The organism is Pseudomonas fluorescens group sp. (assembly GCF_020093335.1).
GTDB classification, from domain to species: domain Bacteria; phylum Pseudomonadota; class Gammaproteobacteria; order Pseudomonadales; family Pseudomonadaceae; genus Aquipseudomonas; species Aquipseudomonas petroselini.
The window spans coordinates 115,343-173,013 of record NZ_JAIOKW010000003.1; the positions used below are offsets into that span (position 1 = coordinate 115,343).

The window sequence follows — 57,671 nt, forward strand, 5'->3', positions numbered from 1 at the left end:
GTCGGTGCCGAAGCCGAGCGCGGTGTAGCGTTTGACGTGCTCGACCGACTCGAAACCTTCGCGGGTCGCCAGTTCGATGGCGGCGGCGGTCACATCGTTTTGCAGGTCGACAAATTGCTTCGGTGCCCGTGCAGTCGGTTTGTCGTGCGGCACTTGGTACACCGCCAGCGTCGGCTCTTCCAGACGGCTCAAGGCTTTGGGCAGCGTGCCTTCCACCGGGGCGAAACCCGCTTCACTGGCCGCGCGCACGCCGCCTTCGAAACCATCGGCGAGCGAATCGCCGAGGCTATAGACGCCGTTGATGCCGCCGACGCACACGCGTTTCTGCGGGGCTTCACCCGGTACGAAACCGAGGATGTCTTCACGCCAGGTCGGCTTGCCGCCCAGGTGCGAGGCCAGGTGGACCACCGGGCTGTAGCCGCCGGAGCTGGCCACCAGGTCGCACTCCAGCCACTCGCCTGGGCTGGTGACTTTATGCGCTTTCACATCGATCGCGGCCACACGGGCAGCGGTGACGTGCTTGCTGCCACGGGCTTCGATCACGGCGCTGCCGGTGAGGATACGAATGCCTTTGGCGCGGGCTTCTTCAACCAGGGCGCCGCGTGGGTTGTGGCGCACATCAGCCACTGCCACCACTTGCAGGCCAGCGTCGAGCCAGTCCAGCGCAACGCGGTAGGCGTGGTCGTTGTTGGTCGACAACACCAGTTTCTTGCCCGGTGCTACACCGTAGCGGCGCACGTAAGTCGAGACTGCACCAGCGAGCATGTTGCCCGGCACATCGTTGTTGCCGTACACCAGCGGGCGCTCGCACGCGCCGGTCGCCAGCACCACACGCTTGGCGCGGACACGGTGGATACGCTGGCGCACCACGCCAATCGGCGCACGGTCACCGAGGTGGTCGGTAAGGCGTTCGTGAATGGTCAGGAAGTTGTGGTCGTGGTAGCCGTTGACGGTGGCGCGAGGCAACAGCACCACGTCCGGCAGCGCCTTGAGTTCCGCGATAACGCTGGCAACCCATTCCGCAGCCGGCTTGCCGTCGAGGCTTTCGCGCGAGTCCAGCAGCGAACCGCCGAACTCTTCCTGCTCATCGGCGAGGATCACGCGGGCACCGCTGCGCGCAGCCGCCAGGGCAGCGGCCAGGCCGGCGGGGCCTGCGCCCACCACCAGCACGTCGCAGTGACGGTTGAAGTTGTCGTAGGTGTCCGGATCGTTCTCGGTCGGCGAGCGGCCAAGGCCAGCCGCCTTGCGGATGTACTTCTCGTAGGTCATCCAGAACGATTGCGGGTACATGAAGGTCTTGTAGTAGAAACCCGGCGGCATCAGCTTGCCGCCGACCTTGCCGAGAATGCCCATCACGTCATTGTTGACGTTCGGCCAGCCATTGGTGCTGGTGGCGACCAGCCCCTGGTACAGCGCCTGTTGCGTGGCGCGCACGTTAGGGATTTGCGTGGCTTCGGTCGCACCGATCTGCAGCACGGCGTTCGGCTCTTCGGCACCGGCGGCAAAGATGCCACGAGGGCGCGAGTACTTGAAGCTGCGGCCGATGATGTCGACGCCGTTGGCCAGCAGGGCTGCGGCCAGGGTGTCACCTTCAAAGCCTTTGTAGCTCTGGCCGTTGAAGGTAAACGTCAGGACTTTATTGCGGTCGATGCGGCCACCGTTGGACAGGCGATTGGTCTGGCTCATACCTTCTCTCCAGCAGCCTTGGCGGTGAATTGCGGCTTGGTGCCGATCTTGTAGGTTTCAAGAATTTCGTAGGTCAGGGTGTCGCGGGTCGCGTTGAAGTACTGGCGGCAACCGGCGGCGTGAATCCACAGCTCGTGGTGCAGGCCACGGGGGTTGTCGCGGAAGAACATGTAGTCGCCCCACTCTTCATCGGTGCAGGCGTTCGGGTCCAGCGGGCGCGGGATGTGCGCTTGGCCGGACGCGTGGAATTCCTCTTCGGAGCGCAGTTCGCCACAGTGAGGACAGAAGATATGCAACATAGGGAATTTCTCCTGTTAGTGGGCGACGGCCGCAGCGCCGTGTTCGTCGATCAACGCACCGTTGTGGAAACGGTCGATGGAGAATGGCGCGGCCAACGGGTGCATTTCGCCCTTGGCGAGGCTGGCGGCAAACACGTTGCCTGAGCCCGGCGTGGCCTTGAAGCCACCGGTGCCCCAACCGCAGTTGAAGAACATGTTCGGCACCGGGGTCTTGGAGATGATCGGGCAGGCGTCCGGCGTGGTGTCGACGATGCCGCCCCACTGGCGGTTCATGCGCACGCGGGACAGCACCGGGAACATCTCGACGATGGCCTGGATGGTGTGTTCGATCACCGGGTACGAGCCACGCTGGCCGTAGCCGTTGTAGCCGTCGATACCGGCGCCGATCACCAGGTCGCCCTTGTCGGACTGGCTGATGTAACCGTGCACGGCGTTGGACATGATCACGCTGTCGATAATCGGCTTGATCGGCTCCGACACCAACGCTTGCAGCGGGTGGGATTCGATCGGCAGACGGAACCCGGCGAGCGAAGCCATGTGCCCGGAGTTACCGGCGGTCACCACACCGACGCGCTTGGCGCCGATAAAGCCCTTGTTGGTTTCCACGCCGATGCACACGCCGTTTTCCTTGCGGAAGCCGATCACTTCGGTCTGCTGGATCAAGTCCACGCCGAGGGCGTCGGCGGCACGCGCAAAGCCCCACGCCACGGCATCGTGACGGGCGACGCCGCCGCGACGTTGTACGGTGGCGCCGAGTACCGGGTAGCGGGTGTTTTTCGAGCAATCGAGGTACGGGATCTCGTCGGCCACTTGCTTGGCGTTGAGCAGTTCGCCGTCCACGCCGTTGAGGCGGTTGGCGCTCACGCGGCGCTCGGAATCACGGATGTCCTGGAGGGTGTGGCACAGGTTGTAGACGCCACGCTGGGAGAACATCACGTTGTAGTTCAGGTCCTGGGACAGGCCTTCCCACAGTTTCATCGCGTGCTCGTACAGGTGGGCCGACTCGTCCCACAGGTAATTGGAGCGCACGATGGTGGTGTTGCGCGCGGTGTTACCGCCGCCCAGCCAGCCTTTCTCGACCACCGCCACGTTGGTGATGCCGTGTTCTTTTGCCAGGTAGTAGGCAGTCGCCAGACCATGCCCGCCGCCGCCGACGATGACCACGTCGTAGACCTTTTTAGGGGTCGGCGTGCGCCACATCTTCTGCCAGTTTTCGTGGTGGCTGAGTGAGTGCTTGAAGAGGCCGAAGCCTGAGTAGCGTTGCATAGTCATTACTCCAAAACCGCGCTCAGCGATAAACCGGGAAATCAGCGCACAGGGCAGACACGTGCTTGGCCACGTTGGCCTCGACATCGGCATCACCGAGGTTGTCGAGGATGTCGCAGATCCAGCCGGCCAGTTCGATGCACTGCGGCACTTTGAAACCACGCGTGGTCACCGCCGGGGTGCCGATGCGCAGGCCCGAGGTCACGAACGGCGACTGCGGGTCATTCGGCACGGCGTTCTTGTTGACGGTGATGTGGGCGCGACCGAGGGCGGCGTCCGCCTCCTTGCCGGTGAGGCCCTGACGGATCAGGCTGACCAGGAACAGGTGGTTATCGGTGCCGCCGGACACTACATCGTAGCCGCGTTTGATAAATACGCTGGCCATGGCCTGGGCGTTGTCGATCACTTGTTGCTGGTAGACCTTGAAGCCAGGCTCCTGGGCTTCCTTGAAGCACACGGCCTTGCCGGCGATGACGTGCATCAGCGGGCCGCCCTGGGCGCCAGGGAATACGGCAGCGTTGAGTTTCTTCTCGATTTCTTCGTTGGACTTGGCCAGGATCAGGCCGCCACGGGGACCGCGCAGGGTCTTGTGGGTGGTGGTGGTGACCACATCGGCGTACGGCAGCGGGTTCGGGTACAGGCCGGCGGCAACCAGGCCGGCAACGTGGGCCATGTCGACGAACAGCAGCGCACCGACCTTGTCGGCGATGGCGCGAAAGCGTGGGAAATCCAGGGTCTTGGAATAGGCAGAGAACCCCGCCACGACCATTTTTGGCTTGTGTTCGACGGCCAGGCGTTCGACTTCGTCGTAGTCGATCAGGCCGGTGTCGGTGTTGATGCCGTACTGCACGGCGTTGTACAGCTTGCCCGAGGACGACACCTTGGCGCCGTGGGTCAGGTGACCGCCATGGGCCAGGCTCATACCGAGGATGGTGTCACCGGCGTTCAGCAGCGCCAGGTACACCGCGCTGTTGGCGGAGGAGCCGGAGTGCGGCTGCACGTTGGCGTAATCGGCACCGAACAGCTGTTTGGCGCGCTCAATGGCCAGGGCCTCTACTTTGTCCACGTGCTCACAGCCACCGTAGTAGCGCTTGCCCGGATAGCCTTCGGCGTATTTGTTGGTGAGGCCACTGCCTTGGGCTTCCATCACGCGTTTGCTGGTGTAGTTCTCTGACGCGATCAGCTCGATATGATCTTCCTGACGCTGCTCTTCGGCATTCATGGCCGCCAGCAGTGCGTCGTCATATCCCTGGATCTGGTCTTTTTTGCTGAACATCGCGTCTCTCCCAGCCTTTCGTATTGTTGAGGCCCATGCAGGGCCCTTTGATGCGATGGTAGGGCTGGTGCAGACAGGTCAAATGCCTACGGACGCCACGCAAAGGTGCGTTTACGACATGGCAGGAACAACGCGGAAAAAATGTGGGAGGGGGCTTGCCCCCGATAGCGGTGGATCAGCTTGCACATGCCGTGGCTGACACCACCCTATCGGGGGCAAGCCCCCTCCCACACCGGTTAGGCGATGATTTGACGGACGAGTAGCAGCAGCAGGAAATGCAGGGGATAGAGGGCATACGCCCAGCGACGCATGGCCGGTGGCGAGGTGTTTTGGGTGTGTCGCAACAAAACCAGGCCGAGCAGCGGCGCAAGCAGGCAGGCGCTCAGTCCCATCAGCGCCACCGGCGTGCCGCTATCGAGCAGAATCTGCCATTGATTGGCAGCCACACACAGCAGCCCCGGCAACACGCTGAAATACCATGGCCGACGAAACACCCATAACATCGCCCACGGCAGCAATACACCGAAAAACCCGAACATCAGGTGTGTGGAAAATACAGCGCCGATCATGACGGCAATCACCGCCAATCCCCGATCAAAAAGCGTCTTCTGCTGCCATCCTCTGGCAACCAGCAACCCCAGCGCCAAGGTCGGCAACACATTCAACGTATCAGCATCGTCGATAAACATCCGATAGGGCACTTCGCTGATCACACTGAACAGCAGCAGCCATCCCAGGTAACGCCATTGGCCCGTGACAGGTGCGTTTCTCGCCCGATGCAAATTCGCCGCAATCGCCAGGCAAAACCACGGAAACGCCAAGCGGCCCGGCACATACAGGCCATCCAGGCTCAAACCGACATACCGCAGGTGGTCCAGCACCATGCTCACCAGCGCCAGCCACTTGAGCAGATCCAGAGCGCCATCACGGACGCGTCCGACAGGCATCGTTTCAGTACCGTGCATAATTCCCCAGTGACTTTGCATTTACAGTGCGTGCGCACCCGCGACAATCTTGGTTACAGTGCGCACCAACATCGACCACAGGAATGGGCCATGACCGACAAGAGCCAGCAATTCGCCAGTGACAACTATTCCGGTATCTGCCCGGAAGCCTGGGCCGCCATGGAACAAGCCAACCAGGGTCATCAGCGCGCCTACGGCGATGATGAATGGACCCACCGCGCCGCCGACGGTTTCCGCAATCTGTTCGAAACCGACTGCGAAGTGTTCTTCGCCTTCAACGGCACCGCCGCCAACTCCCTGGCGCTGTCCTCTTTGTGCCAGAGCTACCATAGCGTGATTTGCTCGGAAACCGCCCACGTCGAAACCGACGAATGCGGCGCGCCGGAGTTTTTCTCCAACGGCTCCAAGCTGCTCACCGCCCGCACCGAAAACGGCAAGCTGACCCCGGAATCGATCCGCGAGATCGCCCTCAAGCGCCAGGACATCCACTACCCGAAACCGCGCGTAGTCACCCTGACCCAGGCCACCGAAGTCGGCAGCGTGTACACCCCGGAAGAAATCCGCGCCATCAGCGTGACCTGCAAGGAACTGGGGCTGAACCTGCACATGGACGGCGCACGCTTCTCCAACGCCTGCGCGTTCCTCGGCTGCTCACCGGCGGACCTGACCTGGAAGGCCGGCGTGGATGTGTTGTGTTTTGGCGGCACCAAGAATGGCATGGCCGTGGGTGAAGCCATCTTGTTCTTCAACCACAAGCTCGCCGAAGACTTCGATTACCGCTGCAAACAGGCCGGCCAGCTGGCGTCGAAAATGCGCTTCCTGTCCGCCCCGTGGGTAGGCCTGCTGGAAAACGACGCCTGGCTCAAGCATGCCCGCCACGCCAACCACTGCGCCCAGTTGCTGAGCAGCCTGGTGGCGGATATTCCCGGTGTGGAGCTGATGTTCCCGGTGCAGGCCAACGGCGTGTTCCTGCAACTCTCGGAACCGGCCATCGCCGCGCTGACCGCCAAGGGCTGGCGCTTCTACACCTTCATCGGTAAAGGCGGCGCACGCTTCATGTGTGCGTGGGATACCGAGGAAGAGCGTGTAAGAGAATTGGCGGCGGATATTCGGAAAGTGATGGAGGCCTGAAACGACGGGCCTTTCAGCCTCTTAGCAGAGACTGTTTGTACGTGTTTCTGACAGTATCTATCTACCCCCTGCCTTGGATAGGATCTCTGCACCCCGAACGAATGGACGCGTTCTTTCGGGGCTGACTGCCTGCCGAATAGTCGGCTGGAAATGGAAATCCGATAGAGGGCAATATCATGGAATATCAAAACAACGGCAACACCCTTCAGAGCGACGGCACCGTCAGCACTACCGTCATTGATTGGGATGAGTTCAGGAAATATGCGAAAGTCGGTGACACCATCAAAGAGCCCTCAAGGACGCTGAGGATCTACGATAAAGTCTACGAACTGACAGCATCCGGCCAACATTTCGTGGTTCATATCTACGCGCATTAACCGTTAACGCCTGAGATCCGCGCCGCAGGCTCATGACCTCCGACGCGGAACCGAAGTCTGCGACCTCATCAGATTAAAACCCGACCTTGGTACTGGCTCGCCAGGGTCGACTTACAGGGCCTTTGGCTTGAGCACTTGCCAGTCGTCGATGGGACCTCGGTTTTCAATAAAGGTACCCCCGCCGAACTTCACCGCCAGATTGTTTACGGCGTTCAAGGCGGTGGTCACGGCACCTTCCCCCCAGCCTCCCGTGAAGGACACATCATCGCCGGCCAGAATGAAGCCATCGGGACTTCCATCAAACACACCGTTCATAAACTGCGAAAACAGCAGGCGCTGGTATTCGTACTGCCCCGGCAGGTTCATTTTGAAGGCACTCAGGAAAAACGGTTGTTCTTCCCAATTGATTTCGACAAATGGATCGGTCATACCGAACTCCGCCGCAAGGTTCAACTGATGGTGGGCATACACCGAATCCAACAAGGTTGAACATACCGCCACATGGGACGGTAATGGCGCAGCGCGATCACCCAGGAACTTGATGCTGTCGTCGTTCCAGGTGTAAGACAAAAACATCCCGCTGCCTTTGTAGGGGCCTTGACTCGCAGCGTAGTCCAGCAGGTATGTGCCGCGGGTAATTCGGTCCGACAACGTCACACTCATCTTGTATTGACGATCTGCACCGACATCGGTCCAGAAAGGCCGCTGGGTCTGCGCAAATATTTTGGCCGACTGCATGTAATGGGTGTACGTAACTGCCTCCCACTCTTTTATGGACAAGAGGCTATTCATTTGGTCAAAGCGGGCGACGCCATCCATAAAACGGAATTTGTCGAGGACACGTTTGTGAGGCGTATAAACCACAGCAGCAAAGGTGTATTGACGCTCGCTTCCTCGATTATGATCAAACATCCACACATCAAATTCGCCATCCGGACGCCGTATGATCTGGCGCACTTCCTGGTTGAAAGGCTGAGCAATGACCTGGGCGGTCAGGCCCTGGACGGTAGTGCCCGCGGGCCAATAAGCCATGGGGTCGCCGAGGGCATCCGGAGCACGATTCCACAGTCGGGTAGGCAACTCGCTGGAACCGTCATACATTAGCTTGTGGTTGGTATCCAGCCCGGTATACAGCACCCGCAACACCTCCAGAAAGCAGTTCGGATAGTCGGTGTTCCATCCGCCGGTACCAAAGCCGATCTGGCCGAACAAGTCGATATCCTCACGACTCCAACCCGCCTCTTCCACCATGGCCGCGAAAAAGCTGAGATTGTCCCATCCTTTGTCCAGGATCGCGTTCCACAGGGTCTTGATCTTCGCCAGATCAGGATTGTCCCCGGACATCGCGGTTTCCATTTCAAGGAACTTGATCGGATCCTGCTCCAGGAAAACATCGAACAATTTGCTTTCGATATCTTCATATTCGGGAGGCAAGTTCTTGCCTTCGTAATAGACCTGTCGTTGTTGATAGTCGACCACTGTGCTGGGGGTTGCAGCCGACCCTGGGTTGGGAAAGTCCGCTGAATTGGCGGTCATACCCACTTTATCGAAATAGTGCATCAACGCCTTGCCGGAGACGGGAAAGCGCATAGCGCCCATTTCACAGATAACGCTGTTGGCGGAGTCTTGCGGATCGCCCGCCACATAGGAATAGAAACGCCCGCCAATACGGTCGCTGGCCTCCACCACCACCGGGTGCAAGCCCATGCGCATCGCTTCATAAGCAGCCACCAGTCCGGCCACTCCGGCACCAACAATCAGTACCTGGGTGCCCTGCTGACGTGTAGAAACACCCGCCAACGGTTTTCCATTGCTGACAGCCGAATTGAGGAACTTGGCGTAATGAAAAGGGAAGTCTGGAATAAGCGCAGTGACATCGTTGGTCAACAGGCGCGCCGCACCTTTAGAACGTGAAGGGATAGCAGACATATCAGTCATCCTTGGTGTGTCAAAGGACGTCCGCCTACGGCTTCACTGCGAAGGGCGACTACGACGAGTTCGATCCTAAGCGTAGACGCTTGTAGGAAATGTCTGCATCTAAATTGAAAATAGAAAGCGACTGCGTAAGGCAGGGCTTGCCCCATAAGGTTATGCGCCATCAGTTCAGAAATTCATGAAGTGATTATTTGCAAATGCCGATTCAATAGTTTTTTTAGTTACAAGACTCTGCGTAGTCTCACTCAATAAAAACAGACCGTGATGCCTATGAACACGCCCTCCGACCGATCGGCTGCTCCCACTTCCACCACGCTGAAAATCGAAACCCGCTCCATTGACTACGTGCCGCGCAATGAACGCCACGGTAAGGTCTGGCACCAGGCGCCGTTCTGGTTCACCGGTAACTTCGTTCTGACCACCATGGTCACCGGGTTTACCGGCGCAGCCTTGGGGCTGAGCCTGGTGTATGCCGTCCTGGCGATTGTCATCGGCGTGTGCCTGGGTACGTTCGCCATGGCGTTCCACGCCAACCAGGGCCCACGCATGGGCTTGCCGCAGATGATCCAGTCGCGGGCACAGTTCGGTTTACGCGGGGCAATCGTGCCCTTTATCGCGGTGGTCTTCGTGTACATCGGCTTCAACGTGTTCAATGTGATTCTGGCGACGGACGCCATCAATACCGTGCTGCCCGGCAGCCGTGCCCCCTGGTACGCGTTGATGATCATCCTGGCGGTGGTGATTGCCGTGATCGGCCACGACCTCCTGCACACCGTGCAGCGCTGGCTGACCTACGTGATGATCAGTGTCTTCGCCGTACTCACAGTCGCAGCCGTGACGCACCTGCAGGCCGACACGGCAGTGGCCGACGCGCACTTTTCCTGGTCGGCCTTCCTGATCCAACTTTCAGCCGCTGCGGGCTATCAGATCAGTTACGCCGTCTATGTCTCGGATTACTCGCGCTACCTGCCCCATAACACGCCGTCGCGCAGTGTCATCACCTGGACATACCTGGGGGCTGCCGGCTCGGCGCTGTGGCTGATGTCACTGGGGGCGTTTCTCGCCTCGGCGTTGCCCTCACCCGACGCCATCGGCAGCGTGCAGGCAGTAGGCAACCAACTGCTGCCGGGGTTTGGCACCTTTACCGTGCTGATTGCCGTCCCGGCGTTGGTCGGCATCATGGCCGTCAACTGCTATGGCGCGATGCTCACCGGAATCAGTGCCATTGACGGTTTTGTGCCGATCAAGCCCAGGATCAAAAGCAGAATCCTCGGGATCAGCCTGGTGGCCGCGATCATTTTTGTGATCGCCTTGTGCATCCCCGAAAGCTACCTCAGCAGCTTTAACACCTTCGTGCTGTTGATGCTGTATTTCCTGGTGCCCTGGACAGCAGTCAACCTTGCCGACTTCTACGCCGTACGAAAAGGGCGCTACGCCATCAGCGACATTTTCAACCCAGCGGGCATCTATGGCCGTTGGTCGAGCACCGGACTCGTCGCCTATTTCCTCGGCCTGGCGGCAATGGTTCCGTTTATGTCGCTGGGTTTTTATCAAGGGCCGATCAGCTTCATGTTGGGCGGCGCCGACATTGCGTTCGTCGTCGGCCTGCTGGTCTCGGCATTGGTTTACTGCGTGATGAGTCGCCAACTCGACCACGCCGCCGAGTCGCGGGCCATAAAAGCCAGTGAACAAGCGCTGGAAGGAAACGTGTCATGACTCCGTTACGCGTCGTTTGTCACCAACTGGCGCCGCGTATCGGCGATACCGATTACAATCGGGCGCTGACCGAACGTGCGATTCGTCGAGCGGCGAGTCTCAACGCCCAGTTGATCGTCCTGCCGGAGCTGATTCAGAGCGGTTACGTATTCGCCGACCGGGAGGAAGCCTACATCGCCTCCGAGACACGTGACGGTCCAACCCTGGTCCTGTGGAAAAGCCTGGCGCGGGAGCTGGGGATCATCATCGTCGCAGGGTTCTGTGAGCGTCTGAGCGCGGGACAGGTCGCCAACAGTGCCGCCCTGGTCGAACCCACGGGGCGGTTGACGGTGTATCGCAAGGCGCACTTGTGGGACCGTGAGAAACTGATCTTCACCGCTGGGGATGCGCCACCTCCGGTGATCGACACTGCCGTCGGGCGGATCGGCATGATGATCTGCTACGACTTGGAACTGCCCGAATGGGTGCGCCTGGCAGCGCTGGCGGACGCCGACCTGCTCTGCGTTCCGGTGAACTGGCCGGATGGCCCGCGCCCCGAGGGTGAACGGCCGGCAGAGATCGTGCGGGTACAGGCCAATGCGGCGGTCAACCGCATGTTCATCGCCGCGTGCGACCGCCATGGCGAGGAACGTGGCGTCAGGTGGGTGGGCGGCTCGGTCATCGTCGACGCCGATGGCTACCCGTTGGCCGGAGCAGCCTCCCACCCAGGGGAACAACCGTTGATGGCTGAACTGCCGTTGGCCGAGGCCAGGAACAAGTCAATCAGCGACCACAACCACGTTCACCAGGATCGTCGGCCCGGGCTGTACTGAGCGTCAGAACTCAATGCGCACATCACCCTTCGGCACACTGCAGCAGGATAGGATGTAGCCCTCGGCTTCGTCCTCCTCGGTGATCCCGCCGTTGTGGTCCATCTCGACCTCGCCCCCCAGCTTCATCACCTTGCATGTGCCGCAAATCCCCATGCCACAGGCTTTCGGGATCAACAGGCCGAGCTTGGCCGCCGCCGCATGCACGGTTTCGCCCGGTGCGACGCGAATGCTCTTGCCCGACGCAATGAATTCCACCTGGTGCAAATCCGCCAGATCGATTTCCGGTGCGTCGGCAGCTTGTTCGGCTTGCTCCACCGCATCGGCACGGGCTTCGGGTGGCGTGGCTCCGAAGGATTCTTCGTGGTAGCGCGCCATGTCGAAACCGGCGACTTCCAGCAGGCGCTTCACCGCGTTCATGTACGGCGTAGGCCCGCAGCAGAACACTTCGCGCTCCAGGAAGTCCGGCACCATCAGCTCGAGCATCTTGTGGTTCAGGTAACCGCGATAACCTGCCCACGGCTCACCCAACCCGTGTTTCTCGCAGATCAGGTGCAGGCTGAAGTTATCGATGCGCGACGCCATGTGCTCCAGCTCGCGGTGGTAGATGATGTCCTTGGGCGAGCGGGCGCTGTGGATAAACGTCATGTCGACATTCGCGTTGGTGTCGTAGAACCAGCGCGCCATGGACATGACCGGGGTGATCCCCACACCACCGCTGAGGTACAACACTTTCGGGCTCGGGTAATCGATGGCATTGAACAGGCCCACCGGCCCGTGCACCGCCAACTCCTGGCCTTCGTGCAGGGTGTCGTGCAGCCAGTTGGAGACCTTGCCGCCCGGCACGCGCTTGATCGTCACCGAGAAGCTGTACGGCACCGACGGCGAGCTGGAAATGGTGTACGAACGCATGATCGGCTGGCCTTCGATTTCCAGCTCCAGGGTGACGAACTGCCCCGGCTTGAAAAAGAACAGGATCGGCTGGTCGGCCATGAAGCAAAAGGTGCGCACGTCCCAGGTTTCCTGGATGACTTTGACGCAACGGACGATGTGCCGACCATTGGCCCAGGTCTGGGTCGTTACCGGATTCAGGAAATTGCTGGACATGTTCTTCTCCACCGCCGAGGTCGGCCTTATGGTGGCGATTCTGCGTAACGCGAGAACCACCCATTTACCTATCTGCGACATTCACATACTTATCGCGACCAGCCCCCATACCACGGGGGTTGCGCGTCGGGATCAGAGTGGGCCATGTCGCTCATGGATAAGGTTCGGCGCATCGGCGGCCCCACACTCGCTCCCAACACAGACGCTTTCTTTACGCCTTGCTGCAAACCTGATTAGCCACTTATCTCGGCCACACAGAATGGCCATGAGGACACACACGATGGACGTCACCGCAACTTTAAGCTTGGGCGATCCGCTGGAACCCGCACGCAAGGCCACCGCGCAGATGCTGCAAGAGCGCGAGCGCACCTTTTCGCTGCCACAGCCGTTCTACTCTGATGAGCGGTTGTTTGATATCGACATGCAGGAGATCTTCCAGAAAGAGTGGTTGATCGCCGGCATGACCTGCGAGATCCCCACCAAGGGCAACTACCTGACCCTGCAAGTGGGCAAAAACCCGATCATCGTGATCCGTGGCGCCGAAGGCGTGGTGCATGCCTTCCACAACGTGTGCCGCCACCGTGGCTCGCGCTTGTGCACCAGCGACAAGGGCAAGGTCGCCAAACTGGTGTGCCATTACCACCAGTGGACCTACGAACTGGACGGGCGCCTGCTGTTCGCCGGTACCGAGATGGGCGCCGACTTCGACATGAAGCAGTACGGCTTGAAGCCGGTGAACGTGAAGACCGCGGGTGGCTACATCTTCATCAGCCTGGCTGAGAACCCGCCGGCCATCGATGACTTCCTGTCGACACTGAACCACTACATGGAACCCTACGACATGGAGAACACCAAGGTGGCGATTCAGACCACCTTGTTCGAAAAGGCCAACTGGAAGCTGGTGCTGGAAAACAACCGCGAGTGCTACCACTGCAACGCTTCGCACCCGGAACTGCTCAAAACCCTGCTGGAATGGGATGACGTCACCGACCCGCGCGCCGACCAGGCGTTCAAGGACCACGTGGCCGCGTCTGCCGCTGCCTGGGATGCCGAGAAGATCCCTTACGCCCACGCGAGCTTCGGCTTGCGTAACCGCATCGTGCGCATGCCGCTGCTCAAGGGCACCGTGTCGATGACCCTGGACGGCAAGCAGGGCTGCGCCAAACTCATGGGTCGCATCAAGAACCCGGACCTGGGCTCGATGCGCATTCTGCACCTGCCGCACTCGTGGAACCACTGCATGGGTGACCACATCATCGTGTTCACCGTGTGGCCGATCAGCGCCCAGGAAACCATGGTCACCACCAAGTGGATCGTGCACAAGGATGCGGTCGAGGGCGTGGATTATGACGTGGAGCGCATGCGCCAGGTGTGGGACGCCACCAACGACCAGGATCGTCGCCTGGCCGAAGAGAACCAGCGCGGGATCAACTCCACCGCCTACCAGCCCGGCCCTTACTCCAAGACCTATGAGTTCGGCGTGGTGAACTTCGTGGATTGGTACAGCGAGCGCATGCTCAGCAACTTGGGTGCCGCCCCGGCGCCGTACCTCAAAGGTGTTGCCGTACACGAATAAAAAGGTGGGGCTTGCCTGCGATGGCGGTATGGGCTGATACAACGCCATCGCAGGCACCTCCCACATTAGCTTTCACCCATGATCAAAATTTGATCAACCCCCTTGCAGACCACTCGCATCCTGCCTTCCAGCCTTTCCCCAACAACTTATCCACAAAGCCACCCACAGCAATTGTGGGCAACTGCGCTATCCCCTAAAAATAAATGAAGAAAATCCGTGACTTATTCGTGCTGCCAGTTTTAACGCACAGCTGATCACTTTCTGACCAACACCGTGAAAGCCATGTAAACCGTGGCTTGTAGCGGTACGCAAACACCTTATCCACAGAAGCACCAACAGACTTTGGGGGCAACTTTGACGATGCTGTGGAAAACCGCTTCAAACCTTCATAAATCGCGGTTTACACGGGTTTTAGTCGAAAAAAATCGTGAATCGATCAGATTTTGACCAATCGAATGAAAGCCTTTATTTATAAGGGCTGCAGCCGAGAGCGAACACGTTATCCACAGAAGCGCCAACAGAGTATGGGGGCAAGTCGGCTGGGAAAAATGCACAGAGACAGGGAAAAACCCAAGTAAAAACCGTCAGTTAGCTTGGTTGTTTTTCGTACAGAGGGCTGCAGGGCTTGATTCACAGGGGCTGTGGACAACCGCGAACAGGTTATCCACAGACGGATCAACAGGGATTGTGGGTAAGCCCAAGGAACTTCAAGTATGGGGGAGCTGGCTTCCCTGCTATAGCCATTGGAATCTACACATCGTTGTAGTGAGCGGGCTTGCCCCGCGCTGGCGGCGAAGCCGCCCCAAACCAAACGACTTGGCTTTATCTGAAACTCAGCGGCGTATTTATTGGGGCGGCTTCGCCCCCCAGCGCGGGGTAAGCCCGCTCACTACAGGTACAGATACGCCAGCTCCCACAGGGGATCAGCGTACGACGCCTTCCTCAACCAGCAGCTTGAGAATGGCCTCGGCGCCCGCTTCCGGGCTGAGCCCCTTGAGCACTTGCCCACCGCCGCCGCTGGCCTTGGCCGTGGCGGCTTTCATACGATCGGCGCCGCTCTTGGCCTTGATCACCTTGAGCCGCTTGGGGCGAGGCTTGGCCGGTTGCAGCACGGCCCCTGTGTATAACGCGTCCTGCTCGACTTCAACTTCGTGAGCCGCCAGTTCACCGCGCTGCGCCGGGCCGTACGCACTTTGCCGAGGCTTGGGCGCGGCGTTATCCACGGTCGCCAGGAACGGCAAACGCACCTTCAACCGGCGCCGCTGGCCGCGTGGCAGGGCTTGCAGCACATGGGCCACGCCCGCTTCGATCGATTCAACCTGCGCCAGCCCGACAATCAGCGGCCAGCCCAACTGCTCGGCCAGCAAGAACGGCAACATGCCCGAGCCTTCACCGGTTTCGGCCTGGCTGCCAGTGAGCACCACCTGGGCACCGGCATCGCGCAAGTACTCACTGAGTACCGGCAACGCATCGCTGCCAGCCGGTTGCTCCAGTACATGTAACTCTGGCAAGCCCATGCCCAGGTAACTACGCAGTGTCGGTTCGGCGATGTTGCCGGCGTGCAGCACCTGCAACTTATCCCCAGCCATTTGCAGGCCCAGTTCGACAGCGCGCGCGTCCTGCTCGGCACGGCGCGGGCGCCCGGAGGTAGGGTGGGCACCGATGGACACCAGGCTGATTACATTCGTCGTCATGGTCATATCCTTAAGCAGCATCGCGCTTGGCGCCGTTGCGGTAGGTCTCGACCGCCGCGATCAAGGCTTGCAGTATCGCGGCGCTTTCGCCGATGACCGAGAGGTCGGCACGCTTGATCATGTCGCAGCCAGGATCCAGGTTGATCGCCACCACCTTGTCGCAGGCGCCGATGCCCTGCAGGTGCTGGATCGCCCCGGAAATGCCCACGGCCACATACACCCGCGCCGTGACCCAGGTGCCGCTGGCGCCCACCTGACGGTCACGCGCCATGAAGCCATCGTCCACCGCGACGCGGGAGGCGCCTTCGGTGGCACCCAACGCCGCAGCGGTCTGGTGGAACAGCGCCCAGTCCTTCACCCCATTGCCACCGGAGAAAATGAATTCGGCCTCGGCCATGGGAATAGCCCCCGGGTCCACCGCCACCGCGCCGAGGTCCTCGATACGCGGCAAGCTGCGCGCCAGGGCTGTGGATAACTCCACAGGCAACGCTTCGTGACGGGTTTCGCTGACGGGCTCCGCGCACTCTACGGCAGCCAGGATCAGGCGCGGCAGCGGCCGGGCCAAGTCTTCCTGGCCAGCACCGGCGCGGCCGATGCACTCGTCGCCCTTGATCTGCCACACCCGCGTGGCCGGGCGCTCCTTGAGGCTCGCGGCAAAACGTCGGCCCAGTTCGCCGCCACCGCTGCGGCTGTCCGGCAGCAACCAATGACGCGGGTTGAACTGGTTATCCACAGCGCGCAAACCTTGAACCCGTTGCTCCGGTGAATAACCGTCGAATTCGTGGCCCTCAAGCACCAGCAGACGGTCGACGCCAGCGGTGGCAAACGCACTTTCCTTGTGCTCGCCAAACACTACCGCCAGCACCGCGCCGTCGCTGCCGGCGAGTTGCCGCGCCAGGCCAAGCAGGTCGCGGTCGTGGCTGCTCAGGCGGCCGCCCACCATGTCCGGCACCACGTTGATGTAGAACGCAGGCGCAGGCACCTGATGCAGCGGCAACTGCACTTCCACCGCCGCCGTGCGCTTGGCCGCGCCGCCCTGCTGGGCACCGCTGCGGTCGATACGCTTGATGCCGTTGGGGCCGATAAAACCGACGCCGTGTACGTTCTTGCGAATGACACCGTTAGGTCCCATCCAACTGTGTTGTACCGGCTGCATGGCCGCGTGCAGCGGGTGCAAGCGATTGCGGGCGATCCATTCGGCCCGTGGGTCGCGGCGGATAATGTCGCTCATCAATGCACCTCCGCAGGTTCAAGTTTGGCCGGGGCCTTGGCCGGTGCGGCGTCTTCCAGCAACGCATCAGCCACCAACTCCGCGATGTCCTTGATCAATGGGCGCGGCTCGACCACACCTTCCAGCATCGCGGTACATTGCGGGCAGCCCACGGCCACCAGCTCGGCGCCGGTTTCGCGGATGTCGTCCATGCGCATGTCCGGGATACGCTGCTTGCCGGGAATGTCAGTAATCGGCGCCCCACCCCCACCGCCGCAGCAGCGAGAACGGAAGCCCGAGCGTTGCATCTCCTTGACCTCGATGCCCAGCGCCCGCAGCACTTGGCGCGGCGCCTCGTATTCGCCGTTGTAGCGGCCCAGGTAGCACGGGTCGTGATAGGTCACGCTGTTGCCCTTGTGCTGGCCCAGGTTCAGCGCGCCCTCGCCGATCAACTCGGCCATGAAGGTACTGTGGTGCTGCACGAGGTAGTTGCCGTTAAAGGCGCCGTACTCGTTCTTCAGCACGTGGAAACTGTGCGGGTCGCACGTGACGATGCGCTTGAAGCTGTACTTGGCCAACGTCTGGATATTGCGCGTGGCCAGCAACTGGAATGTCGCTTCATCGCCCAGACGGCGGGCTACATCACCGCTGTCGCGCTCTTCCAGGCCGAGCACGGCAAAGTCCACCTTGGCCGCTTTGAGCACTTTGACAAAGGCTCGCAGCGTGCGTTGGTTACGCATGTCGAAGGCGCCATCGCCGACCCAGAACAGCACCTCGGCACTGCCCTTGTCGCTGAGCAACGGCAGGTTCAGATCCGCCGCCCAGTTCAGGCGACCACCCGGTGCGAAACCGCCGGGGTTGTCGGTGGCGATCAAATTCTCGAGGACTTCGGCGCCCTTGTTCGGCGTGGCCCCTTTTTCCAGGGTGAGGTGGCGGCGCATGTCGACGATGGCGTCCACGTGCTCGATCATCATCGGGCACTCCTCCACACAGGCACGGCAGGTGGTGCATGACCACAGGGTCTCGGCGTCCACCAGGCCGTTGACGATCGGCTGATGCGGGTTGCCACCGTGTTCGCCCAACGGTTTGCCGCCGCCGTTAATTGATGGATAGGGGCTGCCGGCGAATTTGGCATCGGTGCCGCCGGCCAGGCCAACCACCATGTCCTGGATCAGCTTTTTCGGGTTCAGCGGCTGGCCGGCAGCGAACGCCGGGCACGCGGCTTCGCACTTGCCGCACTGCACGCAGGCGTCGAAACCGAGCAATTGGTTCCAAGTGAAATCCTTGGGTTTCTCCACGCCCAGCGGCGCGGACTTGTCGCTGAGGTCCAGCGGCTTCAAACCGGTGGAACGGCCACCGCCAAAGCGTTCGGCGCGGCGGTGCCAGGCCAGATGCAAGGCACCGGCGAAGGCGTGCTTCATCGGGCCGCCCCAGGTCATGCCGAAGAACATCTCGGACACGCCCCACAACACACCGACGCTGAGCAGCGCAGCGAGCAGCCAGCCGCCAAAATCAGCCGGCAGGATTCCAGCCACCGGCAGCGTCACCAGGAAGAAACTCACCGAGAACGCCATGAGGCTTTTCGGCAGGCGCATCCACGGGCCTTTCGACAGGCGCGACGGCGGATTGCGCCGCCGCAGGTAGACGAACGTGGCGCCGACAAACATCAGCACCGAGGCCAGCAGCAAGGCGTAGCCGAGGATGCGGTTATGCAGGCCGAAACCGTGTACGAGGATCGCCAGCAGCGCCGACAGCACAAACCCCAGCGCGGTCGCGACGTGGGTGTTGGCGATGTATTTGTCGCGGGCGACCACGTGGTGCAGGTCGACCATGTAGCGCTTGGGCATGGCCAGCAGGCCGCCCAGCAGGTCAACCTTGGAAGCGCGGCCACGGCGCCACATGTTCACCCGGCGCAGGGCGCCGAGGACGGCCAGGCCCAACGCGGCAAACAAGAGAATAGGCAGCAAGGTGTTCAACATGGTGAAGCTCCCACAGACCACACAGGTCTAATGTGAAACTGGCCTTAATGTGGGGAGGGGGCGTGCTCCCGATGGCGGCGAATCAGCCACACATGCATCAACTGACACACTGCCATCGGGAGCAAGCCCCCTCCCACATTTGGACCGAGTCCACATTATTTCGGTGTCGGGTCAGAAATCCTTGCACAAGCGCAGGGCGTCATAGATCGCAGCGTGGGTATTACGCTGCGCCACACAGTCGCCAATGCGGAACAGCAAGTACCCGTCACCCGCCTCGCTCAAGCACGGCTGCGGCTTGATCGCGAACAAGGCTTCGACGTCGATCTGGCCCTTGTTGCGCGAGCCTTCCTTGAGTGCGTAGTAGATGGCTTCATCCGGACGCACGCCGTTTTCAACCACCACCTGGTCGACCACCCGTTCCTCTTTGGCACCGGTGTATTCGTTCTCCAGCACCGCCACCAGCTTGTCGCCCTCGCGGTAGACCTTTTCCAGCATCATGTCGCCGGTCATGATCACTTCCTTGGGGTACATGCTGCGGTAGTAAGTCGGGAACGACGTACCGCCGATGGCCACGCCCGGTTTGATATCGTCGGTGACGATCTCGACCTGGCTGCCTTTGTCCGCGAGGAAATCCGCGACCGACATGCCGGTGAATTCACAGATGGTGTCGTACACCAACACGTTTTTACCCGGTGCGACCTTGCCGTCGAGCACGTCCCAACTGCTGACGACCAAGCCTTCGGCTGCGCCCCAGTGTTCGTTCTGCTCCACATTCGGGTGCCCGCCCACCGCCAGCACCACCACATCCGGGCGCAGGTCCAGGATGGTGTCGGCATCGGCCGCCACGCCCAGGCGCAGGTCGACTTTCAAACGTGCCAGCTCCAACTGGAACCAGCGGGTGATCCCGGCAATCTGATCGCGCTGTGGCGCTTTCGAGGCGGTGGTGATCTGCCCGCCGATAAACTCTTTCTTTTCGAGCAGGGTCACGTCGTGGCCACGTTCGGCAGCCACGCGTGCGGCTTCCATCCCGGCCGGGCCGGCACCGACCACCACGACTTTGCGTTTGGGTCCGGTGGACTTCTCGATGATGTGGGGCACGCCCATGTATTCACGGGAAGTCGCAGCGTTCTGGATGCACAGCACATCCAGGCCCTGGTACTGGCGGTCGATGCAATAGTTGGCGCCGACGCACTGCTTGATCTGGTCGATCTGGCCCATCTTGATCTTGGCGATCAGGTGCGGGTCGGCGATGTGTGCACGGGTCATGCCGACCATGTCCACATAGCCGCCTTCCAGAATGCGCGTGGCCTGGTTCGGGTCCTTGATGTTCTGCGCGTGCAGCACCGGGACCTTGACCACTTCCTTGATACCGGCGGCCAGGTGCAGGAACGGCTCCGGTGGATAACTCATGTTGGGGATAACGTTGGCCAGGGTGTTGTGGGTGTCGCAACCCGAGCCCACCACGCCGATGAAATCGAGCATGCCAGTGTCGTCGTAATACTTGGCGATTTGCTTCATGTCCTCGTGGGACAGGCCGTCCGGGTGGAACTCGTCGCCGCACAGGCGCATACCCACGCAGAAGTCGTCACCGACCTCGGCACGCACCGCTTTGAGGACTTCCAGGCCGAACTTCATGCGGCCTTCAAAGCTACCGCCCCACTCGTCGGTACGCTTGTTGACCCGTGGGCTCCAGAACTGGTCGATCATGTGCTGGTGCACGGCCGACAGCTCCACACCGTCCAGGCCACCGGCCTTGGCGCGCTTGGCGGCGCTGGCGTAGTTACCGATCACGCGCCAGATTTCCTCGGGCTCGATGGTCTTGCAGGTGGCACGGTGCACCGGCTCACGCACGCCGGACGGCGACATCAGGGTAGGCCAGTTGAAGCCGTCCCAACGCGAGCGACGGCCCATGTGGGTAATCTGGATCATGATCTTGGCGCCATGCTTGTGCATGGCGTCAGCCAGGTTCTGGAAGTGCGGGATGATACGGTCGGTGGACAGGTTGACCGAGCTCCACCACTCCTGCGGACTGTCGATGGCGACCACCGAGGAACCGCCGCAGATCGCCAGGCCGATGCCGCCCTTGGCTTTCTCTTCGTAATACTTCACATAGCGGTCGGTGGTCATGCCGCCGTCGGTGGCATACACCTCGGCGTGAGCGGTGCTGAGCACGCGGTTGCGGATGGTCAGTTTGCCGATCTGGATCGGCGCAAACATTGCTTCGAAAGCCATGGCACGGTCCTCGGCTTACAACGGCTTGACGGTGAACAGGCCGTCATCGTGGCCCTCTTCGGAGCCTCCGTAGACTTGTTCGGCGACGGTGCGGATCTTGCTTCCGCGCGCTTCGAGAATCTGGTCCATCGCGCCGGCAAACCAGCCAGTGAACATGTAGTCCACTTTGCGCCCGACCTTGCCGTACACGTAGACGAACGCCGAGTGTTCGAGCTTGACGCTGGCGGTGCCTTTGTCGAGGTCGATGTCTTGGATCTTGAACAGGCCCCAGCCGCGTTGCGACAGGCGCTTCATGTAATGCTCGAACACCGCGACGCCTTCCAGGCCGTGGCACTCGGCTTCTTTTTCACACCAGTGCCAGGCGGATTTGTAGCCGGCCTTGTAGAGGATCTCGGCATAGGCGTCGGCGCCCAGCACTTCTTCGATGCCGATGTGGTTATTCACGAAAAAATGACGTGGCACGTACAACATCGGCAGGGCGTCGGAAGTCCAGACACCGGTTTCGCTGTCAACTTCGATAGGCAATTGCGGGGCGATCTTGGCCATGGAAACTTAACTCCAGAAAATTCTTGGTAGTGCCCCCGACGCGAACGGCCGGGGGAGAAATGCGGTGGCTTATTCGCCCCAGACGTCCTTGAGCACGTTGACCCAGTTCTCGCCCATGATCTTGCGCACCACGCGCTCAGGATGGCCGCGCTTGAGCAGGGTCTCGGTGAGGTTGGGGAACTCGCCCACGGTGCGGATGCCCAGCGGGTTGATGATCTTGCCGAAGCTGGTCAGGCGGCGTGCGTAGCCCTTGTCATGGGTCAGCATTTCGAAGAAATCCTGGCCATGGCCCTGGGTGAAGTCGGTGCCGATGCCGATCGCGTCTTCACCGACGATGTTCATGGTGTATTCGATGGCTTCGGCGTAGTCGTCGATGGTCGAATCGATGCCCTTGGCCAGGAACGGCGCGAACATGGTCACGCCGACAAAGCCGCCGTGGTCAGCGATGAACTTCAGCTCTTCATCGGATTTATTGCGCGGGTGCTCTTTGAGCCCGGACGGCAGGCAGTGCGAATAGCACACCGGTTTCTTCGATTCGAGGATGACTTCTTCGGACGTCTTGGAGCCCACATGGGACAGGTCGCACATGATGCCGACGCGGTTCATCTCGCCGACCACCTCACGGCCAAAGCCCGACAGGCCGCCATCACGCTCGTAGCAACCGGTGCCGACCAGGTTCTGGGTGTTGTAGCACATCTGCACCACACCGACGCCGAGCTGCTTGAAGATCTCGACGTAGCCGAGCTGGTCTTCGAAGGCATGGGCGTTCTGGAAGCCGAAAATGATGCCGGTCTTGCCCTGTTCCTTGGCTTTGCGGATGTCCGCGGTGGTTTTCACCGGGATCACCAAGTCACTGTTCTCACGGATCAGGGTCTGGCTGGCCACGATATTGTTGATGGTGGCCTGGAACCCTTCCCACACCGACACCGTGCAGTTGGCAGCCGTGAGGCCACCTTTGCGCATGTCTTCGAACAGGTCGCGGTTCCACTTGGCAATAATCAGCCCGTCGATAACGATGCTGTCGGCGTGCAATTCGGCTGGGCTCATCAGGCGTCCCCTTATTGGCGATTCATGCGCCGAATCGTCTGCCGGCGCTTTGGGGCCAGCATATGCCCAGGGGCCGACGGAGCCGGGTGCAAAAACGACAGGGGAATTGCCGAAAGCGTCAATCCACGACAAAGGCTGTTAAGAGAGGTCTGACTGGCGACTGTTCATTGTCTTACGCTTGAGCCAGAATTCCCGCATCACCTGATATGAGACGGCGCAATGAAATCGATTTTCCTGGCTTTGGCACTCATCGCAACCGGCGTTCACGCGGCCGAAGACACCGATAGCACGCCGTGCGACGGCATCGAAAACGACAAGCAAACCCTGGAATGCGCCTCTTACAACAAAACCACCGCTGAGCAACTGCTCAAGGATAACTATCAGGGCCTGCTGGAACGCATGGGTTCGACCTATGGCAGCGACAAGACCAAACTGGCCGACATTACCGCTCGTCTGAAGGATGCGCAGCAGAAGTGGGAGAAATTGCGCGATGCCGATTGCGCCGTGGATACGTTCCCGGCCGTGAACGGCACCAAGGCCTATGCGATTGCGCAGAATGATTGTTTGGCGCGAATGAGTGATGAGCGGTCGGAGTTTTTGGAATCGATTGGGCAGGAGTGACGGCTAGAAGGCTTTCCATATTGAGTTGAAGGCCATTTGCAGATGATCACGCTGAATTTTGTCGATATGGAGGTCCGCGCAATGCTGGCTCCACTTCGACAAGGCCTCCATGGTCTGCTCGATGTAAAGCTCGGGTTCGAGAAAGCTGAAGGGTTCACAGACCTTCCTGATTGCCTGGCGTGATGGCTGGCCCGTACCTGCAAAGGCACAGGTATGTTCATTCCCGCGACCGCTGGTATTGGCAAACGTCAGGTCATAAGCTGGCGCCATCTGCCAGCCAGCCGAGGAGCCGAAGAACGAGAAGTTTTTCGCGTGATCGTCGCGATTGTGAGCCAACGCATTGAAGACCATCAGCCGAGCCATTTTCTGCACATCACCGGCGTTTTGGGTGATGGCGAAGGTCAGGCGCAACAGGTCGCCGTAGTCAAGGCTGGGCATGCGGAAATCGGCATACAGGATCGCCGCGCAGGTCAGCATATGGCGCTTGATGTGACCGGTTCGGTCAAAGCGTCGAGTGTTGAAAAAACGCTCTAGTCCGGTATCCGTCTGTACCTCGAGCAGGCTTGAATCCGAGACTTCGACCCCCGCGTTACGAGCGATCTCGGCGTAGGCTTGTTCGATAGCGCCACTGTCGCGATGCTCGCCCTGACTGCGGAATTTGATCAACCAGTGTTCATAGCCTTCAGGCATCTCACCAAATGAAGAAATGGCCTGCTGCTTGTCGGTCGAGAGCCCAATGACTGCCTTTGGCCGCGCACCACCGGGAGAGCCTCCCGCCAGGCGCAATGACTCGATCACCTCGTGCGTTTCGCCAGACAATACGTTTTGCGAAGCGTGGTAAAGGGACGCCAGATCCAGCTCGCCTTGCTCTGAATCTTTCTCGAGCATCGGCCTATACTCAAGCGCCCCCATGCCCCGATTGCCCATATAGGCCAGCCGGTCCAATGGGCGTATCGCACGCCGTTCAATTCCCAATTTCATGCGAAAGAAACGGTCCATCAGCAACAGCCCCCAGCCATCGGGCAACGAATCGCTGAACGCCCCCGGCAGGCCACCGAAAAGTAACTCGTCAGCTGCCAACTGAGGTGTGGAAGAAAAGTCCATGTACAACGGCGCCAGGTTGAAGCCGTTCGCCAACCAACTCGGATCATACGAAAAATAAATCCCCCTGCCGGGTGCATCCACCAGCTCACCGACGTGTGAGCCTTGCAACATAACGTGCAGTGCGGAGACTGTTTTCATCGACGCCCTCGAAGCCTGGTTTGACTTTTCAATTCCTGGAGACTGATCGGCGGCGGCGCACTGAACAGATTCGCCATTTGCGCCCCTACCCCCAGGCTCATCGCGATCAGCAGTAAGGCATCAAGGGAAACCTTTCCGGTCGTTTCAAAGCGCTTGAGCGTGGACTCGGCCACTCCCGACTGGGCTGCCAAGGCTCGGCGAGAAAGGTTCTTGCTCAGCCGCAGTGCCTTGGCATTTCCAGCGATCTGCAAAGCAATCTCGCCGGGGGCGTAGAGAATATGGGTAAGGGCCATGGTCCGACCTCAAATGAGTGTTAGCAAGTGTAGCACCCGCAGGAAGCCCACATAAAATAATGGACAACCTGCTATCCATGAATATGTTTTTCTTAGCATAAGAGACAACCTGGTATCTCTTATTAAAATATAAATCTGACCTGGATTGCCGCGCCTTTGACCCCCCTCGAAAGGTGCGCGACCATCTGCGCCATCTCACGTCCTTCAAGGCTAAACCATGAAAACCTGCGGCATCGAAATCAAAGGCAGCGAAGCCATCATCGCCGTCGCCTCCCTGGACAACCAGGCGCTGACCCATGTCGCCCTGGCGACCAAGAAAATCGCGCTGGACGACGACGATGAGGCCGCCAACGTCAAAGCCTTCGCCACCCAGGTGAAGGCGTTTGTGCAGGAAAATGCCATCGAGCGCATCGCCATCAAGAAGCGCAGCAAGAAAGGTGAGTTTGCCGGTGGGCCGACCACGTTCAAGATTGAAGGGGTATTTCAGTTGCTGGACGGTGTTGAGGTGACGCTGTTGTCGCCGCAGACCATCAATGCACAGAACAAGAAGCACACCTTTGACTTGCCGGTGACGCTGAACAAATATCAGCATGAGGCGTACAAGGCGGCGTGTTCGGCACTGGTCAAGAAATAAGCCACACCCTATATCAATGTGGGAGCTGGCTTGCCTGCGATGGCGGTGTATCAGCCAGCATCTACAGCGCTGCCCCACCGCTATCGCAGGCAAGCCAGCTCCCACATGTGCTCAGCGTTTGATTCAGTTAAGTGCTCGGCGCCGGTGCTGCAGCCAATCTCCGAAGGATTTGTCCTCCAGGGCATAGCCACCCCGGCTCGACTTCCATACCAGCTCTTTATCACGCAGGGCATCGATACAGGCCTGGATGGTCTGGGTGCCCGGCACTACGTCGCTGCCCATGTCTTCCAACGCCTTGCTGACGGCCGTGATGGTGCTGTCGGTAAACGGCGCGAACGGTTCGTTGTTCTGGGAGCGCTCCACCATCACTTCCAGCACCGCACGCTGGGGAATGGTGAGGGCGTTCCAGGCACTTTCGAATTCGGTCCAAACTCCGGCGCGCAGCAGTTCGGCGCGACTGTGCAGCAGTTGGCCGAGATTGCTCGCCTCCCCCAGTTCCAATGCCACTTCACCAATAATGGTGCGCAACATTTCCGGGCGACGGCCCACCAGCTCGAACGCTTCATCGATGTCGGCCGCATTGAACTGGTTGGTCTTGGCCAGAAGGCCGTTGAGGTACACGGTGTAGGCCTGTGTGAATGCTTTGCCCAACAGTGGAAATGGCGTGATGCTGGACCCGAAGAACGGCTGGCTTTTACCTAATACCAGATGGGCAAGCTTGTCGCGATTGGACCCCGTGAACACCAGGCGCAACCCGCTGCCCTCGCCTTCACGACCTTGGTTGAGCTGGTCCCGGGCGGCCTTGAGGGCAAACATCGCGTTAACACCCGCTTCGGTGGTGAGCGCGTGCTGGGCTTCGTCGATCACCAGCACGACGGTTTTCTCGGCAGCGCTGTGAAGCAGCTCCAGCGCTTGCGTCAGTGTCGCGCCTGCAGGCAATTGCGGCTTGGTGAAATCCCAGGACAAGGTGCGCAGGAAGCTGAGCTTTTCGATGCCGATATTTTTGGCCAGTTTGCGGATGCCCTTTTCAAAGGGCACCAGGGCACCGGCAATGGCACTGGAGATCAGGTCGGCGGGGTCTTTTTCCTTGTCGGCCCACAGGTCGACATACACCGCCAGCCAACCACGTGCCTGGCATTCAGGAACAAGGTCCTCACGCAAAAAAGTACTTTTGCCCGTGCGACGCGGCGCCGCGAGAAATAGGCCAGAGGTGAAATCCTGAATACCGGCCCCCACCAGGCCATCGGCAATGCTGCTTGCCAGGTCGGGACGGCGGAATACAAAGCCGCTGTTCTTGGACATGCTTTTATACTCAATTATGGAAAGGACTATAAATTATAGTAACGAGTATAATTGACTATAATCAGCCGTCAAACCACCTCCCGTCGCCGATCCTCCCTCGGACACTTGGCAAACCTCGCCCGATAACTCCTAGTGAAATACGACGGCGACTCAAACCCACAGGCAATGCTCACCTCCAGCACGCTCAAATCGCTCTGGCGCAGCAGCTGCCGGGCTTTCTCCAGGCGCAGGCCGAGGTAGAAGTTGCTCGGTGTGTCGTTCAGATGCAGGCGAAACAGGCGCTCCAATTGCCGCCGGGTGACTTTGATCGCCTCGGCCAAGGCCAATGTGCTCAGCGGCGGCTCGGTGTGTTGCTCCATCTCGCCGATCACTTGCACCAGTTTCTTGTTGTTGATGCCGTAGCGCGTGGCGATCTGCATGCGCTGGTGGTCTTTGCGCGGGCGGATACGGCTGAGCACGAATTGTTCGGAGACCTGGATCGCCAGGTCCGGGCCATGGGCCTGGGCGATCAGGTCGAGCATCAGGTCGATGGAGGCTGTACCGCCAGCGCAGGTGATGCGGCGGCGGTCGATTTCGAAGAGTTCCTGGGTCACTGTGAGCTGCGGATAGGATTCCTTGAACGCGTCGATAGCTTCCCAGTGCAGGGTCAGGCGATGGCCCTCGAGCAGGCCGGCTTCAGCGAGTACGCAGGCGCCGGTGTCGATGGCGCCGAGGGTCACGCCGTCGTGGTCGAGGCGGCGTAGCCAGTGCTCCAGGGCGGGTGTGGCGAACTGCAACGGTTCGAAGCCCGCCACCACCAATAACGTCGCACCCTTTTTCAGCGGTTCCAACGCGGCGTCGGCGTTGACCGACATGCCATTGCTCGCCAGCACCGCGCCGCCATCGGCGCTCAGCACGTGCCAGCGGTACAACTCGCCACGGAAGCGGTTGGCCACCCGCAGCGGTTCGACCGCGGAGATAAAGCCGATGGCCGAGAAGCCCGGCATCAGCAGAAAGTAGAAATCCTGGGACATGGTGGCGCTCTCGTCGGACGGGCAGCGTGGCACTGTGATACTCCCGTTATCGGGTGGATTCAAGGGGGCAGGTCGCTGCAGTGCAAGAGCGGGTCGCCGCCGTGCGTTTTGTCGCCCCTAAAGCTACGTAACGTGATCCCACGGCGCACAAAGACGCCGGACCCCACAATAACGACCTGCCGAGGGATCCACCATGAACCGACTGATTCGCCGCTGCGTGCTCGCACTCAGCGCCAGCGCCATCTTGAGCACCCACGTAATGGCCGCCGATGCGGCGTCCTGCCAGAACGTGCGCATGGGCGTGGTGAACTGGACCGACGTAATCGCCACCAGCGCCATGACCCAAGTGTTGCTCGACGGCCTCGGCTACAAGACCAAACAGACCAGCGCCTCCCAGCAAATCATCTTCGCCGGTATCCGCGACCAGCGCCTGGACCTGTTCCTGGGCTACTGGAACCCGCTGATGACCCAGACCATCACGCCGTTCGTCGACGCCAAGCAAGTCAAGGTGCTGGACAAGCCCAGCCTGGAAGATGCCCGCGCCACCCTCGCCGTGCCGACTTACCTGGCGGACAAAGGCCTGAAAACCTTCGCCGACATCGCCAAGTTCGAGAAAGAGCTGGGCGGCAAGATCTACGGCATCGAGCCAGGCTCGGGCGCCAACACCCAGATCAAGGCGATGATCGCCAAGAACCAGTTCGGCCTGGGCAAGTTCCAGTTGGTCGAATCCAGTGAAGCCGGCATGCTCGCCGCCGTCGACCGCGCGGTTCGCCGCAAGGAAGCCGTGGTGTTCTTCGGCTGGGCGCCGCACCCGATGAACGTCAACGTCGCCATGACGTACCTCACCGGCAGCGACGACGCCCTGGGCCCGAACGAAGGCATGGCGACCGTGTGGACCGTGACCGCGCCAACCTACGCCGAACAGTGCCCCAACGTGCACAAACTGCTGACCAACCTGACCTTCACCGCCGCCGACGAGAGCCGGATGATGCAGCCGTTGCTGGATCACAAGGACGCCCTCGAGTCCGCCAAACAGTGGCTCAAGGATCACCCGCAGGACCAGGCGCGCTGGCTGGAAGGGGTGACCACCTTCGACGGCAAACCGGCGGCAGCCAACCTGCAATTGACCAGCAAGTAACCCCCTTTCAATCACCGCTTCGCGGTCACTTTCGACCGCGAACGGCATCGCCACGCCCTTGAAATCACGCCTGTAAGGAACCGCCTCATGAACCACGACGTCATCATCACCTGCGCACTCACCGGTGCTGGCGACACGACCAGCAGAAGCCCGCACGTGCCGGTCACCCCGAAACAAATCGCCGCCGCCGCCGTGGAAGCCGCCAAGGCCGGTGCCACCGTGGTGCATTGCCACGTGCGCGACCCCGAAACCGGCAAGTTCAGCCGCGACGTCGCCCTGTACCGCGAAGTGATGGAGCGCATCCGTGAGGCCGACATCGACATCATCGTCAACCTCACCGCCGGCATGGGCGGCGACCTGGAGATCGGCGGCGGCGAGCACCCGATGGAATTCGGCCCCAACACCGACCTGGTCGGCCCGCTGACTCGCCTGGCCCACGTGGAAGAGCTGCTGCCGGAAATCTGCACCCTCGACTGCGGCACGCTGAACTTCGGCGATGGCGACACCATTTACGTGTCCACCCCGGCGCAGCTGCGGGCGGGTGCCAAACGCATCCAGGCATTGGGCGTGAAAGCCGAGCTGGAAATATTCGACACCGGCCACCTGTGGTTCGCCAAACAGATGATCAAGGAAGGCCTGCTGGACGACCCGCTGTTCCAATTGTGCCTGGGCATCCCGTGGGGCGCGCCGGCCGACACCACCACCATGAAAGCCATGGTCGACAACCTGCCCGCCGACGCTGTGTGGGCCGGCTTCGGCATCGGCCGCATGCAAATGCCAATGGCCGCACAAGCGGTGTTGCTGGGCGGCAACGTGCGGGTCGGCCTGGAAGACAACCTGTGGCTGGACAAAGGCGTGCTCGCCACCAACGGCCAACTGGTGGAACGCGCCAGTGAAATCCTCAGTCGCCTGGGTGCACGGGTCATGACCCCGGCCGAAGGCCGCATCAAGATGGGTTTGACCAAACGCAGCTAATCAAAACGGTGGGAGGGGGCAAGCCCCCTCCCACAAGGGATCACCGAACTCTTTAGGACGTCGCCATGAGCTTTATCACTGAAATCAAAACCTTCGCCGCCCTCGGCAGCGGCGTTATCGGCAGCGGCTGGGTGGCTCGCGCCCTGGCCCACGGCCTGGATGTGGTCGCCTGGGACCCCGCGCCCGGCGCCGAAGCGGCGCTGCGCAAGCGCGTCGCCAACGCTTGGGGCGCCCTGGAAAAACAAGGCCTGGCACCGGGCGCATCCCAGGACCGCCTGCGCTTTGTCGCGACCATCGAAGCGTGCGTGAAAGACGCCGACTTCATCCAGGAAAGCGCACCGGAGCGCCTGGAACTCAAACTGGATCTGCACAGCCAGATCAGCGCCGCAGCCAAGCCGAACGCGTTGATTGGTTCTAGCACTTCGGGCTTGTTGCCAAGCGAGTTCTACGAAGGTTCGACCCACCCCGAGCGCTGCGTGGTCGGGCACCCGTTCAACCCGGTCTACTTGCTGCCGCTGGTGGAAGTGGTGGGCGGCAAGCACACTGCGCCAGAGGCGATCCAGGCGGCGATCAAGGTGTATGAATCACTCGGCATGCGCCCGCTGCATGTGCGCAAGGAAGTGCCCGGCTTTATCGCTGACCGCCTGTTGGAAGCGCTATGGCGCGAGGCGCTGCACTTGGTCAACGATGGTGTGGCCACCACCGGCGAGATCGATGACGCGATCCGCTTCGGCGCGGGCCTGCGCTGGTCGTTCATGGGCACCTTCCTCACCTATACCCTGGCGGGTGGTGATGCCGGCATGCGGCATTTCATGGCGCAGTTCGGTCCGGCGCTGCAGTTGCCGTGGACCTACCTGCCGGCGCCGGAACTGACCGACAAGTTGATTGACGATGTGGTCGACGGCACCAGCGATCAACTGGGCAAGCACAGTATTTCTGCGCTGGAGCGCTATCGTGATGATTGCCTGCTGGCGGTGCTGGAGGCGGTGAAAACCACTAAGGCCAAACACGGCATGAACTTCGCCGAATAACGGAAACCCTGACATGCCCGCACTCACCACCTACACCACCCAGGTCCACCCCGATTGGGTGGACTACAACGGCCACTTGCGCGACGCGTTCTACCTGCTGATCTTCAGCTACGCCACCGATGCATTGATGGACACCCTGGGCCTGGACAGTGAAAACCGCGAAGCCAGCGGCCACTCGCTGTTCACCCTGGAGCTGCACCTGAACTACCTGCACGAAGTGAAACGGGGCGCCGACGTCGAAGTGCATACGCAACTGATCGCGCACGATGCCAAGCGCCTGCACCTCTATCACAGCCTGCATCTTGTGGGTGAAGAACGGGAGCTGGCGGGCAACGAACAGATGCTCTTGCACGTTGACCTCGCCGGCCCGCATTCGGCGCCGTTCACCGAGGCCACGCTGGAAAAACTCGCGGCCATCAGCGCTGAACAGGCTGACCTCGCGCGCCCCGCACTCCTTGGCCGAGTGATAGGGCTGCCACCGTCGCAGGCAAAAAAAGCCCCGATCAAGCCGTGACAGGATCGGGGCAGAGTGCTTTGTGTGGCGTGACATCCCGAGGGTGACCAAACCTTCAAGTTGCTTGCCTGGCGTTCAGTGTGCCTATTACTTCTACCGGTCAATGCCTCGAAAACGACCTGTTCATAGCCATCTGAGGCATTCGTGCAATCTGCCCTTGCCGACCGGTTGAGCGGCTACCAGAATCCCTGTCAGACCCCGCTCCCTTCACCAGGATAAACGTCATGATGCATGCGGATTTGATTGACCAGGATGACCTGCTGGGCCAACTGCGCTCGCTGGGTTTCGACGTGTCCAGCGGCGCCACCGCCGAACAGGCTTGCGAGTGCGCGGTGCGCGGTTTGAACGAAGCACGGGCCAGGGCGCTCAAGGGCATGGTTGAGCAGATGTACAGCGGCAGTGCGACGATTTTGCCGGCAGTGAGGCAGGCGATCGATAAGCAGTTGTTGCCGGCACTGGTGCAGTTCAGGCAGAACTCTGGCGCCTGATAGATTGCTATCGGGGGCGAGCCCCCTCCCACAGGTTGATGTGTGAACACAGTCAAAGGTGGGAGGGGGTTTGCTCCCGATGCAGACGACTCGGTCTACAGCCGTACGCTGGCAAACGTCGACTCATTACGCGCCTGGCTCAACGCCGACATCGGCCCCGACAACGGTGACAACACCAGCGCCTGCGGAATCGGCATCATCGCCACTTGCTGGGTGGTGTTGGAGCCTACACGCTCATCCCGTGGCGGAATGCCGAAGTATTCGCGGTAGCACTTGGAGAAGTGCGGTGTAGAGACAAACCCACACACCGATGCCACTTCGATGATCGACATCGGCGTTTGCTTGAGCAACTGCCGCGCACGGATCAGGCGCAATTTGAGGTAGTAGCGTGACGGCGAACAATGCAGGTATTTCTGGAACAAGCGCTCCAACTGGCGACGGGACACGGCGACGTACACGGCCAGTTCATCCAGGTCGATCGGCTCTTCCAGGTTGGCTTCCATCAGCGCCACGATTTCCTGCAGCTTGGGCTGGTTGGTGCCGAGCATGTGCTTGAGCGGCACCCGCTGGTGATCCTGTTCGTTGCGAATGCGTTCGTACACAAACATCTCGGAGATGGCGGCCGACAGTTCGCGACCGTGATCGCGGCTGATCAGGTGCAGCATCATGTCCAGCGGCGCAGTGCCGCCAGAGCTGGTGAAGCGGTTGCGGTCGAGGGTAAACAGGCGTGTGCTCATTGCCACGCGGGGGAAGGCTTCCTGCATCGACGCCAGGCATTCCCAGTGCACGCTGCAATCAAAACCGTCGAGCAAACCGGCGCAGGCCAGGGCCCAACTGCCCGTGCACACCGCACCCAGGCGACGGGACTGGCGCGCCTGGCTTTGCAGCCACGACACATGTTCACGGGTAACGGTGCGCTGGATACCCACGCCGCCGCACACGATCACCGTGTCCAGGGCCGGGGCTTTGTGCATGGAGGCATCGGGGGTGATTTGCAGACCGTCGCTGGCCCACACTTGGTTTCCATCGACGCTCAAGGTCGTCCAGCGGTACAGCTCACGGCCGGACAACTGGTTGGCCATGCGCAGCGGTTCGACTGCGGACGCCAGGGAAATCAGCGTGAAATTGTCCAGCAGCAAAAAGCCGATGGATTGAGGCGCACGGTTCTGGGGTTGAGCCCCTGAGTTGAACGACGTCATCGCGGTATCTCCTCACACAAAGCGGGTGGTGGCCTCAGGCGAGGCTCTTGTTATTGCGCTCAGCCTAAGGAAGGCGACGCTTTGGATTGATAGAGCAAATGCCATGCCTAAAATTGAATGGCCATTCAATAACTCCTGAAAACGACCTGATGACGCGTCTATATAAGCCCGCGCAGGAAGTGCGGGATATGACCTGAAAAGGACGTCAGAGCGAGCCTGCTCAAGCTGTGTGAGCAGTTCGGTAGCACTTGTGGGAAGGCGCTTTGAGGGCGTGGGAAACGTCTGTCACCACACGCACAGGTGACGGGTGGTCGAGAGTAAAATCGTTCGCAAGCTACTTATCTATTTGCGACGCGCCAAAAGGTGGCGCTTTTCGCTCCGGCGCTCACTACACAGTCTTCAACACTCTACTGCGCTGACCGCCAGCCCACCCCGCGATGTCTCTTTGTACTTGTCATGCATATCCGCCCCGGTATCCCGCATGGTGCGGATCACCCGATCCAGGGAAATAAAGTGCTGGCCGTCGCCACGCAAAGCCATTTGCGCCGCATTGATCGCCTTCACCGCTGCAATGGCATTGCGCTCGATGCACGGCACTTGCACCAGCCCACCCACGGGGTCGCAGGTCAGGCCCAGATTGTGCTCCAGGCCGATTTCGGCGGCGTTGCACAGTTGCTCCGGCGTGGCGCCAAGGATCTCCGCCAGCCCGGCGGCAGCCATGGCGCAGGCCGAGCCCACCTCCCCTTGGCAGCCGACTTCGGCGCCGGAAATCGAGGCGTTTTTCTTGCACAGGATGCCGACCGCCGCCGCGCCGAGCAGGTAGTCGACCACGTTGGCTTCCGTCACCTCCTCGCTGAATTTCATGAAGTAATGCAGCACCGCCGGAATAATCCCCGCCGCACCGTTGGTGGGTGCCGTGACCATGCGCCCACCGGCCGCGTTTTCCTCGTTCACCGCCAGGGCGAACAGATTGACCCATTCCATCGCGCTCAAGGTCGAGCCGATCACATTCGGCTTGCCCAATTCCTGCAAACTGCGGTGCAGCTTGGCGGCGCGGCGGCGCACGTTCAGGCCGCCGGGCAGGATGCCTTCGTGCTTGAGGCCCTGCTCCACGCAATCCTGCATGGCGCGCCAGAGCTTCATCAGGCCACTGCGGATTTCTTCTTCCGAGCGCCAGGTTTTTTCGTTGGCCAGCATCAATTCGGCCACGCGCAGGTTGTGGGTCTTACACAGCTGTAACAGCTCCACCGCGCTGGAAAAATCATAGGGCAACTCGGTGCGGTCCATATCGGCCACGCCGCTTTGCGCCTGGGCCTCATCCACCACAAAGCCGCCCCCCACCGAATAGTAGGTGTCGCGGTGCAACTCACCGTTATCGTCGTACACCACCAAGGTCATGGCGTTGGGGTGGAAGGGCAGGTTTTCGTCCAGCAGGCGCATGTCACGGGCCCACACGAACGGCACGGGCAAGCGTCCGTCCAGCAGCAGGGTGTCGGTCTCGCGCAGGGTGTGGATCCGCAGGCCGATTTGCGCCGGATCGATCGCGTCCGGCCACTCGCCCATCAGGCCCATGATGGTGGCCGTGTCGCTGCCGTGGCCGATGCCCGTGGCCGACAAGGAACCGTAGAGCTGAACTTCAACGCGCCGAACCTGTTCCAACAGTTCACGTTCACGCAGTGCTTGAACGAACAACGCCGCGGCGCGCATGGGGCCGACGGTGTGAGAACTCGAAGGCCCGATGCCGATCTTGAACAGGTCGAAAACGCTGATAGCCATTGCCGTGAAACTCCTCGGTGAGTACGGGCCAGGCACCAAGGAGCTGCTACGCTCAGATCGCCCAGATGGCGGCATCATCAAGCTTTTATCCGCCCTCACGGCGTCTCACACCGACGTAACCATGCTCACCAGCGCCGCCCGTGCGCAATCACCTGTTTTGGCCGTTTTTGGCGGTGCAGATGGGCAAAAACTGCAGTTTTGCCTTGGGAAAAACCTGTAAGCGACGTCACCGACACTGGATGCGACCCTGCCTGTACTGGATACGACGCCCCCTGTAGGCGTCAGATTTTCACTGGTACATGATCAGTCTCGACTCGTTTGCAAGGCACCGTGCCAGAGCTGTTGTCGCACGCACCAACCGCAACACTTATAAAGCGCGGCGAAGGCCGCCAGAAAAAACACAGGAGTCTAGCCCCATGAAAGCTTCACCCTCGTTGTTGTTGGCCGCCATGCTGAGTCTGCCAGTCCTGGCGCACGCTGCAGAACCGGCACAATGTCAGACCGTCAACTTCTCCGATGTCGGCTGGACCGACATCACCGTCACTACCGCGACCACCAGCGAAGTCCTCAAGGGCCTGGGCTACAAGCCGCGCACCACGATGATTTCGGTACCGGTGACCTACAAGTCCCTGGCCGACGGCAAGAACATGGACATTTTCCTCGGCAACTGGATGCCGACCATGGAAAACGACATAAAGCAGTACCGTGATGCCGGCACCGTGGAAACCGTGCGCGCCAACCTGGAGAACGCCAAGTACACCCTCGCGGTCCCGGAAGCGCTGTACAACAAAGGCCTGAAGGACTTCGCCGATATCGCCAAATTCAAGGATGAGCTGGGCGGCAAGATCTACGGCATCGAGCCGGGTAACGACGGCAACCGCACCATCCAGACCCTCATCGACAAAGACGCCTTCGGCCTGAAAACCGCCGGTTTCAAAGTCGTCGAGTCCAGCGAAGCCGGCATGCTCTCCCAGGTTGAACGTGCCACCAAGCGTGACCAGGCCATCGTGTTCCTCGGCTGGGAACCGCACCCGATGAACACCCGCTTCAAGATGAAGTACCTGACCGGGGGTGACGATTCGTTCGGCCCCAACTACGGCCAGGCCACCATCTACACCAACACCCGCAAGGGCTACACCCAGGAATGCAGCAACGTGGGTCAGTTGCTGAAAAACCTGTCGTTCACCCTGAACATGGAAAGCACCCTGATGGGTAACGTCCTGGACGACAAGATGAAGCCCGACGCCGCCGCCAAGGCTTGGCTGAAGAAGAACCCGCAAGTCCTCGACACTTGGCTCGCCGGTGTCACTACCGTTGACGGCAAACCCGGTCTGGAAGCCGTAAAAGCCTACCTCGACAAGTAACGCAGCTGACCCCGGGCCGGTGCGCTGGCCCGGGATGTTTTCCCCTTCGCATGTGGACATTCACTACCATGCTGACTGAACAGAAAATCCCACTAGGCCAGTACATCGCTGCCTTCGTCGAATGGTTGACCCAACACGGCGCCAACTACTTCGACGCAATCGCATCGACACTGGAAACGATGATCCACGGCGTGACGTTTGCGCTGACCTGGTTCAATCCGCTGGCATTGATCGGTCTGATTGCGCTGCTGGCTCACTTTATTCAACGTAAATGGGGACTGACTGTTTTTGTCATCGCCTCCTTCCTGCTGATCCTGAACCTGGGGTACTGGCAGGAAACCATGGAGACCCTGGCGCAAGTGCTGTTCGCCACCCTGGTCTGCGTGGTGATCGGTGTGCCGCTGGGCATTGTTGCCGCGCACAAGCCGATGTTCTACACCCTGATGCGGCCGGTGCTCGATCTGATGCAGACCGTACCGACCTTCGTCTACCTCATCCCTACCCTGACCCTCTTCGGGCTGGGTGTGGTGCCTGGGCTGATTTCCACGGTGGTGTTCGCGATTGCCGCGCCGATCCGCCTGACCTACCTGGGTATCCGCGATGTACCACAAGAGTTGATGGACGCCGGCAAGGCCTTTGGCTGCTCGCGCCGTCAGTTGCTCTCGCGCATTGAACTGCCCCACGCCATGCCGAGCATCGCCGCCGGCATTACCCAATGCATCATGCTGTCGCTGTCGATGGTGGTAATCGCGGCCCTGGTGGGCGCCGATGGCCTCGGCAAGCCGGTGGTCAACGCACTCAACACCGCCGACATTGCCCTGGGCTTCGAAGCCGGCCTGGCGATCGTGTTGCTGGCCATCATGCTCGACCGCATCTGCAAACAACCCGACGCTAAAGTAGGGGGTGATGCATGAGCATTATCCGATTCGACAATGTCGACGTGATCTTCTCCAAAGACCCACGCGAAGCGCTCAAGCTGCTGGACCAGGGCATGAGCCGTAACGAGATACTGAAAAAGACCGGGCAGATTGTCGGCGTTGAAAAGGCCAGCCTGGACGTTGAGAAAGGCGAAATCTGCGTGCTGATGGGCCTGTCCGGCTCCGGCAAGTCCAGCCTGCTGCGTTGCATCAACGGCCTCAACACCGTGAGCCGTGGCCAGCTGTTCGTGGAGCATGAAGGGCGCCAGATCGACATCGCGTCCTGCACCCCCGCCGAGCTGAAAATGATGCGCACCAAGCGCATCGCCATGGTGTTCCAGAAGTTCGCCCTGATGCCTTGGCTGACCGTACGCGAGAACATCAGCTTCGGCCTGGAAATGCAGGGTCGTCCGGAGAAAGACCGGCGCAAGCTGGTGGATGAAAAACTCGAGCTGGTGGGCCTGACCCAATGGCGCAACAAGAAGCCGGACGAGCTTTCCGGCGGCATGCAGCAACGCGTCGGCCTGGCCCGCGCCTTGGCGATGGACGCCGACATCCTGCTGATGGACGAACCGTTCTCCGCGCTCGACCCGCTGATCCGCCAGGGCCTGCAGGATGAGCTGCTGGAACTGCAGCGCAAGCTGAGCAAGACCATCGTGTTCGTGAGCCACGACCTCGATGAAGCGCTGAAACTCGGCAGCCGTATCGCGATCATGAAAGACGGCAAGATCATCCAGTACAGCGTGCCGGAAGAGATCGTGCTGAACCCGGCGGACGACTATGTGCGCACCTTCGTCGCCCATACCAACCCGCTGAACGTACTGTGCGGCCGCAGCCTGATGCGCACGCTGGACAACTGCAAACGCGTGAACGGTTCGGTGTGCCTCGACCCGGGCGGCGATTCGTGGTTGGACCTGGCCGAAGGCAATACCATCCAGGGCGCGCGGCAGAATGGCGTGGTGATGAATTTGCAGAACTGGGCGCCGGGGCAACCGGTGGAAGGACTGGGCCGGGTGCCGACGCTGGTGGACTCGAATATCGGCATGCGTGATGCGTTGCAGATTCGGTATCACACCGGGAACAAGTTGGTGTTGCATGACAACAACCAAGTGGTGGGAATTCTGGGGGACAGCGAGCTGTACCATGCCCTGCTAGGCAAAAACCTGGGCTGACAAACACTGCACATCTCAATGTAGAAACTGCGTCAATGTGGGAGGGGGCTTGCCCCCGATTGCGGTGTATCAGTAACAGAAGTACTGACTGACACATTGCTATCGGGAGCAAGCCCCCTCCCCCATTTAGTTCTGTTTAAACATGTGGACCCGGTGGTGTCAGTGAAGACACCACCCGTCATCACCTATCAGCTATAGACACGGCCAAGGAGCTGCCGATGGCTTTCAAACTGATCGAGCACATCCCGGGTGATCTGTTCCTGGGTGAAGCCCATCAGGTCGTATTCCTGAGGCCCGTTGTGCAAGTAGACCTCGGCGCGGTAATAACGCGTGCGTTCTTCCTCAGGCACATCGCTCGGCGCCGACGAATAAGCATCCAGGCTCACTTCATAAACGAAGGGGTTGCCCTCTTCCATCTCGATGCGCACACCGATGCAACGCTTGGACTTGCCCAACAGCGTCTGCACTTCCAACCCCTGATCACGCAGCGCGACCGCAGCCTCTTCCAGCGCCGGCGTGACGTGCTTGTCCATAAAGCGCTGCACGGTGCCTTGGCTCGGTTGCAGGTCCAGCGCGGTCAAACGCTCGCTGAAACCACGACGCCCGCGTTCGGCCAATTGCGCCTGCTCCTGTTCGATCGCCACATCCTGGCGCATGGCCTTGTGCAAACCGAACATGAAGAAGATCAGCACCACCGAGAACGGCAGCCCCGCCAGCACCACCATGGTTTGCATGGCCTCGAAGTTGCCAGCAAACAGCAAGCCGATGGTCACCAGGGTGATCACCGCCGACCAGAAGATCCGCAGCCAGTGCGGCGCATCTTCGTCCACATTGCCGCCTTTGCACGAAAGGTTGGCCATCATCACCGCACCGGAATCCGCCGGCGTCAGGAACAGCACAAAGCCCACGAAGATCGACACTCCGATGACGATTTTCGACGCCGGGTAATGCTCAAGCAGTTGGTAGATGGCCATGGACGGCTGTTCCAGCGCCGTCTTGCCCAGCTCTACCGCACCGTGGTTCAGCACCAGGTCCAGCGCCGAGTTACCGAAGATCGACAACCACGCCAGGGTGAAGCCCAGCGGGATCAGCAGCACGCCGGCCACCAGTTCACGCACGGTGCGGCCACGGGAAATACGCGCGATGAACATGCCCACGAATGGCGCCCAGGAAATCCACCAGGCCCAGTAGAACAGGGTCCACAGGCCCATCCAGCGCTCGGTCTTGTCGGCGTCGCCTTCGTACACGTAGAGGTCGAAGGTTTTCAGGATGATGCCGTTGAGGTAGTCACCGGTGTTCTGCACCAGGCCGTTGAGCAAGTGCAGGGTCGGCCCGAACAGCAGTACGAAGATCAGCAAGCCGCTGAACAGCACGATGTTGAGGTTGGACAGGCGGCGAATACCGTTCTCCACGCCCGACACGGCAGCGATGGTCGCCACGGTGCTCATCACGATGATCACGATCAGCAAGTTGGTGTTGCTGTGCTGCATGCCGAACAGGTTTTCCAACCCGGACGACACCTGCATCGAGCCGATCCCCAGGTTGGTCACCAGGCCGAGCAGGGTCACGAACATGCCGAAGCCATCCACCGCATGGCCGGCCGCGCCTTTCACCCAACGCTCGCCTACCAGCGGGTACAGCGCCGAACGCAGGGCCAGCGGCTGGTTATGGCGGTACGCGAAGTACGCCACGGCCAGGCCGACCAGCGCATAGATCGCCCAGCCGTGCAGGCCCCAGTGCAGGAAGGTCAGTTGCAACGCCTGGCGGGCGGCGCCATTGCTGGCGGCGGCGCCTTCGGGCGGGTTGAAGTAGTGGTCCAGCGGCTCGGAGGCACCGAAGTACAGCAGCGAAATGCCGATGCCCGACGAGAACAACATGCCGGCCCAGGCGCCGTAGCTGAAGTCCGGGGTGTCGTCCTTACTGCCCAGTTTCAACTTGCCGTAGGACGAAAACGCCAGGCCGACCACGAACACCAGGTAGGCGGCGATGACCACCATGTAGTACCAGCCGAAGCTTTTAGACAGCCAGGCCTGGGCGACGCCGAGCATGCGCCCGGCCTCCTGCGGGGCGATGATCAGGATGGCGGTCAACAACAGAATCAGCGCGGTGGAGGTGTAGAACACCCAACCGTTGACCCGCACCTTTTCCGGCGGGGTCTTTATAAGAGAGGCAGAACTCATGGCGCAGATGCTCCAGGCAGTGCGAGAGAGAAACACAAGGCAACGGTTATCCCGGGACATCGATTTTTCGGCAGTCGACGGACGGGTGTTATAAAGACACCCCGAAAATTCCTGAACCCGCCGAAACGGTGGCCAGGCCCTGATACGGCCTGTTTCAAGGGTTTTTGCAGGTGTCAGATGTCACGGCCCACACGTAGGAAATACCTGTAGGCAGCGACCATTTGTCGCAGAGCTTATTCTTTGTTGATTGAACGTTCAATCAAAACAAAATAGACTGGCCACCAAGTCGACGAACGTTCATCGCCCGTCGCAGGCCTAAGGAGAGGTGCTACATGCCCAAGGTCGGTATGCAACCCATACGCCGCCAGCAGTTGATCGAAGCCACCCTGACGGCCATCGATCAGGTCGGGATGGGCGATGCCAGCATTGCGCTGATCGCCCGTTTGGCCGGTGTCTCGAACGGCATCATCAGTCACTACTTCAAGGACAAGAACGGCCTTATTGCAGCGACGATGCGCTATTTGATGAACGCATTGATCGATAACGTCCACGAACGCCGGCTGGCGCTTACGGACGACAGCCCACGGGCACATCTTCAGGTGATCATCGAGGGCAACTTCGACGCCAGCCAGGTCAACGGACCGGCAATGAAAACCTGGCTGGCCTTCTGGGCCACCAGCATGCATCACCCGTCATTGCACAGGTTGCAGCGGATCAACGATCAACGTCTGTATTCCAACCTGTGCTGCCAGTTCCGCCGAGTGCTGCCGCTGCCGCACGCACGCAAAGCAGCCCGCGGCCTGGCGGCCCTGATCGACGGTTTATGGTTGCGCGGCGCCCTGTCGGGAGACGCTTTCGACACGGCGCAGGCGCAACGGATCGCTTACGAATACATGGATTTCCAATTGGCCAAGCAGGTGAGTTAGAGCACCTATAAACGCTCAACCCCTGAACGTCTGCCGCTCAGTGTTGCCACACCCTCATGGCCCACTTTTCGGCGGGTAACGCCAACCACTTATGCACTTGCGAGGACTTTATGGCCCGTTTCGACCTGCAAAAACTCTACATTGACGGCGGCTACAGCGACGCTGGCAGCGATGCCACCTTCGAAGCCATCAACCCGGCTAACGGTGAAGTTCTCGCCCAAGTGCAACGCGCAACGAAAGAAGACGTTGAACGTGCCGTGGTCAGCGCTGAAAAAGGCCAGAAAATCTGGGCCGCCATGACCGCCATGGAGCGTTCGCGCATCCTGCGCCGTGCCGTCGACATCTTGCGCGAGCGCAACGACGAACTGGCCGCCCTGGAAACCCTGGACACCGGTAAAGCCTTCTCCGAAACCCAATACGTCGACGTCGTCACCGGCGCCGATGTACTGGAATACTACGCAGGCCTGGTACCGGCCATCGAAGGCGAGCAGATCCCACTGCGCGACACCTCTTTCGTCTACACCCGCCGCGAGCCGTTGGGCGTGGTCGCCGGTATCGGCGCGTGGAACTACCCGATCCAGATCGCCCTGTGGAAATCCGCACCGGCCCTGGCCGCCGGTAACGCGATGATCTTCAAGCCCAGCGAAGTCACCTCGCTGACCACCCTGAAACTGGCCGAGATCTACACCGAAGCCGGCGTTCCGGCTGGCGTGTTCAACGTGCTGACCGGCAGCGGTCGTGAAGTCGGCACCTGGCTGACCGAGCACCCGCGCATCGAGAAAGTCTCGTTCACCGGCGGCACCGACACCGGCAAGAAAGTCATGGCCAGCGCTTCCAGCTCCTCGCTGAAAGAAGTGACCATGGAACTGGGTGGCAAGTCGCCGCTGATCGTGTTCGAAGACGCCGACCTGGATCGTGCTGCCGACATCGCGATGATGGCCAACTTCTACAGCTCCGGCCAAGTCTGCACCAACGGCACCCGTGTGTTCGTGCCTAAGCACTTGCAGGCGGCTTTCGAAGCCAAGATCGTTGAGCGTGTTGCCCGTATCCGCGTTGGCGACCCGCAAGACGAAAACACCAACTTCGGCCCGCTGGTCAGCTTCGCCCACATGGAAAGCGTGCTCGGCTACATCGCCAAAGGTAAAGAGCAAGGCGCACGCCTGCTGTGCGGCGGCGACCGCCTGACCGACGGCGACTTCGCCAAAGGCGCCTACGTGGCCCCAACGGTGTTCACCGACTGCACCGACGAGATGACCATCGTCCGTGAAGAAATCTTCGGCCCAGTGATGAGCATCCTCACTTACGAGACCGAAGAGGAAGTGATCCGCCGCGCCAACGACACCGACTTCGGCTTGGCTGCCGGCCTGGTAACCAAGGACCTGAACCGCGCCCACCGCGTGATTCATCAGTTGGAAGCGGGCATCTGCTGGATCAACGCCTGGGGCGAGTCCGACGCGAAGATGCCGGTCGGCGGCTACAAGCAATCAGGTGTTGGCCGTGAGAACGGCATCAGCTCGCTGAACAACTTCACCCGCATCAAATCGGTACAGGTTGAGCTGGGCGACTACGCCTCGGTGTTCTAAGACTCGAGATTTGTATCGCCTTTGAGGCCGCCATCGGGGGCAAGCCCCCTCCCACCTTTGACTGTGTAAACCCGATCAAATGTGGGAGAGGGCTTGCTCCCGATGAGGCCCGACCTGACCACACTTCAAAGAGGGTGCATTTATGTCCCAAGAATACGATTACATCATTGTGGGTGCCGGCTCCGCCGGTAACACCCTGGCGACCCGTCTGACCGAAGACGAAGGCGTCACCGTCCTGCTGCTGGAAGCCGGCGGCCCCGACTACCGTCTCGACTTCCGTACCCAGATGCCCGCTGCCCTGGCCTTCCCGCTGCAGGGCCGCCGCTACAACTGGGCCTACGAGACCGATCCAGAGCCCCACATGGACGGCCGCCGGATGGAATGCGGTCGCGGCAAGGGCCTGGGTGGCTCTTCCCTGATCAACGGCATGTGCTACATCCGTGGCAACGCCATGGACTACGACAACTGGGCAAAACTTCCAGGGCTTGAAAACTGGACATACCTGGACTGCCTGCCCTATTTCAGAAAAGCTGAAACCCGCGACATCGGCCCGAACGACTACCACGGTGGCGAAGGCCCGGTCAGCGTGACCACGCCAAAAGCCGGCAACAACCCGCTGTTCCACGCCATGGTCGAAGCCGGCGTGCAGGCCGGTTACCCGCGCACCGACGACCTGAACGGCTACCAGCAAGAAGGCTTCGGCCCGATGGACCGTACCGTGACCAAAAATGGCCGTCGCGCCAGCACTGCACGCGGTTACCTCGACACGGCGAAGAAGCGCTCGACCCTGACCATCGTCACCCACGCCCTCACGGACAAAGTGTTGTTCGAAGGCAAGCGTGCCGTTGGCGTGCGTTACCTGATCGGCGCCGCCGAAGAGCGCGTTGAAGCCCGCGCCCGCAAAGAAGTGCTGGTGTGCAGCGGCGCGATCGCCTCGCCGCAACTGCTGCAACGCTCCGGCGTCGGCCCGGCCAAATTGCTGGAAAGTCTCGACATCCCCGTGGTCCACGACCTGCCGGGCGTCGGCGAGAACCTGCAGGACCACCTTGAGCTGTACCTGCAATACGCCTGCACCCAACCGGTGTCGCTGTACCCATCGCTGCTCTGGTACAACCAGCCGGCGATCGGTGCCGAGTGGCTGTTCAACGGCACCGGCATCGGCGCCAGCAACCAGTTCGAAGCCGGGGGTTTCATCCGCTCGCGTCCGGAATTCGATTGGCCGAACATCCAGTACCACTTCCTGCCGGTGGCGATTAACTACAACGGCAGCAACGGTGTGAAAGAGCACGGTTTCCAGGCGCACATGGGCTCCATGCGTTCACCAAGCCGTGGCCGCGTGCAACTGAAGTCGAAGAACCCACGGGACTACCCGAGCATCCTCTTCAACTACATGGCCACTGAGCAAGACTGGCAGGAATTCCGCGATGGCATCCGCCTGACCCGTGAAATCATGCAGCAGCCGGCACTGGACCCGTACCGTGGTCGCGAAATCAGCCCTGGTATTGACGTGCAAACCGATGAGCAACTCGACAAGTTCATCCGCGAACACGCCGAAACCGCGTTCCACCCGTCCTGCTCGTGCAAGATGGGCACCGACGAGATGGCAGTTGTCGACGGTGAAGGCCGCGTGCATGGCATGCAGGGTCTGCGTGTGGTCGATGCGTCGATCATGCCGATCATTACCACCGGCAACCTGAACGCGCCGACGATCATGATCGCCGAGAAAATCGCCGACAAGATCCGCGGCCGCCAGCCTCTGCCGCGCAGCACCGCCGACTACTACGTGGCAGGCGATGCGCCAGTGCGTGGCAAGCCGCTGCGTGAAGTGGGCCCTACCGCACAGTAACTGAAACACCTTTGTAGTGAGCGGGCTTGCCCCGCGCTGGAGTGCGAAGCGCTCCCAAGATGTTGGGGCCGCTGCGCAGCCCAGCGCGGGGCAAGCCCGCTCACTACAATGATCCGCTTTCCTTGATCAGCTTCCAGCCCAGGCCTACTCTGTTTGCCTGCCCGCGCTGAGCCGCCCACAAGGAAGGCCCCATGTTCGACCACCACGCCACACTCAAAAAGCACTTCAGTGCCCTGCGCACCCGCGCCGAATTTTTCTCGCTGCGTTATGTCCGCGAATCCGGCCACTACCTGGCCGTACGCAAGAACGTCGCCGAACCGCCACACCTGAACCACGACGAGGGCGCCATGCTCACGGTGCGTGTCAACGGGGTGGAAGCCTACGCCGCGACCCACGACATTTCCCTTTCCGGCCTGCAAGCCGCCCTTGAGCGTGCCGAACAGCAAGCCCGGTTGATCAAGCCCCACGCCCTGCTCGACCTGCGCGACCACCACGTTTCCAGCGACGTCGCGGACTACCTGTCACCCGACCTCGACCAGCCCTTTGCGTCCCTGAGCGATTGCTACCAACTGCTGGGGAGCGAGTCGGCCGCCGTCCCCCAGGACGAACGCCTGGTGAACTGGGAAGTCAGCCTCGGCCTGACCCACGTCGAGCAGATCTACCTCAACAACGCAGGCGCCGAACTGCGCCAGGCCCAGCGCTTTGTATTCCCCGGCGTCAACGTCACGGCCTATGACGGCAACGACAGCCAGTCGCGCACGCTCGGCGGCAGCAACTTCGGCCAGCAAGGTGGCTTCGACGTGATCAGCCGCTTCGGCCTGATCGGCGCCGCGCCGCGTATTGCCGACGAAGCCCTGCAACTGCTGCTGGCACCCAACACGCCCCAGGGCCCGCGTGACCTGCTGCTGATGCCCGACCAGATGATCCTGCAGATCCACGAATCCATCGGCCATCCGCTGGAACTCGACCGCATCCTCGGCGATGAGCGCAATTACGCCGGCACCAGTTTCGTCAAGGCCAGCGACTTCGGCCACCTGCAATATGGCTCCACGCTGCTCAACGTGACCTTCGACCCGGACATCCCCGAACAACTCGCCAGCTACAGCCATGACGACGACGGCACCCGCGCCAGCAAACAGTTCCTGATCCGCGAAGGGCTGCTGCTCAAACCGCTGGGCGGGGCGTTGTCGCAGTTCCGCGCCGGCATGGGCGGCGTCGCCAACAGTCGCGCGTGCAGCTGGAACCGCCCGCCGATCGACCGCATGGCCAACCTGAACATCGAACCCGGCGACCAGAGCCTGGCGCAACTGATCGGCGGCATCGAGCACGGTATCTTGATGTCGACCAACCGCTCCTGGTCCATCGACGACGCGCGCAACAAATTCCAGTTCGGCTGCGAATGGGGCCAACTGATCGAAAACGGCGAACTCAAAGGCGTGGTGAAAAACCCCAACTACCGGGCCATTTCCGCGCAGTTCTGGCGCAAGCTCAGCGCCGTCGGCGACGCCAGCACGTTCAAGGTCCTGGGGACGCCGAACTGCGGCAAGGGCGAACCCAACCAGGTGATCCGCGTGGGCCATGCCTCGCCTGCCTGTGTATTCAGTGATGTCGATGTATTTGGGGGAGATGCCTGATGAACAACTTCAAGGCACTGGTGGATTGGCTCAAGCACGCCATCACCGACGGTGAACGCTTCCATCTGGGCTACGCGGATGAGTCGTCCGAGTTCGTGCGCTTCAATCACGCGCACGTGCGTCAGGCCGGGCAGGTGCAACAGGCCAGCCTCACGCTGAAACTGATCAACGACGGCCGTCACGCCGACCTGGGTATCACCCTGGGCGGCCAACCGGAAGTCGACCGCCAACGCCTCGCCGAGGGCCTGCAACAGTTGCGCGAAACCTTGCCGCTGCTGCCGCAGGACCCGTACCTGCTGCTGAACCATAACGCCTGGCAAAGCCACAACGAACAGGCCCGCCCCCTGCCCGACCTGGCCCTGGTGTTGGAAGACATCAGCCGCGCCGCGCAAGGCGTGGACTTGGTCGGTTTCTACGCCGCCGGGCCGATCAGCCGTGGTTTTGCCAGCTCCGACGGCGCCTTTGGCTGGCATCAGGCGAACAGCTTCAACTTCGACTTCAGCCTGTTCCATGCCAATGGCGAGGCCGTTAAAGCCAGCTACGCCGGTGACCAATGGGACAGTGCCGAATTCGCCCGTCGCTTCCAACTCGCCCGTGAACAGCTGGAATTCCTTGGCCGCCCGCTGCACAAACTGGCACCGGGGCAATACCGCGCCTACCTCGCGCCGGCGGCACTGGAAGAAATCATCAGCATCATCACCTGGGGTGGGTTTTCCGCCCAGGCCATCGCCAGCAAAGGCAGCTCGCTGCAAAAGCTGTATGCCGGTGAACAGTCCCTGAGCCCGTTGGTGACGGTGAAAGAGCAGATCAGCGGCTCATTGAGCCAGGCGTTTTCCACCGAAGGCTACCCACGGGGCGATGTCACGCTGATCAGCGCCGGCAAAGCCGACGGCCAATTGGTGAACTCACGCAGCGCCGCCGAATACGGCCTCAGCGCCAACGGCGCCAGCCGTGATGAATCGCCCAGCGCCCTGCAAATAGCGGCGGGCAACCTGGCCCAGGCCGACATCCTCAAACAGTTGGGCACCGGGCTGTACATCAGCAACCTGTGGTACCTGAATTACTCCGACCTCCCGGCGGCGCGCCTTACCGGCATGACACGCTTCGCCACCTTCTGGGTGGAAGACGGCGAGATCAAAGCGCCGGTCAGCACCATGCGCTTTGATGACAGCGTCTACCAACTGCTGGGGTCGCAGTTGGAAGCGCTGACAGCGGATCGGGAACTGCTGCTGTCGGCCAGTACTTACAGCCAGCGCAACACGGCCTCCAACCTGCTGCCGGGCGCCCTGGTCAAACGCCTGACCCTCACCCTTTAAACACAGCAGGTCCCTGTGGGAGGGGGCAAGCCCTCCCACATTGTTCCGTGCTGGGTTCATACACCTTCGCTTTACACTTTCCTACGGTCAATTCTCGGCTGCCCAGTCTGCACGGGCAGCCTGTTGTCGCCTGCAAAAAACCTCGTTATAACGGTTGGTGGCACCCCGCCACTCCCCCCACGAGAGCACGACCTTGCCCGGGAAGGGCAAGCTGGAGCGTTGACATGAACCATGGAAGTTTTGTCATTGAAAAGCTGTTCAAGCACTACAACGTTCATGTTGAGCAGCTGGGAAACAATCCGCAAAGAAAGACCGTGCTGATGGTCAATGGCGCGCTGTCCACCACACGCTCCTTTGCCCGCACCAGCAAATGCCTGGCCGAGCATTTCAATGTGTTGCTGTTCGACCTGCCGTTCTCCGGCTATTCCCGCGAACACAATACTGACCTGGACCTGGTCACGAAGGACGACGAAGTGCAAATCCTGCGCGCCCTGGTGGAGCGCTTCCAGGTCAACCATCTGGTGTCGGCGTCATGGGGCGGTATCTCGACCCTGCTCACCCTGGCGCATAACCCGCCCTCCATCGAAAGCTCGGTGGTGATGGCCCTGGCGCCCAACCTCAACCAGGCGATGCTCGACTATGTGGAGCGCGTACGCGTGCTGATCGAGGCGGATGACAAATCCGCCGTCGGCCACTTGCTCAACGAGACCGTGGGCAAATACCTGTCATCCCGGCTCAAGCGCAACAACCATCGGCACCTCTCGACCATGGCCACCACCGAATACCGCCAGGCGCGTTTTCATATCCATCAGGTGCTGGCCTTGGGCGATGGCAACTACCTGCCGGCACTCAAGCAGATTGAAACACCGGTGCACTTTCTCAACGGTGCACTGGACGAATACACCCCGGCCGCCGAGGCAAAGGTGTTCCAGCAATACGTGGGGCGCAGCAGCTTTGCCGTGGCCGAACATACCGGCCACTTGCTCGACTTGGAGTCCCGCGAGGCCGCGCTGGCGGTACACCGGGCGCTGTTGGATTTCCTGGTGGGTGAGCACGCCGCGTTGTCGGATTTAGACGAATCGCCAGTGGGAAAAGGAGCGACGGATGGCGCATAATCGCCAACACATAGCCTGCTAACAAAAAGGTTTTCCATGCCGAATCGCGTCCCGCTCGATGCCAAGACCGCCCGCTGGCTCCCCTGGGTGGTCGCGATTGCCTTCTTCATGCAGTCGCTGGACGGGACGATCCTCAACACGGCATTGCCGGCCATGGCCCGGGACCTCGCGGAAAACCCGCTGCGCATGCAAGGGGTGGTGATCGCGTACATGCTCACCGTCGCCTTGCTGATCCCGGCCTCGGGCTGGATCGCCGACCGCTTCGGCACCAAGAAAATCTTCTTTGGCGCAATCATGCTGTTCAGCATTGGATCGCTGCTGTGCGCCTTGTCCAGCAGCTTGACCATGCTGGTGGGCGCACGGGTGATCCAAGGGTTGGGCGGCGCGCTGATGCTGCCGGTGGGGCGACTGGTGGTGCTGCGTGCCTACCCCCGCTCCGAGCTGGTGCGCATCATGGGGTTCATTACCATCCCCGGCCTGCTCGGCCCGTTGCTGGGCCCGACGATGGGCGGCTGGATGGTGCAATACCTGACCTGGCACTGGATCTTCCTGATCAACCTGCCGGTGGGCATGGTCGGTTGTTATGCCGTGTGGAAACTGATCCCCGACCTACGGGGCAGTGAACGCACGCGCTTCGACGGTATCGGTTTTCTGTTGTTTGGCGCGGCGATGGTGCTGATCACCATCGCCATGGAAGGCCTGGGCGAACTGCACCTGCCGCACCTGCGGGTGATGTTGCTGCTGTTCGGTGGCCTGGCGTGCCTGGCGGCGTATTGGCTGCGCGCCGGGCATATCGACAACCCGTTGTTTTCGCCGGTGCTGTTCAAGACGCGCACCTTCGCCGTGGGCATTCTGGGTAACCTGTTCGCGCGCCTGGGCAGCGGCGCGCTGCCGTTCCTGGTGCCGCTGCTGTTGCAGGTCGCGCTGGGTTACTCGCCGTCCGAAGCGGGCATGAGCATGTTGCCCCTGGCAGCGGCGGCGATGTTTGCCAAATCCATCGCCCGCACGCTGATCGAACGCCTCGGCTACCGCATCGTGCTCACCGGCAACACCCTGGCGCTGGGCATCATGCTCGCCAGCATGGGCCTGGTCAGCGAGCACACGCCCTACCCGCTGCTGTTGTGCATGCTGGCGGTACTGGGGGCGATCAACTCCCTGCAATTTACCGCGATGAACACCGTCACCCTGATCGACCTCGATGATGCCCAGGCCAGCAGCGGCAACAGTTTGCTCTCGGTGGTGGCGCAATTGTCGCTGAGCCTCGGGGTGGCGTGCGCCGGTGCACTGCTGGGCGGATTTACCGCCGAAACGGGCAATGACGGGGTAGAAAGCGTGCTTGGCGCGTTCCAGTTGACCTTCCTCACAGTAGGCATCATGGCGATGCTGGCGGCGGCGATCTTCCTGCAACTGTCGCCAAAAGACGGCAAACGTGTGGTCAGCCGTGAGCACGACATTGAGCACTGACAGGCTTCTCGTCTAGAACTTGCAGGGAAATTCCCACGAGACTGGTACACTGCGCGACATTTTGTTTTGCAGAGCCAGTCCCGTGACTACCATCGCCACCGCTTTTAATACTTTGCCCCTGTCCGCCGCCATGCTGGCTAACCTCGACTCGCTGGGTTATGTCGAGATGACGCAGATCCAGGCGCAAAGCTTGCCGGTGATCCTCAAAGGGCTGGACCTGATTGCGCAGGCCAAGACCGGCAGCGGCAAGACCGCTGCGTTCGGCATCGGCCTGTTGAACCCGATCAACCCGCGCTACTTCGGCTGCCAGGCCCTGGTCATGTGCCCGACCCGTGAGCTGGCCGACCAGGTCGCCAAGGAAATCCGTCGCCTGGCCCGCGCCGAAGACAACATCAAGGTGCTGACCCTGTGCGGCGGCGTGTCCCTCGGCCCGCAGATCGCCTCCCTGGAACACGGTGCCCACGTCATCGTCGGCACGCCGGGCCGTATCCAGCAGCACCTGCGCAAAGGTTCGCTGGTGCTGGATGGCCTTAACACGCTGATTCTCGACGAAGCCGACCGCATGCTCGACATGGGCTTCTACGACGCCATCGAAGACATCATCAGCAAGACCCCGCCGCGCCGCCAGACCCTGCTGTTCTCGGCCACCTACCCGGTGAGCATCAAACAGCTGGCCTCGAAGTTCATGCGCGCGCCGCAGCAAGTGAAGGCCGAAGCGTTCCACTCCGATGACCAGATCGAGCAGCGTTTCTACGAGATCTCGCCGGAAGAGCGCATGGAAGCCGTGACCAAGGTCCTGGCGCACTTCCGCCCGGCCTCCTGCGTCGCCTTCTGCTTCACCAAGCAGCAAGTGCAGGAAACCGTGGATCACCTGACCGCCAAGGGTATTTCCGCCGTCGGCCTGCATGGTGACCTGGAACAGCGCGACCGTGACCAGGTACTGGCGATGTTCGCCAACCGCAGCACGTCCGTGCTGGTGGCCACCGACGTCGCCGCCCGTGGCTTGGACATCGACTCGCTGGACATGGTGATCAACGTCGAACTGGCCCGCGATTCGGAAATCCACATCCACCGCGTCGGCCGTACCGGTCGTGCCGGTGAGACCGGGATTGCCATCAGCCTGGTCGCCCCGTCTGAAGCACACCGCGCCCAGGCCATCGAGCAACTGCAGAAGTCGCCGCTGAACTGGGACCAACTGGACAACCTCAAGCCGCAAAGCGGTGGCCCGCTGCTGCCGCAGATGAGCACCTTGTGCATCGCTGCCGGGCGTAAAGACAAGGTTCGTCCGGGCGATATCCTCGGCGCCTTGACCGGTGAAGCCGGTATCCCCGGTGCCCAGGTCGGCAAGATCGCGATCTTTGACTTCCAGGCGTTCGTGGCCGTGGAACGCGGGATCGCCAAGCAGGCGTTGCAGCGTTTGAACGACGGCAAGATCAAAGGCCGGTCGTTGCGCGTGCGGATCCTGTAACACGATCTCCCATTCAATGGAGATCCAATGTGGGGGCTGGCTTGCTGTGGTGAGCGGGCTTGCCCCGCGCTGGGTTGCGAAGCAGCCCCAAAAGCTTGGGAGCGCTACGCACTCCAGCGCGGGGCAAGCCCGCTCACTACAACAGCCCTCTCCCACATTCAATTGCATTTCATACCAAGTTTTTATGAGGACATCGCTGTGCGCTCGACCGAAGTTGTGATCATTGGCGCCGGCGCCGCAGGCTTGATGTGTGCACTGACCGCCGCCGGGCGTGGGCGCAAGGTGATGTTGATCGACCATGCGAACAAGGCCGGCAAAAAGATCCTGATGTCCGGCGGTGGCCGCTGCAATTTCACCAATATGTACACCGAGCCGGCCAATTTCCTTTCGCACAACGAACACTTCTGTAAATCCGCCCTGGCCCGCTACACCCAGTGGGATTTCATCGGGCTGGTGGCCAAGCACGGCGTGCCGTACCACGAGAAGAAGCTCGGCCAGCTGTTCTGCGATAACAAATCCAGCGACATTCTCGGCATGCTGCTCGATGAATGCATTCAGGTCGGTGTGAGCATGCACCTGGACACGTCGGTCCAGGAGATTGCCAAGCTGGACGCCGGTTATCAGTTGCAAACCACCTTGGGTGAACTGCGCTGCGAATCCCTGGTGATCGCCACGGGCGGCCTGTCGATTCCGACCCTGGGCGCCACCGGCTTTGGTTACCAGGTGGCCAAGCAATTCGGCCATGAACTGCTACCGACCCGCGCCGGGCTGGTACCGTTCACCATCACTGACCAGCTCAAGGACCTGTGCGGCGAGCTGTCCGGTACGTCGGTGGATTGTCTGGTGAGCTGCAACGGCCAGAGCTTTCGCGAGAACATCCTGTTTACCCACCGTGGCCTGAGCGGGCCGGCGATCTTGCAGATCTCCTCGTACTGGGAACCCGGCGACACCGTGGAGATCAACCTGCTGCCCGACCATGACGCTCACACCTGGCTGCAACAGCAACAGGCCGAGCGTCCGAACAGCGAGCTGAAAACCCTGCTGGGTGAGATCTTCACCAAGAAAATGGCCAACCTGCTGGCGGACAGCTGGTTTGTGTCCAAGCCGATGAAGCAGTACACCCACGCTGAAATCGCCGACATCGCGCAGAAACTCGGCAACTGGCAACTGGTGCCGGCGGGCACCGAGGGCTATCGCACCGCCGAGGTGACCCTGGGTGGCGTGGACACGCGGGAAGTGTCGTCCAAGACCATGGAATCGCTGAAAAGCCCGGGGTTGTACTTTATCGGTGAAGTGCTGGATGTGACCGGCCACCTGGGCGGGTTCAACTTCCAGTGGGCGTGGGCGTCGGGCTACGCAGCCGCGCAATACGCCTGACTGAAAGATGCACTCGGTCGAAATGTGGGAGGGGGCTTGCCCCCGATTGCGGTGTATCAGTAACAGATGTACTGACTGACACACTGCTATCGGGGGCAAGCCCCCTCCCACATTTGGTTTAGGGTGTGTCTGGGAGATATTTTGCGAATTGATGTGATCGCCACGCTTGCCGTGGCGTCCTTGATAGCTCAATTTAACGGCATCGTCCCGGAAGACTCCAGCCTTCATGTCATCGACCTCGTTCAAGCAGTCCATGCGGCGCCTGTGGGCGCTGGATAAATTCAGCTACAGCATTCGGGTATTCATCGCCCTCACCGGCAGCATGGCGCTGTGCTGGTACCAAGATGAAATGACGCTGCTGATCCCACTGTTCCTGGGGATTATCGCCAGCGCCCTGGCCGAGACCGATGACAGCTGGCAAGGTCGCCTCAACGCCCTGGCAGTCACGCTGGTGTGTTTCAGCATCGCCGCACTGTCGGTGGAGCTGCTGTTCCCTTATCCCTGGATCTTCGCGATCTCCCTGGCCCTGGCCACCTTCTGCCTGACCATGCTCGGAGCCTTGGGCGAACGCTATGGCGCGATTGCCTCGGCGACGCTGATTCTGTCGGTGTACACCATGATCGGCGTGGACCAGCGCGGTGGCGCGGTCTCCGATTTCTGGCATGAACCGCTGCTGCTGGTGGCCGGTGCCGCCTGGTACGGCGTGCTGTCGGTGCTGTGGCAGGCGCTGTTTTCCAACCAGCCGGTGCAACAGAGCCTGGCGCGGTTGTTTCGCGAATTGGGGCGTTACCTCAAGCTCAAGTCGTCGTTGTTCGAACCGATCCGCCAACTGGATGTGGAAGCGCGGCGCCTGGAACTGGCGCAGCAGAACGGCCGGGTGGTGGCGGCGCTCAACGCGGCGAAGGAAATCATCCTGCACCGCGTAGGCAATGGTCGCCCCGGCTCGAAAGTCAGCCGCTACCTGAAGCTGTATTTCCTCGCCCAGGACATCCACGAACGCGCCAGCTCGTCCCACTACCCCTACAACGCGCTGGCCGAGGCCTTCTTCCACAGCGACGTGCTGTTCCGTTGCCAGCGCCTGTTGCGCCAGCAGGGCAAGGCCTGCCAGGCCCTGGCCGAATCGATTCAATTGCGCCAGCCGTTCATCTATGACGACAGCTTCGCCGAAGCCCTCGGCGACCTGAACGCGTCCCTGGAACACCTGCGCATCCAGAGCAACCCGGCCTGGCGCGGCCTGCTGCGCTCGTTGCGTGCCCTCGCGGCCAACCTGTCCACGCTGGATCGCCTGCTGGGCGACGCCAGCAACCCCGACAGCCTGGCGGACGCCACCGACAGCAACCTGCTGGACCGCGCCCCGCGCAACCTCAAGGAAATGTGGACGCGCCTGCGCACGCAGATGACGCCGACCTCGCTGCTGTTCCGCCATGCGCTGCGCCTGTCGCTGGCGCTGACCGTCGGCTACGGCATGCTGCATGCGATCCACGCCTCCCAAGGCTACTGGATCATCCTCACTACGCTGTTCGTGTGCCAACCGAACTACGGTGCTACCCGGCGCAAGCTCGGCCAGCGGATCATCGGCACCGCCATCGGCCTCACCGTGGCCTGGGCGCTGTTCGACCTGTTCCCGAGCCCCCTGGTGCAGTCGATGTTCGCCATCGCCGCCGGCCTGGTGTTCTTTATCAACCGCACCACCCGCTACACCCTGGCCACCGCCGCCATCACCTTGATGGTGCTGTTCTGCTTCAACCAGGTCGGCGATGGCTATGGGCTGTTCCTGCCACGCCTGTTCGATACCTTGCTCGGCAGCTTGATTGCGGGCCTGGCGGTGTTCCTGTTCCTGCCGGACTGGCAAGGCCGGCGCCTGAACAAAGTGCTGGCCAACACCCTGACCTGCAACAGCATCTACCTGCGCCAGATCATGCAGCAATACGCCGCCGGCAAGAGCGACGACCTGGCCTACCGCCTGGCCCGGCGCAACGCACACAACGCCGATGCGGCGCTGTCCACCACCTTGGCGAACATGTTGATGGAGCCAGGGCACTTCCGGAAGGAGGCGGACGTAGGCTTCCGTTTCCTGGTGCTGTCGCACACATTGCTCAGCTACTTGTCAGGGTTGGGTGCGCACCGGGAAACCCAACTGCCGGCCGAGGTGCGTGAGCACTTGATCGAAGGCGCCGGTAATACCTTGGCGGCGAGCATCGATGACATCGCCAGCGGGCTGGCCAACAAGCAGCCGATTGCGATTCAGAGCGATGCCGAGGAAGCACTGGCGGCGGACCTGGAGCAGATGCCGGATGAGATTGATGAAGGGCAACGGTTGGTGCAGACGCAACTGGCGTTGATTTGTCGCCAGTTGGGGCCGTTGCGCACGCTGGCAGCGCATTTGATCAAGGACACCCGCGCAGCTTAGAGCGCTATCGGGAGCAAGCCCCCTCCCACATTCGACTGCCTTCCCAATGGATGTACGCGGTTGAATGTGGGAGCGGGCTTGCTCGCGAAGAGGCCCTCAAGACCACTACATCCCGTGCTGCTTCATCAACCGCGCATAACTGCCATCAGCCTTCATCTTAATAATCTCTCGGTCAAAGGCAGCGACGATCTGCTCATGCTCCGGGTGTTTCAGGCTGACCAGGATATGCAGGCTGTTTTCGCTCAGCGGCTGGGGTAAAAACTCCACCGCATTGCGCACCCGCGCCGATTCACGGGACAGGTAATAGCGCGCCACATATTCATCCTCCAACGTCAGCCGCACCCGCTGCGCCGCGAGCATGCGCACCGCCATGGCGAAGTTATGCACAGGGACTTTCTGTAGCTGAGGGTCCCCGTCGAACGCCGCCGAATAGGCATACCCGCGCACCACGGCGATGGGGTAGTCGTGCAGTTGCGCGAGGTTCTGGAACTCGATGGGATCGTCGCGGCGCTTGATGAAGCGCACGCGGTTGAGCAGGTATTCGCCGGAGAACTGCCCCAGCTGTGTGCGGGCATCGTCATACCAGGCGTTAACCAGCACGTCATAGCGCCCATCGCCCACGCCCATCAGCGCACGGGCCCACGGCACCTGTTCAAAATCACTCGCATAGCCCGCACGGGCCAAGGCGGTGCTGACGATGTCCGTAGCCAGCCCGCCGTTGATCAGGGTGGAATCGGTAAACGGTGGCCAGGCATCCGCTACCAGGCGCAGGCGCTGTGCGAACGCAGGCGTCGCCAGCAACAACACTCCAATCAAAGCAACGGCACGAGAGAATCGCGGCATGCTCAAAATCCTTGACAGGCAGGCGGTGGCCTTAGCCCAGGCGGGGCCCGAGGTTCTAACAGTAGCTCAGATTACACAAAGAAGCCGGAGGCAAACGCACTCAATGATGGCAATTTGATTTCACCCACAAAAATAGCTCACTTAGACAGCATTGCCGGCTGCGCTTACTATCCGGAACAGACATTGATAAGAGAACACGTCATGACAGTTGAATGGGTCTGCAAACATCACGATGACCTGGGCAAGGAACAGCTTTACGCCATCCTGCGCCTGCGCAACGAGGTCTTTGTCGTGGAGCAAAAATGCCTTTACCAGGATCTTGACGGGCAGGACTTGTCGGGCGACACCCACCACCTGATGGCCTGGCAGGATGATCAACTCGTGGCGTACCTACGCCTGCTGGACCCGGAGTCCCAGGGCGGCGATGTGGTGATCGGCCGAGTGATTGTGGCGCCCGTGGCGCGCGGCACCGGGCTGGGGCATCGGATGATGGAAGAGACGCTAGAGCGGATTGCCGATATATGGCCGCAGACGCCGATATTCCTCTCAGCCCAGGCGCATTTGCAGGGGTACTACGGACGGTATGGGTTTGTGGTGGCGGGTGAGGAATACCTTGAGGATGATATTCCCCATATAGGGATGCGCCGCGCCTGAGGGCCTCTTCGCAGGCAAGCCAGCGCCCACATTCGAGAGTATTCACCGATCAAAGGTGGGAGTGGGCTTGCCCGCGATAGCGCCAGTTCACACACCGCCGAACTTCAGGGATACCCCAGCACCTGCTTCACCGAAGCCAGATTCGCCTCGATCCACCGCCGATCAATCGCTCCCCAGCTGCGAATCCGATAGTGCCCGGCGTGGTTGCGGGCGCCGTCTTCCTGTTCGAACTCACACACGATATCCAAGTCGGCCAATGCCGCAATCGTATCCTGGGCCGTACGCCGAGGCATGCCCGTGGCGTCGGTCAGCGCCGGGACGCTGC

General features: G+C 61.0%; 49 protein-coding genes (2 of these 49 running past the window's edge). 27 read left to right on the forward strand and 22 right to left on the reverse strand.

Annotated features, from left to right (window positions below):
* The 5 genes from K7431_RS05135 to K7431_RS05155 all read right to left on the reverse strand — a co-directional run.
* Nucleotides 1-1,686 carry the 5' portion of a sarcosine oxidase subunit alpha gene (locus K7431_RS05135; RefSeq protein ID WP_015886242.1) on the reverse strand. 1,332 nt of this gene lie to the left of the window's left edge, so 1,686 of the gene's 3,018 nt are visible here — the first part of the coding sequence; it begins with the start codon at nt 1,684-1,686; its stop codon lies beyond the left edge, outside the window.
* A complete protein-coding gene (locus K7431_RS05140; protein WP_015886243.1) occupies nt 1,683-1,985 on the reverse strand; it encodes a sarcosine oxidase subunit delta in 303 nt (100 codons plus the stop codon). Before K7431_RS05140 ends, K7431_RS05135 begins: the two co-directional genes overlap by 4 nt.
* A gap of 15 nt (nt 1,986-2,000) precedes the next feature.
* Nucleotides 2,001-3,251, reverse strand: coding sequence for a sarcosine oxidase subunit beta (locus tag K7431_RS05145; RefSeq protein WP_010207084.1), 1,251 nt, complete (start codon nt 3,249-3,251; stop codon nt 2,001-2,003).
* Nucleotides 3,252-3,273: 22 nt separating this feature from the next.
* The gene (gene glyA, locus K7431_RS05150) at nt 3,274-4,527 is read right to left on the reverse strand and encodes a serine hydroxymethyltransferase (protein WP_015886244.1); all 1,254 of its coding nucleotides are present in this window, start codon (nt 4,525-4,527) and stop codon (nt 3,274-3,276) included.
* Nucleotides 4,528-4,763: 236 nt separating this feature from the next.
* Nucleotides 4,764-5,492 (reverse strand): TraX family protein, encoded by a 729-nt coding sequence (locus tag K7431_RS05155; RefSeq protein ID WP_043206007.1) that lies wholly within the window; start codon nt 5,490-5,492, stop codon nt 4,764-4,766.
* A gap of 90 nt (nt 5,493-5,582) precedes the next feature.
* Between K7431_RS05155 and K7431_RS05160 the strand changes: the two genes are divergently transcribed.
* Nucleotides 5,583-6,623 carry a threonine aldolase family protein gene (locus K7431_RS05160; RefSeq protein WP_015886246.1) on the forward strand — a complete coding sequence of 347 codons (1,041 nt, stop codon included), beginning with the start codon at nt 5,583-5,585 and terminating at the stop codon, nt 6,621-6,623.
* Nucleotides 6,624-6,799: 176 nt separating this feature from the next.
* A complete protein-coding gene (locus K7431_RS05165; RefSeq protein ID WP_043206010.1) occupies nt 6,800-7,000 on the forward strand; it encodes a hypothetical protein in 201 nt (66 codons plus the stop codon).
* 111 nt (nt 7,001-7,111) lie between these two features.
* Here the strand turns inward: K7431_RS05165 and K7431_RS05170 are convergent, their stop codons facing one another.
* Nucleotides 7,112-8,929, reverse strand: a complete 1,818-nt coding sequence (locus K7431_RS05170; protein WP_015886247.1) for a flavin monoamine oxidase family protein — start codon at nt 8,927-8,929, stop codon at nt 7,112-7,114.
* A gap of 276 nt (nt 8,930-9,205) precedes the next feature.
* Here K7431_RS05170 and K7431_RS05175 point away from each other — a divergent pair, with 276 nt between their 5' ends.
* Nucleotides 9,206-10,651, forward strand: coding sequence for a purine-cytosine permease family protein (locus K7431_RS05175; RefSeq protein WP_043206012.1), 1,446 nt, complete (start codon nt 9,206-9,208; stop codon nt 10,649-10,651).
* Nucleotides 10,648-11,463 carry a nitrilase-related carbon-nitrogen hydrolase gene (locus K7431_RS05180; RefSeq protein WP_015886249.1) on the forward strand — a complete coding sequence of 272 codons (816 nt, stop codon included), beginning with the start codon at nt 10,648-10,650 and terminating at the stop codon, nt 11,461-11,463. Before K7431_RS05175 ends, K7431_RS05180 begins: the two co-directional genes overlap by 4 nt.
* 3 nt (nt 11,464-11,466) lie before the next feature.
* On the opposite strand, the gene gbcB is transcribed toward K7431_RS05180, so the two are convergent.
* Nucleotides 11,467-12,567 (reverse strand): glycine-betaine demethylase subunit GbcB, encoded by a 1,101-nt coding sequence (gene gbcB, locus K7431_RS05185; protein WP_015886250.1) that lies wholly within the window; start codon nt 12,565-12,567, stop codon nt 11,467-11,469.
* A gap of 280 nt (nt 12,568-12,847) precedes the next feature.
* On the opposite strand from gbcB, the gene gbcA reads away from it, so the two are divergent.
* Nucleotides 12,848-14,143 carry a glycine-betaine demethylase subunit GbcA gene (gene gbcA / locus K7431_RS05190; RefSeq protein WP_015886251.1) on the forward strand — a complete coding sequence of 432 codons (1,296 nt, stop codon included), beginning with the start codon at nt 12,848-12,850 and terminating at the stop codon, nt 14,141-14,143.
* Nucleotides 14,144-15,066: 923 nt separating this feature from the next.
* Here gbcA and etfB read toward each other — a convergent pair.
* The 6 genes from etfB to K7431_RS05220 all read right to left on the reverse strand — a co-directional run bounded on the left by etfB (nt 15,067) and on the right by K7431_RS05220 (nt 22,851).
* Nucleotides 15,067-15,837: an electron transfer flavoprotein subunit beta gene (gene etfB, locus K7431_RS05195; RefSeq protein WP_015886252.1), complete on the reverse strand. Its 771-nt coding sequence runs from the start codon at nt 15,835-15,837 to the stop codon at nt 15,067-15,069.
* 10 nt (nt 15,838-15,847) lie between these two features.
* The gene (gene etfA / locus K7431_RS05200; RefSeq protein WP_015886253.1) at nt 15,848-17,068 is read right to left on the reverse strand and encodes an electron transfer flavoprotein subunit alpha; all 1,221 of its coding nucleotides are present in this window, start codon (nt 17,066-17,068) and stop codon (nt 15,848-15,850) included.
* On the reverse strand, nt 17,068-19,026 hold the full coding sequence (dgcB, locus tag K7431_RS05205) for a dimethylglycine demethylation protein DgcB (protein WP_015886254.1): 1,959 nt from the start codon (nt 19,024-19,026) through the stop codon (nt 17,068-17,070). Before dgcB ends, etfA begins: the two co-directional genes overlap by 1 nt.
* Nucleotides 19,027-19,197: 171 nt before the next feature.
* A complete protein-coding gene (dgcA, locus tag K7431_RS05210) occupies nt 19,198-21,258 on the reverse strand; it encodes a dimethylglycine demethylation protein DgcA (protein WP_015886255.1) in 2,061 nt (686 codons plus the stop codon).
* Between the two features lie 15 nt (nt 21,259-21,273).
* The gene (locus K7431_RS05215; RefSeq protein ID WP_015886256.1) at nt 21,274-21,804 is read right to left on the reverse strand and encodes a DUF5943 domain-containing protein; all 531 of its coding nucleotides are present in this window, start codon (nt 21,802-21,804) and stop codon (nt 21,274-21,276) included.
* 69 nt (nt 21,805-21,873) lie between these two features.
* Nucleotides 21,874-22,851 carry a dipeptidase gene (locus K7431_RS05220; RefSeq protein ID WP_015886257.1) on the reverse strand — a complete coding sequence of 326 codons (978 nt, stop codon included), beginning with the start codon at nt 22,849-22,851 and terminating at the stop codon, nt 21,874-21,876.
* A gap of 219 nt (nt 22,852-23,070) precedes the next feature.
* Here K7431_RS05220 and K7431_RS05225 point away from each other — a divergent pair, with 219 nt between their 5' ends.
* Entirely contained in the window at nt 23,071-23,472 is a 402-nt protein-coding gene (locus tag K7431_RS05225) for a lysozyme inhibitor LprI family protein (RefSeq protein ID WP_015886258.1), read from the forward strand.
* 3 nt (nt 23,473-23,475) lie between these two features.
* On the opposite strand, the gene K7431_RS05230 is transcribed toward K7431_RS05225, so the two are convergent.
* Together K7431_RS05230 and K7431_RS05235 are read right to left on the reverse strand one after the other, a co-directional pair.
* Nucleotides 23,476-24,714 (reverse strand): type II toxin-antitoxin system HipA family toxin, encoded by a 1,239-nt coding sequence (locus tag K7431_RS05230; RefSeq protein WP_015886259.1) that lies wholly within the window; start codon nt 24,712-24,714, stop codon nt 23,476-23,478.
* Nucleotides 24,711-25,007: a helix-turn-helix domain-containing protein gene (locus K7431_RS05235; RefSeq protein ID WP_015886260.1), complete on the reverse strand. Its 297-nt coding sequence runs from the start codon at nt 25,005-25,007 to the stop codon at nt 24,711-24,713. Before K7431_RS05235 ends, K7431_RS05230 begins: the two co-directional genes overlap by 4 nt.
* Nucleotides 25,008-25,224: 217 nt before the next feature.
* On the opposite strand from K7431_RS05235, the gene K7431_RS05240 reads away from it, so the two are divergent.
* The gene (locus tag K7431_RS05240) at nt 25,225-25,641 is read left to right on the forward strand and encodes a DUF3010 family protein (RefSeq protein WP_015886261.1); all 417 of its coding nucleotides are present in this window, start codon (nt 25,225-25,227) and stop codon (nt 25,639-25,641) included.
* A 123-nt stretch (nt 25,642-25,764) separates the two neighbouring features.
* Here K7431_RS05240 and K7431_RS05245 read toward each other — a convergent pair whose 3' ends face one another.
* Both K7431_RS05245 and K7431_RS05250 read right to left on the reverse strand, forming a co-directional pair.
* Nucleotides 25,765-26,943, reverse strand: a complete 1,179-nt coding sequence (locus K7431_RS05245) for a hypothetical protein (RefSeq protein ID WP_015886262.1) — start codon at nt 26,941-26,943, stop codon at nt 25,765-25,767.
* A 68-nt stretch (nt 26,944-27,011) separates the two neighbouring features.
* Nucleotides 27,012-27,956: a GlxA family transcriptional regulator gene (locus tag K7431_RS05250; RefSeq protein WP_015886263.1), complete on the reverse strand. Its 945-nt coding sequence runs from the start codon at nt 27,954-27,956 to the stop codon at nt 27,012-27,014.
* A gap of 193 nt (nt 27,957-28,149) precedes the next feature.
* On the opposite strand from K7431_RS05250, the gene K7431_RS05255 reads away from it, so the two are divergent.
* From K7431_RS05255 to K7431_RS05275, 5 genes are all read left to right on the forward strand, one after another.
* On the forward strand, nt 28,150-29,094 hold the full coding sequence (locus K7431_RS05255) for a choline ABC transporter substrate-binding protein (protein WP_015886264.1): 945 nt from the start codon (nt 28,150-28,152) through the stop codon (nt 29,092-29,094).
* Nucleotides 29,095-29,181: 87 nt separating this feature from the next.
* Nucleotides 29,182-30,069 carry a 3-keto-5-aminohexanoate cleavage protein gene (locus K7431_RS05260; protein ID WP_015886265.1) on the forward strand — a complete coding sequence of 296 codons (888 nt, stop codon included), beginning with the start codon at nt 29,182-29,184 and terminating at the stop codon, nt 30,067-30,069.
* 65 nt (nt 30,070-30,134) lie between these two features.
* A complete protein-coding gene (locus K7431_RS05265; protein WP_015886266.1) occupies nt 30,135-31,100 on the forward strand; it encodes an L-carnitine dehydrogenase in 966 nt (321 codons plus the stop codon).
* Between the two features lie 13 nt (nt 31,101-31,113).
* Nucleotides 31,114-31,614 (forward strand): thioesterase family protein, encoded by a 501-nt coding sequence (locus K7431_RS05270; protein WP_015886267.1) that lies wholly within the window; start codon nt 31,114-31,116, stop codon nt 31,612-31,614.
* A gap of 224 nt (nt 31,615-31,838) precedes the next feature.
* Entirely contained in the window at nt 31,839-32,102 is a 264-nt protein-coding gene (locus K7431_RS05275; protein ID WP_015886268.1) for a hypothetical protein, read from the forward strand.
* A 95-nt stretch (nt 32,103-32,197) separates the two neighbouring features.
* On the opposite strand, the gene K7431_RS05280 is transcribed toward K7431_RS05275, so the two are convergent.
* Both K7431_RS05280 and K7431_RS05285 read right to left on the reverse strand, forming a co-directional pair.
* A complete protein-coding gene (locus tag K7431_RS05280; protein WP_005792167.1) occupies nt 32,198-33,301 on the reverse strand; it encodes a GlxA family transcriptional regulator in 1,104 nt (367 codons plus the stop codon).
* Between the two features lie 399 nt (nt 33,302-33,700).
* Nucleotides 33,701-35,077: an L-serine ammonia-lyase gene (locus K7431_RS05285; protein WP_015886269.1), complete on the reverse strand. Its 1,377-nt coding sequence runs from the start codon at nt 35,075-35,077 to the stop codon at nt 33,701-33,703.
* A gap of 4 nt (nt 35,078-35,081) precedes the next feature.
* Between K7431_RS05285 and K7431_RS05290 the strand changes: the two genes are divergently transcribed.
* The 4 genes from K7431_RS05290 (at nt 35,082) to choV (ending at nt 38,530) form a co-directional block, all read left to right on the forward strand.
* Complete coding sequence (locus K7431_RS05290) at nt 35,082-35,297, forward strand: hypothetical protein (protein WP_145994247.1); 216 nt, start codon at nt 35,082-35,084, stop codon at nt 35,295-35,297.
* 196 nt (nt 35,298-35,493) lie between these two features.
* On the forward strand, nt 35,494-36,441 hold the full coding sequence (locus K7431_RS05295) for a choline ABC transporter substrate-binding protein (RefSeq protein WP_015886270.1): 948 nt from the start codon (nt 35,494-35,496) through the stop codon (nt 36,439-36,441).
* Between the two features lie 68 nt (nt 36,442-36,509).
* A complete protein-coding gene (gene choW, locus K7431_RS05300) occupies nt 36,510-37,355 on the forward strand; it encodes a choline ABC transporter permease subunit (protein WP_015886271.1) in 846 nt (281 codons plus the stop codon).
* Nucleotides 37,352-38,530, forward strand: a complete 1,179-nt coding sequence (gene choV, locus K7431_RS05305; protein WP_015886272.1) for a choline ABC transporter ATP-binding protein — start codon at nt 37,352-37,354, stop codon at nt 38,528-38,530. Before choW ends, choV begins: the two co-directional genes overlap by 4 nt.
* 188 nt (nt 38,531-38,718) lie before the next feature.
* On the opposite strand, the gene K7431_RS05310 is transcribed toward choV, so the two are convergent.
* The gene (locus tag K7431_RS05310) at nt 38,719-40,653 is read right to left on the reverse strand and encodes a BCCT family transporter (RefSeq protein ID WP_224265943.1); all 1,935 of its coding nucleotides are present in this window, start codon (nt 40,651-40,653) and stop codon (nt 38,719-38,721) included.
* Nucleotides 40,654-41,042: 389 nt separating this feature from the next.
* Between K7431_RS05310 and betI the strand changes: the two genes are divergently transcribed.
* The 10 genes from betI (at nt 41,043) to yccS (ending at nt 55,849) form a co-directional block, all read left to right on the forward strand.
* The gene (gene betI, locus K7431_RS05315) at nt 41,043-41,636 is read left to right on the forward strand and encodes a transcriptional regulator BetI (protein ID WP_015886274.1); all 594 of its coding nucleotides are present in this window, start codon (nt 41,043-41,045) and stop codon (nt 41,634-41,636) included.
* Nucleotides 41,637-41,746: 110 nt separating this feature from the next.
* Entirely contained in the window at nt 41,747-43,219 is a 1,473-nt protein-coding gene (betB, locus tag K7431_RS05320; RefSeq protein WP_015886275.1) for a betaine-aldehyde dehydrogenase, read from the forward strand.
* 142 nt (nt 43,220-43,361) lie between these two features.
* On the forward strand, nt 43,362-45,065 hold the full coding sequence (gene betA / locus K7431_RS05325; protein WP_015886276.1) for a choline dehydrogenase: 1,704 nt from the start codon (nt 43,362-43,364) through the stop codon (nt 45,063-45,065).
* 191 nt (nt 45,066-45,256) lie between these two features.
* Nucleotides 45,257-46,699 (forward strand): TldD/PmbA family protein, encoded by a 1,443-nt coding sequence (locus tag K7431_RS05330; RefSeq protein WP_015886277.1) that lies wholly within the window; start codon nt 45,257-45,259, stop codon nt 46,697-46,699.
* The gene (locus tag K7431_RS05335; protein ID WP_015886278.1) at nt 46,699-48,015 is read left to right on the forward strand and encodes a TldD/PmbA family protein; all 1,317 of its coding nucleotides are present in this window, start codon (nt 46,699-46,701) and stop codon (nt 48,013-48,015) included. Before K7431_RS05330 ends, K7431_RS05335 begins: the two co-directional genes overlap by 1 nt.
* 224 nt (nt 48,016-48,239) lie before the next feature.
* Nucleotides 48,240-49,130, forward strand: coding sequence for an alpha/beta fold hydrolase (locus tag K7431_RS05340; protein WP_015886279.1), 891 nt, complete (start codon nt 48,240-48,242; stop codon nt 49,128-49,130).
* Nucleotides 49,131-49,166: 36 nt separating this feature from the next.
* Nucleotides 49,167-50,594 carry a multidrug transporter subunit MdtD gene (gene mdtD / locus K7431_RS05345; RefSeq protein WP_015886280.1) on the forward strand — a complete coding sequence of 476 codons (1,428 nt, stop codon included), beginning with the start codon at nt 49,167-49,169 and terminating at the stop codon, nt 50,592-50,594.
* Nucleotides 50,595-50,724: 130 nt separating this feature from the next.
* Complete coding sequence (dbpA, locus tag K7431_RS05350; RefSeq protein WP_231809651.1) at nt 50,725-52,062, forward strand: ATP-dependent RNA helicase DbpA; 1,338 nt, start codon at nt 50,725-50,727, stop codon at nt 52,060-52,062.
* Nucleotides 52,063-52,260: 198 nt separating this feature from the next.
* Complete coding sequence (locus tag K7431_RS05355) at nt 52,261-53,439, forward strand: NAD(P)/FAD-dependent oxidoreductase (RefSeq protein ID WP_015886282.1); 1,179 nt, start codon at nt 52,261-52,263, stop codon at nt 53,437-53,439.
* A 226-nt stretch (nt 53,440-53,665) separates the two neighbouring features.
* On the forward strand, nt 53,666-55,849 hold the full coding sequence (gene yccS / locus K7431_RS05360; protein ID WP_015886283.1) for a YccS family putative transporter: 2,184 nt from the start codon (nt 53,666-53,668) through the stop codon (nt 55,847-55,849).
* A 105-nt stretch (nt 55,850-55,954) separates the two neighbouring features.
* Here yccS and K7431_RS05365 read toward each other — a convergent pair whose 3' ends face one another.
* On the reverse strand, nt 55,955-56,692 hold the full coding sequence (locus K7431_RS05365) for a substrate-binding periplasmic protein (RefSeq protein ID WP_015886284.1): 738 nt from the start codon (nt 56,690-56,692) through the stop codon (nt 55,955-55,957).
* A gap of 201 nt (nt 56,693-56,893) precedes the next feature.
* On the opposite strand from K7431_RS05365, the gene K7431_RS05370 reads away from it, so the two are divergent.
* On the forward strand, nt 56,894-57,346 hold the full coding sequence (locus K7431_RS05370; RefSeq protein ID WP_015886285.1) for a GNAT family N-acetyltransferase: 453 nt from the start codon (nt 56,894-56,896) through the stop codon (nt 57,344-57,346).
* Between the two features lie 104 nt (nt 57,347-57,450).
* Here K7431_RS05370 and K7431_RS05375 read toward each other — a convergent pair whose 3' ends face one another.
* Nucleotides 57,451-57,671, reverse strand: partial view of a winged helix-turn-helix domain-containing protein gene (locus K7431_RS05375; protein WP_015886286.1) — the 3' portion only. It continues 76 nt past the right edge of the window; only the last 221 of its 297 coding nucleotides appear in the window; the start codon falls outside the window, past its right edge; its stop codon occupies nt 57,451-57,453.

Excerpts from the sequence above, each read along its gene's own strand:
- K7431_RS05140 (WP_015886243.1), bottom strand. The coding sequence starts at position 1,985 with ATGTTGCATATCTTCTGTCCTCACTGTGGCGAACTGCGCTCCGAAGAG.
- K7431_RS05145 (WP_010207084.1), bottom strand. The coding sequence starts at position 3,251 with ATGCAACGCTACTCAGGCTTCGGCCTCTTCAAGCACTCACTCAGCCAC.
- glyA (WP_015886244.1), bottom strand. The coding sequence starts at position 4,527 with ATGTTCAGCAAAAAAGACCAGATCCAGGGATATGACGACGCACTGCTG.
- K7431_RS05155 (WP_043206007.1), bottom strand. The coding sequence starts at position 5,492 with ATGCACGGTACTGAAACGATGCCTGTCGGACGCGTCCGTGATGGCGCT.
- K7431_RS05160 (WP_015886246.1), top strand. The coding sequence starts at position 5,583 with ATGACCGACAAGAGCCAGCAATTCGCCAGTGACAACTATTCCGGTATC.
- K7431_RS05165 (WP_043206010.1), top strand. The coding sequence starts at position 6,800 with ATGGAATATCAAAACAACGGCAACACCCTTCAGAGCGACGGCACCGTC.
- K7431_RS05170 (WP_015886247.1), bottom strand. The coding sequence starts at position 8,929 with ATGTCTGCTATCCCTTCACGTTCTAAAGGTGCGGCGCGCCTGTTGACC.
- K7431_RS05175 (WP_043206012.1), top strand. The coding sequence starts at position 9,206 with ATGAACACGCCCTCCGACCGATCGGCTGCTCCCACTTCCACCACGCTG.
- K7431_RS05180 (WP_015886249.1), top strand. The coding sequence starts at position 10,648 with ATGACTCCGTTACGCGTCGTTTGTCACCAACTGGCGCCGCGTATCGGC.
- gbcB (WP_015886250.1), bottom strand. The coding sequence starts at position 12,567 with ATGTCCAGCAATTTCCTGAATCCGGTAACGACCCAGACCTGGGCCAAT.
- gbcA (WP_015886251.1), top strand. The coding sequence starts at position 12,848 with ATGGACGTCACCGCAACTTTAAGCTTGGGCGATCCGCTGGAACCCGCA.
- etfB (WP_015886252.1), bottom strand. The coding sequence starts at position 15,837 with ATGACGACGAATGTAATCAGCCTGGTGTCCATCGGTGCCCACCCTACC.
- etfA (WP_015886253.1), bottom strand. The coding sequence starts at position 17,068 with ATGAGCGACATTATCCGCCGCGACCCACGGGCCGAATGGATCGCCCGC.
- dgcB (WP_015886254.1), bottom strand. The coding sequence starts at position 19,026 with ATGTTGAACACCTTGCTGCCTATTCTCTTGTTTGCCGCGTTGGGCCTG.
- dgcA (WP_015886255.1), bottom strand. The coding sequence starts at position 21,258 with ATGGCTTTCGAAGCAATGTTTGCGCCGATCCAGATCGGCAAACTGACC.
- K7431_RS05215 (WP_015886256.1), bottom strand. The coding sequence starts at position 21,804 with ATGGCCAAGATCGCCCCGCAATTGCCTATCGAAGTTGACAGCGAAACC.
- K7431_RS05220 (WP_015886257.1), bottom strand. The coding sequence starts at position 22,851 with ATGAGCCCAGCCGAATTGCACGCCGACAGCATCGTTATCGACGGGCTG.
- K7431_RS05225 (WP_015886258.1), top strand. The coding sequence starts at position 23,071 with ATGAAATCGATTTTCCTGGCTTTGGCACTCATCGCAACCGGCGTTCAC.
- K7431_RS05230 (WP_015886259.1), bottom strand. The coding sequence starts at position 24,714 with ATGAAAACAGTCTCCGCACTGCACGTTATGTTGCAAGGCTCACACGTC.
- K7431_RS05235 (WP_015886260.1), bottom strand. The coding sequence starts at position 25,007 with ATGGCCCTTACCCATATTCTCTACGCCCCCGGCGAGATTGCTTTGCAG.
- K7431_RS05240 (WP_015886261.1), top strand. The coding sequence starts at position 25,225 with ATGAAAACCTGCGGCATCGAAATCAAAGGCAGCGAAGCCATCATCGCC.
- K7431_RS05245 (WP_015886262.1), bottom strand. The coding sequence starts at position 26,943 with ATGTCCAAGAACAGCGGCTTTGTATTCCGCCGTCCCGACCTGGCAAGC.
- K7431_RS05250 (WP_015886263.1), bottom strand. The coding sequence starts at position 27,956 with ATGTCCCAGGATTTCTACTTTCTGCTGATGCCGGGCTTCTCGGCCATC.
- K7431_RS05255 (WP_015886264.1), top strand. The coding sequence starts at position 28,150 with ATGAACCGACTGATTCGCCGCTGCGTGCTCGCACTCAGCGCCAGCGCC.
- K7431_RS05260 (WP_015886265.1), top strand. The coding sequence starts at position 29,182 with ATGAACCACGACGTCATCATCACCTGCGCACTCACCGGTGCTGGCGAC.
- K7431_RS05265 (WP_015886266.1), top strand. The coding sequence starts at position 30,135 with ATGAGCTTTATCACTGAAATCAAAACCTTCGCCGCCCTCGGCAGCGGC.
- K7431_RS05270 (WP_015886267.1), top strand. The coding sequence starts at position 31,114 with ATGCCCGCACTCACCACCTACACCACCCAGGTCCACCCCGATTGGGTG.
- K7431_RS05275 (WP_015886268.1), top strand. The coding sequence starts at position 31,839 with ATGATGCATGCGGATTTGATTGACCAGGATGACCTGCTGGGCCAACTG.
- K7431_RS05280 (WP_005792167.1), bottom strand. The coding sequence starts at position 33,301 with ATGACGTCGTTCAACTCAGGGGCTCAACCCCAGAACCGTGCGCCTCAA.
- K7431_RS05285 (WP_015886269.1), bottom strand. The coding sequence starts at position 35,077 with ATGGCTATCAGCGTTTTCGACCTGTTCAAGATCGGCATCGGGCCTTCG.
- K7431_RS05295 (WP_015886270.1), top strand. The coding sequence starts at position 35,494 with ATGAAAGCTTCACCCTCGTTGTTGTTGGCCGCCATGCTGAGTCTGCCA.
- choW (WP_015886271.1), top strand. The coding sequence starts at position 36,510 with ATGCTGACTGAACAGAAAATCCCACTAGGCCAGTACATCGCTGCCTTC.
- choV (WP_015886272.1), top strand. The coding sequence starts at position 37,352 with ATGAGCATTATCCGATTCGACAATGTCGACGTGATCTTCTCCAAAGAC.
- betI (WP_015886274.1), top strand. The coding sequence starts at position 41,043 with ATGCCCAAGGTCGGTATGCAACCCATACGCCGCCAGCAGTTGATCGAA.
- betB (WP_015886275.1), top strand. The coding sequence starts at position 41,747 with ATGGCCCGTTTCGACCTGCAAAAACTCTACATTGACGGCGGCTACAGC.
- betA (WP_015886276.1), top strand. The coding sequence starts at position 43,362 with ATGTCCCAAGAATACGATTACATCATTGTGGGTGCCGGCTCCGCCGGT.
- K7431_RS05330 (WP_015886277.1), top strand. The coding sequence starts at position 45,257 with ATGTTCGACCACCACGCCACACTCAAAAAGCACTTCAGTGCCCTGCGC.
- K7431_RS05335 (WP_015886278.1), top strand. The coding sequence starts at position 46,699 with ATGAACAACTTCAAGGCACTGGTGGATTGGCTCAAGCACGCCATCACC.
- K7431_RS05340 (WP_015886279.1), top strand. The coding sequence starts at position 48,240 with ATGAACCATGGAAGTTTTGTCATTGAAAAGCTGTTCAAGCACTACAAC.
- mdtD (WP_015886280.1), top strand. The coding sequence starts at position 49,167 with ATGCCGAATCGCGTCCCGCTCGATGCCAAGACCGCCCGCTGGCTCCCC.
- dbpA (WP_231809651.1), top strand. The coding sequence starts at position 50,725 with ATGCTGGCTAACCTCGACTCGCTGGGTTATGTCGAGATGACGCAGATC.
- yccS (WP_015886283.1), top strand. The coding sequence starts at position 53,666 with ATGTCATCGACCTCGTTCAAGCAGTCCATGCGGCGCCTGTGGGCGCTG.
- K7431_RS05365 (WP_015886284.1), bottom strand. The coding sequence starts at position 56,692 with ATGCCGCGATTCTCTCGTGCCGTTGCTTTGATTGGAGTGTTGTTGCTG.
- K7431_RS05370 (WP_015886285.1), top strand. The coding sequence starts at position 56,894 with ATGACAGTTGAATGGGTCTGCAAACATCACGATGACCTGGGCAAGGAA.